Annotated in this window: 57 protein-coding genes, 1 tRNA gene and 1 pseudogene (2 of these 59 cut by a window edge); 38 read left to right on the forward strand and 21 right to left on the reverse strand. The window is 66.3% G+C overall.

Annotated elements, in window-relative coordinates; all coding sequences use genetic code 11:
* The 8 genes from ACQPYR_RS15100 to ACQPYR_RS15135 form a co-directional block, all read left to right on the forward strand.
* Positions 1–977: the 3' portion of an MCE family protein gene (locus ACQPYR_RS15100; RefSeq protein ID WP_433632654.1), read on the forward strand. It extends 196 nt beyond the left edge of the window; only the last 977 of its 1,173 coding nucleotides appear in the window; its start codon lies beyond the left edge, outside the window; the stop codon is at positions 975–977.
* Between the two features lie 5 nt (positions 978–982).
* Entirely contained in the window at positions 983–2,251 is a 1,269-nt protein-coding gene (locus ACQPYR_RS15105; RefSeq protein ID WP_433632656.1) for an MCE family protein, read from the forward strand.
* Positions 2,248–3,390, forward strand: a complete 1,143-nt coding sequence (locus ACQPYR_RS15110) for an MCE family protein (RefSeq protein ID WP_433632658.1) — start codon at positions 2,248–2,250, stop codon at positions 3,388–3,390. Before ACQPYR_RS15105 ends, ACQPYR_RS15110 begins: the two co-directional genes overlap by 4 nt.
* On the forward strand, positions 3,387–4,820 hold the full coding sequence (locus tag ACQPYR_RS15115) for an MCE family protein (RefSeq protein WP_433632660.1): 1,434 nt from the start codon (positions 3,387–3,389) through the stop codon (positions 4,818–4,820). The genes ACQPYR_RS15110 and ACQPYR_RS15115 overlap by 4 nt, the downstream gene beginning before the upstream one ends.
* Positions 4,790–5,515: a hypothetical protein gene (locus ACQPYR_RS15120; RefSeq protein WP_433632663.1), complete on the forward strand. Its 726-nt coding sequence runs from the start codon at positions 4,790–4,792 to the stop codon at positions 5,513–5,515. Before ACQPYR_RS15115 ends, ACQPYR_RS15120 begins: the two co-directional genes overlap by 31 nt.
* Positions 5,512–6,558, forward strand: a complete 1,047-nt coding sequence (locus tag ACQPYR_RS15125) for an RDD family protein (protein ID WP_433632666.1) — start codon at positions 5,512–5,514, stop codon at positions 6,556–6,558. Before ACQPYR_RS15120 ends, ACQPYR_RS15125 begins: the two co-directional genes overlap by 4 nt.
* The gene (locus tag ACQPYR_RS15130; protein ID WP_433632669.1) at positions 6,558–7,043 is read left to right on the forward strand and encodes a B-4DMT family transporter; all 486 of its coding nucleotides are present in this window, start codon (positions 6,558–6,560) and stop codon (positions 7,041–7,043) included. Before ACQPYR_RS15125 ends, ACQPYR_RS15130 begins: the two co-directional genes overlap by 1 nt.
* Positions 7,044–7,252: 209 nt before the next feature.
* Positions 7,253–8,356 (forward strand): amidohydrolase family protein, encoded by a 1,104-nt coding sequence (locus ACQPYR_RS15135; protein WP_433632671.1) that lies wholly within the window; start codon positions 7,253–7,255, stop codon positions 8,354–8,356.
* Between the two features lie 149 nt (positions 8,357–8,505).
* Here ACQPYR_RS15135 and ACQPYR_RS15140 read toward each other — a convergent pair whose 3' ends face one another.
* Positions 8,506–9,204, reverse strand: coding sequence for a TetR/AcrR family transcriptional regulator (locus ACQPYR_RS15140; protein ID WP_433632673.1), 699 nt, complete (start codon positions 9,202–9,204; stop codon positions 8,506–8,508).
* Between the two features lie 141 nt (positions 9,205–9,345).
* On the opposite strand from ACQPYR_RS15140, the gene ACQPYR_RS15145 reads away from it, so the two are divergent.
* Entirely contained in the window at positions 9,346–10,539 is a 1,194-nt protein-coding gene (locus tag ACQPYR_RS15145; RefSeq protein WP_433632676.1) for an acyl-CoA dehydrogenase family protein, read from the forward strand.
* Between the two features lie 318 nt (positions 10,540–10,857).
* Positions 10,858–11,207 (forward strand): annotated as a pseudogene (locus tag ACQPYR_RS15150) (transposase); the annotation flags it as partial.
* A 938-nt stretch (positions 11,208–12,145) separates the two neighbouring features.
* Here the strand turns inward: ACQPYR_RS15150 and ACQPYR_RS15155 are convergent.
* The 5 genes from ACQPYR_RS15155 to ACQPYR_RS15175 form a co-directional block, all read right to left on the reverse strand.
* Positions 12,146–13,009 (reverse strand): tyrosine-type recombinase/integrase, encoded by an 864-nt coding sequence (locus ACQPYR_RS15155; RefSeq protein WP_433632679.1) that lies wholly within the window; start codon positions 13,007–13,009, stop codon positions 12,146–12,148.
* Complete coding sequence (locus ACQPYR_RS15160; protein ID WP_433632681.1) at positions 13,006–13,215, reverse strand: hypothetical protein; 210 nt, start codon at positions 13,213–13,215, stop codon at positions 13,006–13,008. The genes ACQPYR_RS15155 and ACQPYR_RS15160 overlap by 4 nt, the downstream gene beginning before the upstream one ends.
* A gap of 2 nt (positions 13,216–13,217) precedes the next feature.
* On the reverse strand, positions 13,218–13,460 hold the full coding sequence (locus tag ACQPYR_RS15165) for a hypothetical protein (protein WP_433632683.1): 243 nt from the start codon (positions 13,458–13,460) through the stop codon (positions 13,218–13,220).
* Between the two features lie 110 nt (positions 13,461–13,570).
* Positions 13,571–13,655, reverse strand: a tRNA-Leu gene (locus ACQPYR_RS15170).
* Positions 13,656–13,710: 55 nt separating this feature from the next.
* The gene (locus tag ACQPYR_RS15175) at positions 13,711–14,250 is read right to left on the reverse strand and encodes an HD domain-containing protein (protein WP_433632686.1); all 540 of its coding nucleotides are present in this window, start codon (positions 14,248–14,250) and stop codon (positions 13,711–13,713) included.
* Positions 14,251–14,425: 175 nt separating this feature from the next.
* On the opposite strand from ACQPYR_RS15175, the gene ACQPYR_RS15180 reads away from it, so the two are divergent.
* From ACQPYR_RS15180 to ACQPYR_RS15190, 3 genes are all read left to right on the forward strand, one after another.
* The gene (locus ACQPYR_RS15180; RefSeq protein WP_433632689.1) at positions 14,426–15,586 is read left to right on the forward strand and encodes a glycosyltransferase; all 1,161 of its coding nucleotides are present in this window, start codon (positions 14,426–14,428) and stop codon (positions 15,584–15,586) included.
* Between the two features lie 64 nt (positions 15,587–15,650).
* A complete protein-coding gene (locus ACQPYR_RS15185) occupies positions 15,651–15,845 on the forward strand; it encodes a DUF3046 domain-containing protein (RefSeq protein WP_063038523.1) in 195 nt (64 codons plus the stop codon).
* The gene (locus tag ACQPYR_RS15190) at positions 15,842–17,038 is read left to right on the forward strand and encodes a phosphotransferase (RefSeq protein WP_433632691.1); all 1,197 of its coding nucleotides are present in this window, start codon (positions 15,842–15,844) and stop codon (positions 17,036–17,038) included. Before ACQPYR_RS15185 ends, ACQPYR_RS15190 begins: the two co-directional genes overlap by 4 nt.
* A gap of 2 nt (positions 17,039–17,040) precedes the next feature.
* Here ACQPYR_RS15190 and ACQPYR_RS15195 read toward each other — a convergent pair whose 3' ends face one another.
* On the reverse strand, positions 17,041–17,556 hold the full coding sequence (locus ACQPYR_RS15195) for a CGNR zinc finger domain-containing protein (RefSeq protein ID WP_433632694.1): 516 nt from the start codon (positions 17,554–17,556) through the stop codon (positions 17,041–17,043).
* A 153-nt stretch (positions 17,557–17,709) separates the two neighbouring features.
* Here ACQPYR_RS15195 and ACQPYR_RS15200 point away from each other — a divergent pair, with 153 nt between their 5' ends.
* From ACQPYR_RS15200 to ACQPYR_RS15210, 3 genes are read left to right on the forward strand one after another with little or no spacing between them, the layout of a single operon-like run.
* Positions 17,710–18,171, forward strand: coding sequence for a VOC family protein (locus ACQPYR_RS15200; RefSeq protein WP_433632698.1), 462 nt, complete (start codon positions 17,710–17,712; stop codon positions 18,169–18,171).
* A 24-nt stretch (positions 18,172–18,195) separates the two neighbouring features.
* A complete protein-coding gene (locus ACQPYR_RS15205; protein ID WP_433632701.1) occupies positions 18,196–19,083 on the forward strand; it encodes a pyridoxamine 5'-phosphate oxidase family protein in 888 nt (295 codons plus the stop codon).
* Positions 19,084–19,110: 27 nt separating this feature from the next.
* Positions 19,111–19,560 (forward strand): nuclear transport factor 2 family protein, encoded by a 450-nt coding sequence (locus ACQPYR_RS15210; protein ID WP_433598067.1) that lies wholly within the window; start codon positions 19,111–19,113, stop codon positions 19,558–19,560.
* A 100-nt stretch (positions 19,561–19,660) separates the two neighbouring features.
* Here ACQPYR_RS15210 and ACQPYR_RS15215 read toward each other — a convergent pair whose 3' ends face one another.
* Entirely contained in the window at positions 19,661–21,067 is a 1,407-nt protein-coding gene (locus ACQPYR_RS15215) for an MFS transporter (protein ID WP_433632705.1), read from the reverse strand.
* A 97-nt stretch (positions 21,068–21,164) separates the two neighbouring features.
* Between ACQPYR_RS15215 and ACQPYR_RS15220 the strand changes: the two genes are divergently transcribed.
* The 3 genes from ACQPYR_RS15220 (at position 21,165) to recX (ending at position 24,444) form a co-directional block, all read left to right on the forward strand.
* Positions 21,165–22,187 (forward strand): Lrp/AsnC family transcriptional regulator, encoded by a 1,023-nt coding sequence (locus tag ACQPYR_RS15220; protein WP_433632707.1) that lies wholly within the window; start codon positions 21,165–21,167, stop codon positions 22,185–22,187.
* A 207-nt stretch (positions 22,188–22,394) separates the two neighbouring features.
* Positions 22,395–23,441, forward strand: a complete 1,047-nt coding sequence (recA, locus tag ACQPYR_RS15225) for a recombinase RecA (RefSeq protein WP_063038472.1) — start codon at positions 22,395–22,397, stop codon at positions 23,439–23,441.
* Positions 23,442–23,874: 433 nt separating this feature from the next.
* Complete coding sequence (recX, locus tag ACQPYR_RS15230; protein WP_433632710.1) at positions 23,875–24,444, forward strand: recombination regulator RecX; 570 nt, start codon at positions 23,875–23,877, stop codon at positions 24,442–24,444.
* 139 nt (positions 24,445–24,583) lie between these two features.
* On the opposite strand, the gene ACQPYR_RS15235 is transcribed toward recX, so the two are convergent.
* On the reverse strand, positions 24,584–25,468 hold the full coding sequence (locus ACQPYR_RS15235) for an NAD(P)H-binding protein (RefSeq protein ID WP_433632712.1): 885 nt from the start codon (positions 25,466–25,468) through the stop codon (positions 24,584–24,586).
* Positions 25,469–25,564: 96 nt separating this feature from the next.
* Here ACQPYR_RS15235 and ACQPYR_RS15240 point away from each other — a divergent pair, with 96 nt between their 5' ends.
* Positions 25,565–26,515 carry a LysR family transcriptional regulator gene (locus tag ACQPYR_RS15240; RefSeq protein ID WP_433632715.1) on the forward strand — a complete coding sequence of 317 codons (951 nt, stop codon included), beginning with the start codon at positions 25,565–25,567 and terminating at the stop codon, positions 26,513–26,515.
* A 125-nt stretch (positions 26,516–26,640) separates the two neighbouring features.
* Here ACQPYR_RS15240 and ACQPYR_RS15245 read toward each other — a convergent pair whose 3' ends face one another.
* The 4 genes from ACQPYR_RS15245 to ACQPYR_RS15260 form a co-directional block, all read right to left on the reverse strand.
* A complete protein-coding gene (locus tag ACQPYR_RS15245) occupies positions 26,641–27,540 on the reverse strand; it encodes an amino acid ABC transporter permease (RefSeq protein WP_433632717.1) in 900 nt (299 codons plus the stop codon).
* The gene (locus ACQPYR_RS15250) at positions 27,537–28,211 is read right to left on the reverse strand and encodes an amino acid ABC transporter permease (RefSeq protein ID WP_433632720.1); all 675 of its coding nucleotides are present in this window, start codon (positions 28,209–28,211) and stop codon (positions 27,537–27,539) included. The genes ACQPYR_RS15245 and ACQPYR_RS15250 overlap by 4 nt, the downstream gene beginning before the upstream one ends.
* 121 nt (positions 28,212–28,332) lie before the next feature.
* A complete protein-coding gene (locus tag ACQPYR_RS15255; protein ID WP_433632723.1) occupies positions 28,333–29,166 on the reverse strand; it encodes a glutamate ABC transporter substrate-binding protein in 834 nt (277 codons plus the stop codon).
* Positions 29,167–29,231: 65 nt separating this feature from the next.
* Positions 29,232–29,960 (reverse strand): amino acid ABC transporter ATP-binding protein, encoded by a 729-nt coding sequence (locus ACQPYR_RS15260; RefSeq protein ID WP_433635134.1) that lies wholly within the window; start codon positions 29,958–29,960, stop codon positions 29,232–29,234.
* A gap of 264 nt (positions 29,961–30,224) precedes the next feature.
* Here ACQPYR_RS15260 and miaB point away from each other — a divergent pair, with 264 nt between their 5' ends.
* Both miaB and ACQPYR_RS15270 read left to right on the forward strand, forming a co-directional pair.
* Positions 30,225–31,781 carry a tRNA (N6-isopentenyl adenosine(37)-C2)-methylthiotransferase MiaB gene (miaB, locus tag ACQPYR_RS15265; protein ID WP_433632726.1) on the forward strand — a complete coding sequence of 519 codons (1,557 nt, stop codon included), beginning with the start codon at positions 30,225–30,227 and terminating at the stop codon, positions 31,779–31,781.
* 926 nt (positions 31,782–32,707) lie between these two features.
* Positions 32,708–33,289, forward strand: a complete 582-nt coding sequence (locus ACQPYR_RS15270; RefSeq protein ID WP_387285038.1) for an Rv2732c family membrane protein — start codon at positions 32,708–32,710, stop codon at positions 33,287–33,289.
* Positions 33,290–33,619: 330 nt separating this feature from the next.
* Here ACQPYR_RS15270 and ACQPYR_RS15275 read toward each other — a convergent pair whose 3' ends face one another.
* A complete protein-coding gene (locus tag ACQPYR_RS15275) occupies positions 33,620–35,050 on the reverse strand; it encodes a DUF349 domain-containing protein (protein ID WP_433632729.1) in 1,431 nt (476 codons plus the stop codon).
* A gap of 264 nt (positions 35,051–35,314) precedes the next feature.
* Here ACQPYR_RS15275 and ACQPYR_RS15280 point away from each other — a divergent pair, with 264 nt between their 5' ends.
* The 11 genes from ACQPYR_RS15280 to ACQPYR_RS15330 all read left to right on the forward strand — a co-directional run bounded on the left by ACQPYR_RS15280 (position 35,315) and on the right by ACQPYR_RS15330 (position 46,263).
* On the forward strand, positions 35,315–36,097 hold the full coding sequence (locus ACQPYR_RS15280; protein ID WP_433632732.1) for a hypothetical protein: 783 nt from the start codon (positions 35,315–35,317) through the stop codon (positions 36,095–36,097).
* Positions 36,094–37,011, forward strand: a complete 918-nt coding sequence (gene miaA, locus ACQPYR_RS15285) for a tRNA (adenosine(37)-N6)-dimethylallyltransferase MiaA (RefSeq protein WP_433632735.1) — start codon at positions 36,094–36,096, stop codon at positions 37,009–37,011. Before ACQPYR_RS15280 ends, miaA begins: the two co-directional genes overlap by 4 nt.
* The gene (locus ACQPYR_RS15290; protein ID WP_433632738.1) at positions 37,008–37,853 is read left to right on the forward strand and encodes a TrmH family RNA methyltransferase; all 846 of its coding nucleotides are present in this window, start codon (positions 37,008–37,010) and stop codon (positions 37,851–37,853) included. The genes miaA and ACQPYR_RS15290 overlap by 4 nt, the downstream gene beginning before the upstream one ends.
* 27 nt (positions 37,854–37,880) lie before the next feature.
* A complete protein-coding gene (gene dapF, locus ACQPYR_RS15295; RefSeq protein WP_433635135.1) occupies positions 37,881–38,768 on the forward strand; it encodes a diaminopimelate epimerase in 888 nt (295 codons plus the stop codon).
* 221 nt (positions 38,769–38,989) lie between these two features.
* A complete protein-coding gene (gene hflX / locus ACQPYR_RS15300; RefSeq protein ID WP_433635136.1) occupies positions 38,990–40,456 on the forward strand; it encodes a GTPase HflX in 1,467 nt (488 codons plus the stop codon).
* A 133-nt stretch (positions 40,457–40,589) separates the two neighbouring features.
* Complete coding sequence (locus ACQPYR_RS15305; RefSeq protein ID WP_433632741.1) at positions 40,590–41,489, forward strand: lysophospholipid acyltransferase family protein; 900 nt, start codon at positions 40,590–40,592, stop codon at positions 41,487–41,489.
* 45 nt (positions 41,490–41,534) lie between these two features.
* Positions 41,535–42,602: an alpha/beta hydrolase gene (locus ACQPYR_RS15310; protein ID WP_433632743.1), complete on the forward strand. Its 1,068-nt coding sequence runs from the start codon at positions 41,535–41,537 to the stop codon at positions 42,600–42,602.
* A 204-nt stretch (positions 42,603–42,806) separates the two neighbouring features.
* Entirely contained in the window at positions 42,807–43,952 is a 1,146-nt protein-coding gene (locus ACQPYR_RS15315) for an acyl-CoA dehydrogenase family protein (RefSeq protein ID WP_433632745.1), read from the forward strand.
* Between the two features lie 142 nt (positions 43,953–44,094).
* Positions 44,095–44,964: an alpha/beta fold hydrolase gene (locus ACQPYR_RS15320; RefSeq protein ID WP_433632747.1), complete on the forward strand. Its 870-nt coding sequence runs from the start codon at positions 44,095–44,097 to the stop codon at positions 44,962–44,964.
* A 139-nt stretch (positions 44,965–45,103) separates the two neighbouring features.
* Positions 45,104–45,679 carry an ATP-binding protein gene (locus tag ACQPYR_RS15325; protein WP_433632750.1) on the forward strand — a complete coding sequence of 192 codons (576 nt, stop codon included), beginning with the start codon at positions 45,104–45,106 and terminating at the stop codon, positions 45,677–45,679.
* On the forward strand, positions 45,640–46,263 hold the full coding sequence (locus ACQPYR_RS15330; RefSeq protein ID WP_433632752.1) for a hypothetical protein: 624 nt from the start codon (positions 45,640–45,642) through the stop codon (positions 46,261–46,263). Before ACQPYR_RS15325 ends, ACQPYR_RS15330 begins: the two co-directional genes overlap by 40 nt.
* On the opposite strand, the gene ACQPYR_RS15335 is transcribed toward ACQPYR_RS15330, so the two are convergent.
* From ACQPYR_RS15335 to ACQPYR_RS15345, 3 genes are all read right to left on the reverse strand, one after another.
* Positions 46,203–47,006, reverse strand: a complete 804-nt coding sequence (locus tag ACQPYR_RS15335) for a response regulator (RefSeq protein ID WP_433632755.1) — start codon at positions 47,004–47,006, stop codon at positions 46,203–46,205. The genes ACQPYR_RS15330 and ACQPYR_RS15335 overlap by 61 nt on opposite strands.
* A gap of 563 nt (positions 47,007–47,569) precedes the next feature.
* A complete protein-coding gene (locus tag ACQPYR_RS15340) occupies positions 47,570–48,232 on the reverse strand; it encodes a histone deacetylase (protein ID WP_433632757.1) in 663 nt (220 codons plus the stop codon).
* Between the two features lie 75 nt (positions 48,233–48,307).
* The gene (locus tag ACQPYR_RS15345) at positions 48,308–48,646 is read right to left on the reverse strand and encodes a hypothetical protein (RefSeq protein ID WP_433632759.1); all 339 of its coding nucleotides are present in this window, start codon (positions 48,644–48,646) and stop codon (positions 48,308–48,310) included.
* A 46-nt stretch (positions 48,647–48,692) separates the two neighbouring features.
* On the opposite strand from ACQPYR_RS15345, the gene ACQPYR_RS15350 reads away from it, so the two are divergent.
* From ACQPYR_RS15350 to ACQPYR_RS15360, 3 genes are all read left to right on the forward strand, one after another.
* Positions 48,693–49,196: a TetR/AcrR family transcriptional regulator gene (locus ACQPYR_RS15350; protein ID WP_433632761.1), complete on the forward strand. Its 504-nt coding sequence runs from the start codon at positions 48,693–48,695 to the stop codon at positions 49,194–49,196.
* Positions 49,197–49,283: 87 nt separating this feature from the next.
* Entirely contained in the window at positions 49,284–49,790 is a 507-nt protein-coding gene (locus ACQPYR_RS15355) for a VOC family protein (protein ID WP_433632763.1), read from the forward strand.
* A gap of 23 nt (positions 49,791–49,813) precedes the next feature.
* Positions 49,814–50,593 carry a MerR family transcriptional regulator gene (locus tag ACQPYR_RS15360; RefSeq protein WP_433632764.1) on the forward strand — a complete coding sequence of 260 codons (780 nt, stop codon included), beginning with the start codon at positions 49,814–49,816 and terminating at the stop codon, positions 50,591–50,593.
* Positions 50,594–50,624: 31 nt separating this feature from the next.
* On the opposite strand, the gene ACQPYR_RS15365 is transcribed toward ACQPYR_RS15360, so the two are convergent.
* Entirely contained in the window at positions 50,625–51,653 is a 1,029-nt protein-coding gene (locus ACQPYR_RS15365; RefSeq protein ID WP_433632766.1) for an AraC family transcriptional regulator, read from the reverse strand.
* 153 nt (positions 51,654–51,806) lie between these two features.
* Here ACQPYR_RS15365 and ACQPYR_RS15370 point away from each other — a divergent pair, with 153 nt between their 5' ends.
* The gene (locus ACQPYR_RS15370) at positions 51,807–53,342 is read left to right on the forward strand and encodes an aldehyde dehydrogenase family protein (protein ID WP_433632768.1); all 1,536 of its coding nucleotides are present in this window, start codon (positions 51,807–51,809) and stop codon (positions 53,340–53,342) included.
* Between the two features lie 9 nt (positions 53,343–53,351).
* Here the strand turns inward: ACQPYR_RS15370 and ACQPYR_RS15375 are convergent, their stop codons facing one another.
* Positions 53,352–53,996 (reverse strand): formylglycine-generating enzyme family protein, encoded by a 645-nt coding sequence (locus tag ACQPYR_RS15375; protein WP_433635137.1) that lies wholly within the window; start codon positions 53,994–53,996, stop codon positions 53,352–53,354.
* Positions 53,997–54,146: 150 nt separating this feature from the next.
* Here ACQPYR_RS15375 and ACQPYR_RS15380 point away from each other — a divergent pair, with 150 nt between their 5' ends.
* The gene (locus ACQPYR_RS15380; protein WP_433632770.1) at positions 54,147–54,812 is read left to right on the forward strand and encodes a class I SAM-dependent methyltransferase; all 666 of its coding nucleotides are present in this window, start codon (positions 54,147–54,149) and stop codon (positions 54,810–54,812) included.
* Here ACQPYR_RS15380 and ACQPYR_RS15385 read toward each other — a convergent pair.
* Positions 54,809–55,438: a TetR/AcrR family transcriptional regulator gene (locus ACQPYR_RS15385; RefSeq protein WP_433632772.1), complete on the reverse strand. Its 630-nt coding sequence runs from the start codon at positions 55,436–55,438 to the stop codon at positions 54,809–54,811. The genes ACQPYR_RS15380 and ACQPYR_RS15385 overlap by 4 nt on opposite strands.
* A gap of 35 nt (positions 55,439–55,473) precedes the next feature.
* Positions 55,474–56,394: the 3' portion of a flavin-containing monooxygenase gene (locus ACQPYR_RS15390; RefSeq protein ID WP_433632774.1), read on the reverse strand. It continues 615 nt past the right edge of the window; only the last 921 of its 1,536 coding nucleotides appear in the window; its start codon lies beyond the right edge, outside the window; its stop codon occupies positions 55,474–55,476.

Raw genomic sequence — 56,394 nt, forward strand, 5'->3', positions numbered from 1 at the left:
GACAGGTGACGAACCTCGACCTGAGCGGCAACAAAATTCTGGTCCGGTTCACCGCGAACGGCGTCCGCCTCGGCGATCAGACCGAGGCGGCCATCAAGACCAAGACGGTGCTGGGTTCAAAGATGATGGAATTGCGCCCGCGGGGCACCGCGGCGCTGCGCCCGGATTCGGTGATCGGTCTGGAGCACACCTCGACTCCCTATGTCCTGCCGGACACGCTCGGGGATCTCACGACGTCGATCAGTGGGCTGAAGACCGACCAGCTCACCCAGGCATTGCACGTGCTGAGCTCGAGCGTCGACGCGGTGCAGCCGGATCTGGCCGGCGCGCTGGACGGCGTTGCGCGCCTGTCGGATTCGGTCGACAGCCGCGACCGGATGCTCACCGAGCTACTCTCGCACGCCTCCGGAGTCACGCAGGTGCTGGCGAAGCGCAGCGACCAGTTGAATCGGCTGGTTGTCGACGGCAACACCCTGCTGGCGGGCCTGGATGCGCGCGGTTCCGCGATCGCGACCTTGCTCGACAACCTGAATCAGGTGTCGCAGCAACTGCGGCGGCTGGTCGCTGACAACCGGGAGCAACTCGGCCCCGTCCTGGATCGGTTCGACAATGTCCTCGACCTGCTGGATAAGCGCCGGTCCGAGATCCAGCAGTCCCTGCTGCCGCTGAGCCAGTACGCGCTGTCCCTCGGCGAGTCGGTGGCGTCGGGGCCGTTTTTCAAGGCTTACATCGTCAACCTGCTGCCCGGGCAGTTTCTACAGCCGTTCATCGACGCGGCCTTCAAGGACGCCGGGATGGACCCGTCGATCCTGGGCGGCCCGACCTACAAGATCGACGGCGGATACAACAGCCCACCGGGCACGGTGCCACCCGAGGGCACCGCACCTGGCCCGAACACGCCGGTGCCCGCCGCACCGCCCCCGCCGTTCCCGACATTCCCCCCGGTACCTACGCTTCCGATCCCCGGACCCAGGTGATTGCGATGACAATGATCGATATCCTGCGGCGCGTCACGATAACGCGGCGCACTGCGCTCCGCATCGGGGCGGTGATCGCGGTCTGCGCCGTAGCGTTGGTCGGAGCGCGCGTGTACCAGTGTCTGACCCGAACGACGGTCGTCGCCTACTTCAGCAACACCAACGGCTTGTATCAAGGTGACAATGTCTTGTTGCTGGGGTTGAAGATCGGCACCGTCGACGAGATCCGCACGGATGGCGACAAGATGCGGGTCACCTTCCACTACAAGTCCTCGGTGAAGATCCCCGCGACCGCGAAGGCCGTCATCCTGTCTCCGACACTGGTCTCCGCGCGTGCGATTCAGCTGACTCCAGCCTACGAGCGAGGCCCGGAGCTCTCGGACCACGCGGTGATACCGATCGACCGCACCGCCGTGCCCGTGGAATGGGACGACTTCCGCAAACAACTCGATCGCCTCGCCTCGTCTCTCGGCCCGACCCCGAGCGAGCCGAACGGTCCCTTGGGTTCCTTCATCAACTCCGGTGCGGAGGCATTGGACGGTAACGGCGCCCGTCTGCACCGGACGATCACCCAGTTGTCCGACGCTCTCACCACGGTGTCCAACGGCCGTCACGACCTGTTCAGCATCGTGCGCAACCTCCAGGTCTTCGTTTCGGCACTGGCCGCGAGCAGTCAGCAGATCGTCGAGATCAACGGCCATCTCGCATCGGTGAGCGGTCTGCTGACGGGAACCGACCACGACCTCTCCGACGCGCTGGTCCAACTCGACGGTGTCGCAAACGATCTGAAGACGTTCATCGGCGAAAACCGTGACGGAGTCCAGCACGCCGCCGATGCTTTGACGACCCTCACCACCACGCTGAACCAGAGCAAGCCGGCAATCGAGAACCTGTTACACGTGGCTCCGAACGCGTTCGGAAATTTCAACAACATCTACAACCCGGCTCAGGGGGCTCTCACCGGTGCGCTGGCCGTTACCCAGATGCAGAACCCGCTGCAGTTCATCTGCGGTGCCGTACAGGCCGCCAGCCGCTTGGGCGCCGCCGAGGCGGCGAAGCTGTGCGTGCAATACCTCGGTCCGGTGCTGCAGAGTCTGAAGTTCAATTATCCGCCGGTCGGCGTCAACATGGCCGACGGTGTGGACGCCCGGCCCGACCAGGTGGACTACAGCGAACCGGCGCTGAACCCGTACCCGGACGGCCCGCCGCCCTCCGGTGCCGTCGTCGCGCCCGGGACGGGTCTGGCGGGACTGCTGCCGGGAGGACACCGATGAGCGTCGGGGCACGGACCGGGGCCTTTCGGCCGGCGCGGCTCGCGGCACTCGTGAGCTGTGCGATCGTGCTGGCCGGCTGCGGTGCATGGCGTGGGGTGAACTCGCTGCCGCTGCCCGGGACCGAGGGGCAGCGCGCCGGTTCGTTCGAGATACGCATCGAAATGCCGAATGTCGCTGGAATCCAACCTAATTCGCGGGTGCGAGTGGCGGACGTGAATGTCGGGACGATCACGCGCATCGACCTCGAGCAGTGGCATGCGGTGGTCACCGTCCGCGTGAACGGCGATGTCCAGCTGCCCGAGAACGCGGTCGCCAAGGTCGGTCAGACGAGCCTGTTGGGCAGCCAGCACATCGAATTGTCGCCACCGCCCGGCGAGTCAGCGGTCGGGCGGCTGCACGGCGGCGATGTGATCCCACTGCGGCGGGCCGGGCAGTATCCGACGACGGAGCAGACTCTCGCGGCGCTGTCGGTAGTGCTCAACGGCGGCGGAATCGGGCGACTGCAGCAGATCGACAAAGAACTGAACTCCGCCCTGTCGGGCCGGGAAACAACGGTGCGGGACTTCATTACCCAGTTGTCGACTTTCATGCAGGGCTTGGACGAACAGAAGCAGGACATCATCGCGGCGATGGCGGGGCTGGACCATCTCGCGGGGACAGTGAGCCGTCAAAACGAGACCTTGTCTCATGCGCTGGATTCGATCCCGCCCGCGCTCGCGGTGCTGAACACCGAGCGTGACAAGCTCGTACAGGCTGTCACGGCGGTCGGCGATTTCTCCCGGAAGGCCAACGACGTGGTGGTCGCCAGCCGTGACGACGTGATGCAGAATCTCCGCAACCTGGAGCCCGCGCTGCGGGCTCTGGGAGATGCGGGCCAGGACCTGACCCGGTCACTGGGTATCTATGCCACCTATCCCTGGCCGGAACGTAACTTGGACAAATGGATTCGCGGCGATTACGCGAATCTCAGTGCGGTCATCGACCTGACCCTCGGTCGCATCGACAATTCGCTGTTGCAGGGCACACCCGTGGAGGGGCAGCTGACGGCGCTCGAGACGGCGCTGGGCCGCACGAAAGACAGGCAGCCGGGTTTGGGCACACCGAACCCCCTGACCGGTCCGGTCTCCGGAGGCCGATGATGAGACTCACGCGATTGGTCCGGATTCAGCTGACGGTGTTCACGATCCTCACCGTCGTATCCCTCACCGTGATGGGCCTGAAGTTCGTTCAGATACCGGCGCTGCTGGGAATCGGCCGCTACCAGGTCACGATCGAGCTGGTCACGAACGGAAACCTCTACAAGACGGCGAATGTCACCTACCGTGGCAAGACGGTGGGGCGGGTCACCGGCATCGAGCCCTCGTCCGACGGTGTGGTGGTGACGCTGAGTATGGACAGCGACACCAAGATCCCCGAGAACGTGGATGCGCATGTGCACAGTCGCTCCGCCATCGGTGAACAGTACGTCGACCTCGTACCGCGCACATCGGCGTCGCCCTACCTGCGCGACGGCAGCCGCATACCGGTCGATCGGACCACGGTGCCGCAGGATATCGGGACCCTGCTCGACACAGTCGACCGCAGCCTCGCCGCGCTGCCGGCGGACAACCTGCACACGCTGATCGATGAGAGCTACCGCGGTTTCGACGGCACCGGTCCCAGCATCGCCCGCCTGCTCGATGCGGCATACGGTCTCAGCAAGGACGGCCGCGAAAACATCACGCCGGTAACGGGCCTCATCCAGAACGCCGGGCCCGTGCTCGATGCGACCGTCGCCTCCGACGCGTCGATCAGGGCCTGGGCCGGCGATGTCGCGACCCTCACCGGCCAGCTGGCCGATAGCGATGCGACGCTGCGGGATCTGCTGGTGCAGGGTCGCGCGGCGGCCGACCAGGCCACCGCGCTGTTCGAGAAGCTGCAGCCCACCTTGCCGGTGCTGCTGGCCAATATGGTCGGTCTGGGACAGGTCGCGGTCACCTACATCGCTGCACTGGAACAGATACTGGTGCTGTTGCCGGCCGGAGCCGCGGCCCTGGACACCATGGCGTACCCGAACAGGAACGGTACCCCCGGTGACTTCATGTCCTTCAAACTCGGTGTGAACGTTCCACCGCCGTGCACGGTGGGATACCTGCCGGCATCGCAGCGGCGAGACGCCGGCGCCGAGGACGAGCCGGCCCGGCCCGTCCAGCCGCTGTATTGCGCACTGCCGCAATCGGATCAGAACGCGGTGCGCGGAGCGCGGAACTATCCGTGTGCCGAACACCCCGGTAAGCGCGCACCGACCGTCGAGATGTGCGACAGCGACGAGCCGTACCGCCCACTGGGCACCAACCCGTGGCTCGGTGAGTCGCAGGCCTATGTGGACAACCCGCAATACCACCCCTCCGCGTACACCGGCCCCGGCGCCGGGACGAACGGCCCGCCCGGGCCGGGGGTGAGTACCGCAACCTACAGCACGGACGGCACATACACCGGCGCGGACGGAAGAACCTACCGGCAGACCGACATCGCCACCAGCACTGGAAGGGAGTCGACATGGCAGACGATGATGAGCCCGGCAAGGTGAGCGATGCCGAAGCAGACGCCGCTTCGATCGACGAGGACGGCTCCAAAGCGGATCTGATTGCCTCGGCACAGGATCGATCCGATGGCCACGCGAATGACGACGCCACCTTGCCGGAGAACCCTGTGAGTCAGGACGTGCCGGATCATGTTTCGCAGAGACGGGGCGAGCCCCACTCGGGCAAGGGGCCTCGGGTGCCCCGCTCCCGTGTTCGGGTGCTGACCGCCGTTGTCGCGGTGACCGCGCTGGTCGCGGTGGCCGCGGCCGCCGGCAGCGGCTACCTGGCGCACCACCATCGCACAGCGCAGGCGGCGAGCGACCGGCGTTTGGCGTATGTGCAGTCGGCGCGGCAGGAAGTACTCAATGTCCTTACCGTGCACTACGACTCGGCCGACAACGACGTGCAACGCATCCTCGACGACGCCACGGGGCAGTGGCGTGCGGAGTTCGCCCCGCAGGCACAGCGTTTCGCCGGTGCCGTGCGTGAGGCGAAAGTCGTGACCACGGCCGAGATCGCCGGAGCAGGACTGGAATACGTCAACGACGACGGAAGCGGCGTGGTTCTGCTCACCGCGCACTCGAAGGTGTCGAATTCCGCGGGCGCACATGAGGAACCGCGAACCTTCCGGGTCCGGGTGACCGTGGCGCCCGACGGTGACAGGCTGAAGATCTCGAAGATGGAGTACGTGGCGTCATGACGGTCGAGCTCGAGAATCACGCCAGCACAACGCGATCCGGCGATCCGGAAGACACGGCCATCGAGCCGATCGGAACCGAGGGCGAGCGTGCGACCGAGGTCGCGGAGACACGGGGTAAGAACGAACTCGCGAATGCGTCGTGGCGGGCCCGAGTGCTTGCCTACGCGATCGACGTGATCTGCCCGGCCGCGACACTGGCCGCGGTGTGTCTCATCGTGCTCGATGATCCGCGAGATATCTACGTGCGGATCGGATCCGCAGCGGCAACGGTCGTCGTCGCAGCCTTCGTGCTGTGGAATACCGGCTACCGCCAGGGAAAAACGGGCCGGACGATCGGCAAGCTGGTCGTCGGCATCCGCACCACAGCGGCAGGCACGGTGGACGCACCAGGAATCACGCGAGCGCTGCTGCGGGAGGTGGCTCATCTCGTCGACACCGTCCCGTTGCTGCTCGGCTGGTTGTGGCCCCTGTGGGACGAATACGGCCGCTCCTTCGCCGACAAGCTCGCCGAGACGCGGGTAAGTGCGGACAGTGCACCGAGTTCGAGCGAAGCGCGCCCGCGCGCTGTGCGGATCGCATGCTCGGTTTTCGCCTTCTTCGCCGCAGCCCTCGTTGCGCTCACCGCGACGCAATACGCCCACGACTATCGAAGCGATCGCGACACCGCGACGATCATGGCGAACGCACCGGATATCGCCCAGAACGCCACGGTCGCGCTGCTGTCCTACCAGGCGGCGACGGTGGACAAGGATCTGGCGTCGGCCTCGTCCAAGCTGACCGGCAGCTTCAAAGATTATTACGACAAGTACACGAAGGATGTCGTCATCCCGACCGCCAGGGAGAAGTCGGTGAATACCCACGCCCAGTCCGTCGGCGCGGCAGTGGTTTCGGCCGATTCCCGCAACGCCGTCGTGCTCGTATTCGTCAACCAGATCACCACCACCGCTCAGGATCCGCGGCCGTCGGCGATGGCGAGTACGGTCCGGGTGCGGCTGACCGAATCCGACGGCCACTGGCTGGTCTCCGGCTTCGATCCGATCTGATGGCCGAGCATCTGGTGGTACCGCGTTCCGGCAGTGCGGCCGCCGCGGGGCGGATCTCGACGTGGCGCACGATTACCACAGCTCTCCTCCCACGCGCGCTGGCGCTGACTGTGCTGCATGTGCTGGCCCGGACCGGTCTGGCGTACGCGGTGGCGTATTGGACGCCGTTCAGCGTGGCGGCTCGATGGCTCGCCTTGGCTGTCGTCGTGGTGGCCGCAGCGGTGTGGGGCGCGATCGACGGCCATCGCCATCGCGCCCGGGCGGATCGGTCCGCGCGCGATCTTCCCGTCTTCTGGCTCGGTGTCGCTTTCGTCGCCGCGGGGCTGTCCGGGCTGGTCTACGGAGTACTCGGGCAGGTTTCCAGCATCCGCACCGACGGCAATGCGTTCGTCTTCGAAGTGACGACGGGCGCGGCCTGGATAGTGCTGGTGATCTATGTTCCGGCGGTGGTCGGCGTTGCGATCGAACGGCGCTTCGGCTCCTGAAACTGTCCGCGTCCAGCCCCTGTCGTTCGCCGAGGTGGTCCGCCGGATCAGCGGTAGCGGTGCCACGGTCACGGCTGGGGATGACAGGAATTTCGCTGTGTCCCCGGCTTCCCTGTACAGAACGCTTCCTTTTCGTTACGCTGTAAAATATATCGGTACGGGCCGCTGGAGGGTTCGTGCCGGACAGTCACTCGAACGAGGAGAGGCACATGACCGAGGCGATGCCCGCTGTTCAAGAGCAAGCCGATGAGGAAAAGATCTGGGCGCATTCCGGCGACTCCCACCTGATGGAGCCGGAGGACCTATGGACCTCGCGTCTGCCGAAGCGGCTCGCGGATCGTGCGCCGCGCTCGGAGCGCGGCGAGAAGTACGAGATCCTTTACATCGACGGCATGCAGATCGACCGCCAGCTCAATGACTTCATGGACGCCATGCGCCCGCCAGGCTTCAAAGACCTCCAGATCCGTTTGCGCGACCTGGATCAGGAAGGCGTGCGCAACCAGCTCGCTTTTCCCTCGATGGGCTTCTGGACCTGCAACATCCGCGACCCCGAGCTGGAGAACGCTGTCGCCCGGGCGTGGAACGACTGGGCTCTGGAAGAGGTGATGTCCAAGCAGGACCGGATCTTCGCCCCGGCCATCGTTCCCCTGAGAGACGTCAAGAATGCCGTTGCCGAAGCGGAGCGTGCGGCGGAGCTGGGCTTCCGCGCTTTGTATTTCCCGTGCGGGATCGATGACGACCGGGCCTGGGGTCTGGATCTGTGGGAGCCGCTGTGGACCGCGGCCGAGCGTCTGGGCCTGCCGCTCGCGTACCACATCGGAACGGGCGCCGCGAACGTGGTTTACCGCGGTCCCGGCGGCGCAGTGGTGAATTACATGGAAACGACCTACCCGGGTATGCGGGTGATCACGCACCTGGTCGCCGGCGGTGCGCTCGACCGGCATCCGGATCTGAAGGTTCTCATCGCCGAGGGCGGCGCCGGCTGGGTGCCCGCGATCGGCGACCGGATGGACGAGGCCTATCGGCAGCACGGAATGTTCGTGCGCCCGCGGCTGTCTCGGTTGCCCAGTGAGATCATCCGCCAGCAGGTGTACGCGTCGTTCCAGCACGATGTCAGTGCCGTGCAGGTCATCGAGGACACTGCTTACGACAATGTGATGTGGGGCGACGATTACCCGCATCTGGAAGGCACCTACGGGCATACGCAGCAGACGCTGCACTCGATCTTCGACAATGTGGATGTGAAGATCCGAGATCGCGTCCTGCACGGCACCTTCGAGGAGCTCTTCCCGGCGGCGGCTGCGGCTGCCTGACAGCGGGAAAGCGCGAGCGCTCGATGGTCGCGGGGAGCGGCCATCGAGCATTTCCCGCTGTGCGCGAGGTCGACAGGGGCCCGGGCGGCCGATGTCGTTCCGCCGCGAAATTGCACAACCCGCGACGAAACTCCGTGATAGTGAGCGCTTCAGGCCGACGGATTCACGCTCGTGCCGATCTCGGTCTCCGCGAGGACAGCTCCGTCGGCATCCAGTAACTGCACGCGCACGCGGCCTTCGGCGCGGCGGGGGGCATGTTCGCCGGCCGCGCCGGGAACGCCGCGGAGACCGGCGACGGCGGCGTCTATCAGATCGTCGGCGAAATCGACGACAGCGCCCGGAAGCTGCCCGGCCAGCCATTGGGCGGCCAGGGCGTGTGCGGGTCCAGTGACGATGGCGACCATCACAGTCATCGGTAGATCGCGTACCTCGCCTCGGGCGATGAGGGGAGTGAGCCGGTCGCGGTATGCCTCGGCGATGTCGCTGTTCATCGATCGGACTCGCCGTCCGTACTCGCTTGACCAGTCGATCCGGCCCTGCGAGTACAGGAATCGCGCCCGGACGGGATTGGCCTCGATCCACTCCAGTTGATGCCGGATGAAACCGTCGACGACATCTGCCAACGTGTCCGGCCCGTCGGAAAGTACCTGCCGATATCCCTCGTGAATCGACCCGATGGTGTCGGCGTACAGCGCTCCCGCGATCGCCTCCTTGCTGGAAAAATGGTGGAACAACGCACCATTGGACACGCCACTGCGCTCCCGAATCCGGGCGATCGTGGTGTGCTCGTACCCGTCCTCGCTGAAGCACTCCAGCGCCGCGTGCAGAACTCGGTCTCGGACACCCACGTCGTACAGAGTAATGCTCTCATCGCGACGTGACGGAATGAGCGGTCGTAGAGCGTAGCGGCAGAGCTATGTCGACGCGGAGCACCGCTCCGGAGTGTTACTCTGCTCGCGTACGTTCACGTCGAGAGTGCAGGATCACCGATGGATACAGCTGTGACCGCCAACACCGCCTTCGAACTCGCCCCCGGACATGCCCGGCTACGGGATGCCGCGCGAAGCGCTGCAGCCGAATTCGGTTCACGAGCAACGGAGGTTCGCCGACACCTGATCGATCACAGCCGGATGCATCCGGAGTTGTGGGCGCTGTTCTGCGCCAACGGTTGGGCGGGGCTCGGCCTCGAACCCGACCGAGCAGGCGGTGACGGTGGTCTTCTCGGGATGGCAATCGTTCTCGAGGCCTTCGCCGAACAAGGGATCGTGTTGTGGATGCCGGTGCTGTCCACTGCGATCGCTCGTGCGATCGAAACCGTGGGCCCGCAGGCCGCAGCCGAAACCTGGACGCCGCGGGTGGCATCCGGGGCGACGCATGTGGGCATGGCGGCGACGGAACCGCACGCCGGCCACAACATATTCGCCGTCGAGACCGAAATCCGTCGCGACGGAGACACATTCATCGTGAACGGTCTGAAACGGATCACCTCGGGCCTCGACGTCGCCGATCGCGTGCTGGTATTCGGTCGTGCCGACCGTCGCGACCTCGGCGCCGGCTATACGACGGTACTGCTCGACCCGAGAGCGCCCGGTGTGACGACCACCGAGATCCCGATGCGGTTCCGCGAAGGTGTGCGCCAGTTCCAGCTCGAATTCGACTGTGTGACAGTGCCCGCCGACGCACTTGTCGGCAGCGAAGGCCGTGGACTGGCCACCATGTGGCCGTTCACGCATGCCGAGCGGGCACTCACTGCGGCCGTGTGTACGGGAACGGCCCAATACAGTCTCGGTCGCGCCATCGCGCATGCCGGCAACCGGACAATTTCCGGCACAACTCCTATCGGGGCCGAACAGGCGATCTCCCATCCCCTCGCGGCTCTGCACGCACGTCTCACAGCCGCTCGCATGGTCGTCTATCGCACGGCGGCCCGGATCGACTCGGGCATCGACGGCGATACTGCGGCATCGGACAGCAATATCGCCAAACTACTCGCGGCCGACGTCGCGTTCGACGCCGCCGACCACGCTGTGCAGGTACTCGGCGCCACCGCGTGGGACGACCGCGACGGCATGATCGACATCTACCTCGACGCGCGACTGTCGCGCTCGGGACCGGTCAGCAACGAATTCACCCTCAACCACATCGCACACCACGTCCTCGGCTTGCCCGCTCACGCGGGATAAGCGAGCAGGCCCGGCAACGGCCGGAGCAGGCCTCCGAGGTCGAAACCGACAGGCCGGCTACGCATGAACGGTGATTCAGACCGGTGCATCTCCGATGCCGGCGGCGTCGCGCAGTGCGGAGGCGGTCACCACGGTGATTTTGTCCAGCCGCTGTGCCTGTACGACCGACCGGGCGCTGGCCGATCTTCCAAGAGCGCACCTGGCCCGATATTCGAAGAGCGCCGCCATCCACCACGCCGAGTGCTCCCCGCGCATGCGGGGAGCTGATACTGCAACGGCAGTTGTAGTGACGGGGTGCGGCAGAATGTGCGTTCGGTCGTGGTATCGGATCATGTTGTGGCCGAGCTGAATTCGTTGTGTGACCGGATCGGTGGCCGGTTCCGGCGGGCCGAGCCGAGGGCCCGGGCCCATGAGTACGTGTGCGGGCTGGTCGCCGGTCTCGAGCGTAAGAACGGTGGACGCCGGCCGAGCAGGCTGGCGAAGCCGGCCCGGACGGCATGCAGCGGCTGCTGAGATGGGCGGACTGGGGCATCGACGGGGTGCGCGACGATGTCCGCGACTATGTGGTGGAGCATCTCGGCGACCCGGACGGTGTCCTGATCTGCGACGAGACCGGATTTGTGAAAAAGGGCCTCGAGTCCGCCGGCGTGCGGCGCCAATACTTCGGCAAGTGTTGTGGTGTGAGTGCGCTCAACCGTGCCAGTACCGAACACCGGGACCAGGCCAGTTGAAGCCACACCAACGCCGGAATAGACGTCCGTTCCGGAAATGGTCGACACACCATCCGCATTCAACGCGGGCACACTCTGAACCGAGTCGAGCTGGCGGCAGTGTGGACACGTGAGGTCGATGTCCATGCGGGGGACCCCCTCCCAAGCCGTTGCGCTGTAGCGGCGCGTTTGTGGTGCTGGTACCTGCAACGAAAGCTCGGTGAGGTATCCAACACCTTCAGCGACCCGCTGTCGAGAGGTATTGGCGTGCTGATGCATTGGTGTCCCTTCCTGGCTGAGGGCTGAGGGCTGAGGGCTGAGGGCTGAGGGCTGAGGGCTGAGGGCTGAGGGCTGAGGGCTGAGGGCTGAGGCGGATTCGGGCGATCCAGCTGCCCACGGTCCCCGACCCTGATGTTGTCGCGCTTATGGCTTGTGTCCTGTCCTGCACGATCGGTGAAACGAAGTCCTGGGGCGACTGTTGGGAGCGGCTGGCAGCGCCGCTCGAAACGGGTCTGCCATGGGTGAGGTCGCGCCGGTGAACTGCCTGCGGTGCGCGCGGTGGGTGATGCTCAAAGCACGGATCGGGCAGCGCATATCCGGGGGTCGCCCCGAGAGACCGGCATTCGCTGTGGACCAAATGTCGAAGAGTACGTCCCAGTGGCTATCGCCGGCCTCGGGGCAGACCATCTGCCTGACCGCGTCGTTTATGTCGTCATATGGTTTTTCATTGTCGGCGTGACCGTTGTGGCGAGGGGGTGGGGTTCGCCGGTGAGGTGGGTGAGCGCGGTTGCGACTTCGTTGATTGTTGCCGTGGTGTAGACGCCGGTGGGTCCGGCGCTGCCCAGGGCATGGCGGGCGAATTCGCGTGCGATCGCGCCGCCGTAGCGGCGTTCGACCTAGGTGGTTGTGGTGTGGCGCAGCCAGTGGATGGAGATGCCGTGGGTGATGACCCAGGGCAGATATCGGCCGAGGCGCTCGAACAGGTAGTTGTAGCGACGGCGAGTGATGGGCTTGCCGTTGCGTGCACGCAGCAGTTGCTCGTTCGGTGCGGCTCCGCGCTGTTCGGCGTGGCGGCACAGCGCCCGCATCAGTGTGGGCGAGACCGGCTGCCATTGTTCGGTGCCGCCTTTCTCCCGTAAGAGAATCACCGACTGCACGGGATCGAGATCTCGAGGACGCAAGGCCAGTGCACCGCCACGGCGGCAGGCGGTTTCGGTGTGCAGGCGCAGCAGCAGGGTGTCGAGCTGCGGGTCGTTGCCGGTGGTAGCGGCGACGCGGTTGATCTCGCTCAGGAGGTCTTCGGGCAGTGCACGCCGGTTGGATCGGGTGCGCCGGGGTTTGGTGAGCTCGGCGGCCGGGTTGTCGCGCGGGTCGATGATCCGGTTGTCTTCGGCGTGGGTGTAGATCCGGCGCAACGCGTCGATGACGTCGCGCACGACTTCACGTCCGTCTCGCCCGTTGCGGCGGATCAGTCGCTGGGTCTTGATCACCTCGCACAGCCCCTGCAGCTCCACGGCAGTCGGCTCGTTCAATGCCCGCTCGGCCCACCCCGGCTGGGCAAGGATCTTCGTCCAATATGTCTGGTAGTGATCGCGAGTCCGGCTCGCGGGCATGCTGTCGGCGACGACTGGGATGTAGTCACCGAAGGTCGGGATGCTTGTGGTCGGACCGGTGTCGTCGCTGAGCTCGGCGACGGTGAGATTGAGCCGGTCCATCATCATCCGGACCGCGGCGACGTCGGCGTCGCTGCGCGCGCTCATCGTCCCACCCCCTCGCAGAAGCGGCGGGCGGCCATCTCGTCGAGGACATGCGGTGGGAAAACCACCAGCAGGCGTTGATCAGGATCGGCGGCCAACAGGACCCTGTCGTGATGCTGGATGCCCGCGGCGCGCCGTGCGTGGGCGGGCAGGGATAGATGCCCGTGCTTGGTGATTCCGCGGCGGCCGTAGCCGGGCCGGGTGATCACGATCAGCCCCCGGTGATCCGCCAGGACAACAGGTCACCGGGGTGCCAATCCAGTACTCGCAGAACGGCTTTGTCGACCACGCGTCCGTTGGTGTCGACCGGCCGCACGCTGTACACCGCGGTCTGTGCCGGTGGTTGCTCCATGGTCGCCATCGGCAGACCGGCACCGATTCCGCCGCCACCACAGTCGGCGAGCCCGATGGAGGAGAAGGCAGGGATCAGCGCAGATAATGTGTCATCGGTCACATCGACCACCGCCGAACGGTGCAAACCCGCAGGTGGCGGTGTACGGCCAGGACAGGGTGTCCAGGCGATGCCCGGACCCGATTTTTGGGGGCATAAATGCCACAGTTCGGTGTCCGGAGGGGGACTTGAACCCCCACGCCCGATAAAGGGCACTAGCACCTCAAGCTAGCGCGTCTGCCATTCCGCCACCCGGACCGGTGTTGCTGAGCAAGGGTAACGGATGGGTGGGGAAGTGTTGAAATCGGTTGGGTCAGCGGAGGCGGGCGACGCGTTCGAGCACTGGACGCCAGGACTCGACGGAGGCGACTCGAAGGCCGACCACCTTGCCCGTGTCGTCGGCGCGGCGGAGCGCGATGGCGGAGGTGAAGTCGGGATCGGTTCGGAATTCGGCGATTTCGGTCTCGGTCAGCGGACCGCCTTGGGCCACCAGGGTGCGTCGGCTGGTGGGGGACAGGGTGTAGGCGGTTTCGGTGGCGGCCAAGTAGCGCTTGGCGACGACGTGGAGTTCGACCAATCGGGCGACCCGGTCGCCGAGTAGTGCGCGGATCGCGTCCGCGCCGTGTTTGCCGTGGCCCGCATCGTCGCCGGGGACGAGTTTGTGGCCGATATCGTGCAGGAGTCCGGCGAGTTGGAGTTCCTCGTCGTCCGGATGGGATCGGCGCAGCAGCTCTGCGCATTGCAGGTCGTGGTCCAAGATGTCGACGGGGTCGCCGCTGCGGTCGGGCGTATCCCAGACGTCGGCGCATCCGGCCAGCAGGTTCAGCAATTCGTCGATGGTGGTGACGGGCACCTCGACCCCAATCTGTCGATCACCAGGCGGAATGGTCTAGACCAGTATGTCGTCGATCGGCGCTCGACGGGTTTCTTCCGAATGGCATTTCGATGAACGCGGGCCGCATCGGGTGCTCGCCCGAACCCGGTCCGCGCCACACCGAGTTCCGAGAGCGATGTGGCAGGCTGGCCGCATGCGTGTTGCCGTTGTTGCCGGGCCGGATCCCGGCCATGCGTTTCCGGCGCTGGCGCTGTGCGAACGCTTCCTGGCCGCCGGTGACGATCCGGTGCTGTTCACCGGACCGCGTTGGTTCGACGCCGCCAAGCAGGCGGGCATCGCGGTGCGCAGGCTCAAGGGGCTCGCGCCGCGAACCGTCGACGACGACAATGATGCCGGTCAGCGCATTCATGAGCGTGCGGCGCATATTTCGACCGAAATCCTGCCCGATCTGAGCGCGATGCTGCCGGAGCTCGTGGTGTCGGATGTGCTGACCGCGGGCGGCGGGATGGCCGCCGAGCGACTCGGGGTGCCGTGGGTCGAGTTGTCGCCACATCCGCTGTACCTACCGTCGAAAGCGTTACCGCCCATCGGAAGTGGCCTCGCGCCGGGGGAAGGGGTGCGCGGCCGGCTGCGTGACGGCGTGTTGCGCACCATGACCGCGCGCGCCGTTCGTAGCGGTCTGCGTCAGCGCGAGCAGGCCCGCGAAAGCGTCGGATTGCCCGGCGCCGATCCGGGCCCGGCGGCCCGCCTGATCGCCACCCTGCCCGCCCTCGAGATGCCGCGCCCCGACTGGCCCGAGCACACCCACGTCGTCGGCCCGCTGCTGTGGGAGCCGACTCCGGAAATCCTCGAGCCACCGCTCGGCGATGAGCCACTGGTCATGGTCGCACCGTCGACCGCGCATACAGGTGTCGCAGGCATGGTCGAAACCGTGCTCGCCGCATTGGACGGAGCGGGCGTCCGGGTGGCTATTTCCATGCTCGACACCCCGCCCACCGACCTGCCGTCATGGGCCACCGCCGGACTCGGCCGTCAGGACGAACTGCTCACCCACGCGTCGGTCGTGGTGGGCGGCGGCGGCCACGGTCTGCTCGCGAAATCCCTGCTCGCCGGTGTGCCGATCGTGACGGTACCCGGCGGTGGCGACCAGTGGGAACTCGCCAATCGCGCTGCCCGCCAAGGCAGTTCGATCCTGGTCCGCCCCCTGACCACCGATGCGGTGCGTACCGCAGTCCTCGATCTGCTCGACACGCCCGACTACACCGCCGCGGCGCAACGAGCGGCCGCCGGTATCGCGGAAGTCGCGGACCCGATCCGCATCTGTCACGACGTCCTCAGCGTGCGGACGCGCTAGAGGCCTGTTCGCGAATCGAACGGCCCGAGTGAAGGCCCCCAGCGGCGCGAGTATCTTGAATACGGTGCGGTTGACCGAGTTCCAGGAGCTGTTGCACACCGAGTTCGGTGTGTCCCGCGGCGATGCGCTGCTCAGGGACCACACCATCCCGGCATTGGGCGGGCGGACGGGCGCCGCCGCCATCGAGGCGGGCATCGACCCGCGTGACGTGTGGCGCGCGCTCTGCGCCGACTTCGACGTGCCGAGAACACGCTGGTGAGCGATCACGGATACCGCTTCGATGAGCGGCTGCGCATGATTCCCGTCGATCATGCGCAGCTGGCCGCTCGCGTCGCGACCGCGCGGCCGGTCGACTTCGCCGAATTCCGCAAGATCGGCATCGAGCTGATGCTGCTCGGCCGCTACGCCGAGGCCCTCGATCACCTCGATCGCGCCCTCGAACTCGCCGATAGTGACTATCGCCGGACCTCGGTCTGGATCAACCTCGGTGATGTCTACCGCTACTGGGGTGACATCGTCACCGCCGAGACGCTGTATCGCCGAGCCGTGGACCGAGCCGGCGACTCCGAGGTGCTCTCCTTCGCGCTGCAGCACCTGGGCAAGGCCCTTGCCGAACAGGGCAGACTGCCCGAGGCCAGGGCACGGCTCACCGAGGCGTTGAAACTGCGCGTCGTCGAGGGGGATGCCGAGCTGATCGAGGCCACCCGCACCACCCTCGACCTGCTCGATGATCTGCCCACGACCTTGCCGCCGAAGGTCGCCGCGGTGCTGGGTCCGGAGCCCGCGTGGTCGGAGGAACACGAGGGAATGAGCGGCGGTGTCGCGCACGTCGACGGTGCGTACTGGGTGAAGCGGGGACCGAAGGCCGCAGCCGAGTGTGCGCGGTTGAATTGGCTGCGGGGCAAAGGGATTCAACTACCTGAGATTGCTGTGTTCGAAGAGGATGTGCTGGTTCTCGCCGACGCGGGTCTGCCGAGTCTGGCCGCTGAACCGACAGCATCGGTGGGCGCGGTCATGGGCGCGCTGTTGCGGCGGCTGCACGATATGCCCGTTGCCGAGTGCCCATTCGACGGCGGGTTGGATGTGATGCTGGCCCAGGCGCGCCGCCGTGTGCTCGAGGGTTTGGTCGATGTCGACGACTTCGACGACGACAATCGAGGGCAGACACCGGAACAGATCTACCGACGGCTGCTGGCCGAGCGTCCGCCGGACGAGGATCTCGTTGTCGCGCACGGTGATTTCACCCCGTCCAATGTGCTGGTCGGCGCTCTGCTGATCGACGTCGGCGGTTTGGGTGTCGCGGATCGGTACCGCGATCTGGCCCTGGTCGATCGCGACCTGCGCGAGGACTTCGGTATCGACGAACTGGGCGCGTTCTACGCCGCCTATGGGCTTGCCGAGCCGGACCGGCGGCGACTGGACTACTACCGACTGCTCGACGAACTCTTCTGAGCTCAGGCCTTTTTGGCGTAGTGGCGTGCGGCCTTGGTGCGGTTGCCGCAGCTCGCCATCGAATGCCAACGGCGGGTGCCGTTTCTCGAGGTGTCGTAGAAGAACAGGACGCAGTCCGGGTGGGCGCACTGGCGGATCCGGTCCGGCGCTTCGGCCAGTAGCCGCAGCAGGTTGTCGGCGGCGAGCCAGCCGGGGAGCCAGGTGGTTTCGGGTACGTCGACTATTTCGGCGGGGCCGGTGTCGGTCAGCACGCGTCGGATCCGGCCGTGGTCGAGGACTTCGTTGAGCGCGGTGTGTGAGGTGTGTTTCACGGTGTCGTAGATGGCGGTGCGGGCGGCGAGTATCGCCTGCAGGGTCCGCTGGTCGGCATTGGCGCGATCGTCGAGTCCGGCCGAGGTCAGCCATATGCCCAGGCCCGCGACATCGGTGAGCAGATCCTGCGGTCCGTCCTGGATCCATCGGGTGTTCAGCAGGTCGAGTGCCAGCGGTTCACCGAGGTGGGGACGTGGATCAGGCATACCTGAGGGTAGCGATCTTCCTTTCGTTGCCAAGGCAACCACCGCCGTTCTAACCGGTTAACTCCGTTTTAGAGGTTGACGTTCTACTTGCTTATAGTTATGTTCTAACTGGTAAAGCTACTTAGAACAGTTACAAATTCCGAGAAGGACCACATGACCACGGCCATCGCGCCCCAACTGGCCACCGGACACATCGGCCTGAACGTCTCCGACCTGGACCGATCGGTGGACTTCTACCGCCGCGCATTCGGTTTCGAGCAGCTCGCGGCCAGCATCGACGACGAAAAGCGTTGGGCCTTCCTCGGTGCGAACGGCAAGCTCGTGCTGACCCTGTGGCAGCAGTCCGACGGCGCGTTCTCCACCGAAACCCCTGGTCTGCACCATCTTTCGTTCCAGGTCGACACCATCGAACAGGTGCGTTCGATCGAGGCGCTGCTGCGTGAACTGTCGGTGAGCTTCGCCCACGACGGGGTGGTCGCGCACGGCGAGGGCGTCGCCTCGGGTGGCATCTTCTTCGTCGACCCCGACGGTATCCGCCTCGAGGTCTACGCACCCACGGGTGCCGAATCCGCTCCCGCGCCCAGCGGTGCCACCCCGACGTGTGGATTCTTCTGAGCCCGGAGGCTGTTGAACACTGTGATGTCTCACTTTCATTCGGGCGAGGTCGCCGTACAGCAGCGAATGGGCCAGGCGCAGATCGCCGACCGGGTAGGGCGGATGATTCGTGCCGACATCCCGGATATCGCGACGGCTTTCCTGGCGGAGCAGCCGATGGTCGTGATCGCGGCCGCGGACCTCGACGGACGGATGTGGGCAGGCGCGGTGGTCGGTTCGCCGGGATTCGTGCACGTCGTTGATACCGAGACGATCGCAATCGATGCATTTCCGGCAGTGGGAGATCCGCTACACGAAGCACTGACCCGCCCTGTCCGGATCGGTATGATCGCGCTGCAGCCTCAGCGGCGCAGGCGAATGCGCGTCAACGGATTCGCGGCTCCGACGGAGGCGGGGCTACAAATTACTGTCGATCAGGTGTATTCGAACTGCCCGAAGTACATCTCGCGCAGGCAGATCGAATCGTACCGCCCCGATATCGAACTGCCGGCGCCCCGGCATGGCACGGAACTCGATGCGCGGCAGCATGCACTGATCGCCGCGGCGGACGCCTTCTTCGTCGCCACCGCGGATACCGACGGAAATGCCGACGCCTCCCACCGTGGCGGGAATCCCGGCTTCCTGCGGGTGCTTTCGCCGACTCGGCTGAGATGGCCTGACTACCAGGGTAATTCGATGTTCATGACACTCGGGAACATCGCGGTGAACCCACGCTGCGGCATCCTGATCCCGGACTGGACCACTGGCGGAACCCTCCAACTCAGCGGAACCGCCGAATTGTCCTGGGCACCGGAAACCTTCACCGCCGGGGCCCAGTGCACGATCGACTTCGCCATTACGGAAGTGATCGAAATCCACGGCGCGGGCCCGCTGCGCTGGGGTCCCGCCGAACTTTCCCCGGTCAACCCCTGACCCCGAATCCCCGAGAAGGATATTGCAATGCGACCTCCGCTGCCGCCATTCGACCTGGAATCGGCCAAGGCCAAGGTGCGGGCCGCCGAGAATGCCTGGAACACCAGGGATCCCGAGCGCGTCGCCGCCGCATACACCGAGGATTCGGTGTGGCGCAATCGTGACGAATTCTTCACCGGCCGCGCCGCCATCGTCGAATTTCTCACCCGAAAGTGGTCCATCGAAAATGGGTACGCACTGCGCAAGGACCTCTGGGCATTCGAAGGCAATCGCATCGCGGTCCGCTTCCAGTACGAATGGCATGACGAATCCGGCCAGTGGTGGCGCAGTTACGGCAATGAGCAGTGGGAGTTCACCCCGGAAGGCCTGATGTCGCGCCGCGAGGCCAGCATCAACGATGTCCGCATCGACGAATCCGACCGCCGCATCCCCGGCCCGCGCCCGGAAGGCGACGAATCCGTTCTGCCGCAGCAGTAATCGGCCGGGCACCCCGTTGCCGGACCGGGCCCGCGTGTGCGGAGTGCCCGGTTGGTGCAAAAGGGTGCCCGGCCTAGCCTGATGGTTGCGCCGGTGGGGCTCAGGCGGCGACGGTCTCCGGCTGGACCGGGGCATCGGCGACCGGACGCTCACGGTGGAACAGCCCGAATGCGATCACGCCGAATACGATTCCGACTCCGGCCGCGACGCCGAAGGCCGCGTCCAAGCCATCCACGAAACGCGACAATGTCATCGGGTGGCTGTCATCGGCGACTTCGCGGAATACGGTGCCCAGCACGGCGACTCCGAGAGCGAGACCGAGCTGTCGTGCGGTATTCACCGCGCCCGCGGCGATCCCGCCCTGCTGCGGCGGTACCGCCGCCATTCCCACCGCGACCAGCGCGGGTGCGTTGACGCCGATGCCCGCACCGATCACCACGAATCCAGGAACCAGTGCGGCCCAAGATGATTCGACGTCAATGATGGTGAGCAGGCCGGTACCGATGCCGACCAGCACCAGACCGGCTCCGATCGTCCATTTCGGCGAAACATCGTGCAGTAGTTTGCCGAACGCGCCGGCGACCACAAACGCTGTCGCCGCCATCGGCAGCATGGCCAGTCCGGCGTGCATGGGCGACATGTGCAACTGCTGCTGCAGCCAGAGCGAAATCAGGGGTGTCGCGGCGAAGGCCGCGAACGTCTGGCCGGACGCGGAGACAAGGGTGGCCCCGAAGTTGCGATTGCCGAGCAGTGCCAGCGGGAACATCGCTGCTGCACTGCGGGATTCGACGAATACGAAGGCCAGCAGCGCGACCGCGCCGAGCGCCAGGGCGAACAGCGTAGGACCATCGGACCAGCCGTGTTCGCCGCCGCGGATGACGCCGTAGGTGACCGCCGTCGCGGCGGTCGCGAACGCGAGCATGCCCGGCACATCGATGGCCCGCTCCGCCTGCCGCGGCGACGGCTGGAACACGATGGCGGTCAACACGATCGTCGATACCGCGATCGGCAGATTGACGAAGAAGATCCACCGCCACGACAGTGCCTCGGTGAGCACACCGCCGAGCACCACACCGATTCCGGCCGCCGCACCCGATACCGCACCCCAGACACCGAACGCGACACCCCGGTCACGGCCGGTGTAGGTGGAGTGCAACAGCGACAGGGTGGTCGCGAACATCGCGGCCCCGCCGATGCCCTGAAGTGCGCGCGCCGCAATGAGACTCGCCGAGGTATCGGCGATCCCGCAGATCAGCGATGCGATCGCGAAAACGACGAGTCCGGCGAGATAGGCGCGCTTCGCACCGACCCGATCGGCCAGCGAACCGAGCACCAGCAGCAGCGCGGCCAGCGCGAGCGCGTATCCGTCCATCACCCACTGCAGTCCGGACAGACCGGTGCCGAGATCGGCGGCGATGTCGGGAAGCGCGACATTGACGATGGTGACGTCGATGAGCAGCATCAGCGTGCCCAGGCACGCGGCGAATAAGGGCAGCCATTTCCTCACGGGAGCCTCCGAGGCGATTAGAACGATATCGACACTCAGGGTGCGGCAGGCGTTGATATCCACATAGTCACGTGGTCATGTGCGTTAGATTCCTCCTATGCAATCCGAAGACGGCGCGGATTCCTCCGTACTGGATGTCCTCGAGAAGCAGATCCTGCACGCGCTGGTGACCGATGCGCGCATCCCGTTCGCCAAGCTCGGCGCGATCCTCGGGGTTTCGGAGCAGACGGTGGCGCGGCGCTACCGATCGCTGCGGCAGCGCGGGATCCTGCATGTGGCGGGGCAGGTCAACGTGGTGCCGCTCGGGCATGCGCGCTGGGTGATCCGGCTCCGGTCGACTCCGGACAAGGCGGCGCGGCTGGCCGAATCACTGGCGCGGTTTCCGGATCTGAGCTGGGTCACATTGTCGGCCACCGGATCCGAGGTGACCTGTGTGAGCAGGCCACGCTCGATCGAGCGGCGCGACAAGCTGTTGATGCAGACGTTGCCCCAGGCCAGTCAGGTGATCGGACTGACGGCCCATGAGGTGATCCACCGCTTCCCGCTCGATGAGGAGTGGCCGGATTTCAGGCACCTGTTCACGGCTGCGCAATTGCGCGACCTCGGCCCACGGCCGTCGTGGCGGGCCGATACGGGGCCGGAAGCGCCGGTCGAACTTTCGGCGCAGGATGAGGCGATGCTGGCGCTGCTCGGTCGCGACGGACGCGCGCCCTATGCTCAGATTGCCGCCGAAATTGGTTGGACCGCAACGAAAGTGGCACGGCGCATGGCCGAACTCGTCGAATCCCGGGTGCTGTACTTCGATCTCGATTTCGCGGTCGAACGGATGGGATACGCCGTGCGGGCGGCGCTGTGGCTGCGCACTCGACCGGCGGATCTCGAGGCGGTGGGCACCGCGATGGCAACCCATCCGGAGATCGTCTTCATCGCCGCGACCACGGGGCCGACCAACCTGATGGCGTCGTTGATATGCCGCGATACCGCGCACCTCTATCGCTATGTCACGCAGCGGCTGGGTGCACTCGACGGGATCGCCGATGTGGAGGTGACCCCGGCGTTGCGGGTGTACAAGCAGGCGCAGACGTTGCTGGACAGTGATCGGATTTCGCTGGGCCGGTGATCGGGGTGTCCGGCGCTCGAAAAGGGCTGCGAGCGGCTGTAGCGCGGCGGTTGCCGTGTCCGGGAAGTTCGGGGCGCGTGTTGTCTGGCGCGTCGCTTGACTCGAACATCTGTTCGTCTAGGCTGGTCGTCAGAACTTGTCGGTGCCGCCCTCTAATGTGGGCGCCAACCAAGAACGAGACTTACCCGTCGAGAAGGGGATCAGGATATGGCACCACAGGCGTACGACCGTGATAAGGCGCTCGAGCTGGCGCTGGCTCAGGTCGAGAAGAGCTTCGGCAAGGGCGCGGTCATGCGTCTCGGCGAGGAGGCCCGCCAGCCCATCTCGGTGATCCCGACCGGATCCATCGCCCTGGACGTGGCGCTCGGCATCGGCGGTCTGCCGCGCGGCCGCATCATCGAGGTCTACGGTCCGGAGTCCTCGGGTAAGACGACCGTCGCACTGCACGCGGTGGCCAATGCCCAGGCCGCGGGCGGTGTCGCCGCCTTCATCGACGCCGAGCACGCGCTCGATCCGGACTACGCCCGCAAGCTGGGCGTCGACACCGACGCACTGCTCGTCTCCCAGCCCGACACCGGTGAGCAGGCGCTGGAAATCGCTGACATGCTGGTGCGTTCGGGCGCGATCGACATCATCGTCATCGACTCGGTGGCCGCGCTGGTACCGCGCGCCGAAATCGAGGGCGAGATGGGTGACAGCCACGTCGGTCTGCAGGCGCGTCTGATGAGCCAGGCGCTGCGCAAGATGACCGGTGCGCTGAACAACTCCGGCACCACCGCCATCTTCATCAACCAGCTGCGCGAGAAGATCGGCGTGATGTTCGGTTCGCCCGAGACCACGACCGGTGGTAAGGCGCTGAAGTTCTACGCCTCGGTGCGCCTGGATGTGCGCCGCATCGAGACGCTCAAGGACGGCAGCGATGCGGTCGGCAACCGCACCCGCGTGAAGGTCGTGAAGAACAAGGTCTCGCCGCCGTTCAAGCAGGCCGAATTCGACATCCTCTACGGCCAAGGCATTTCCAAGGAGGGCTCGCTCATCGATATGGGTGTCGAGCAGGGCTTCATCCGCAAGTCCGGCTCCTGGTACACCTACGAGGGCGACCAGCTCGGCCAGGGCAAGGAGAACGCCCGCAAATTCCTGCTGGAGAACACCGATGTCCGCGACGAGATCGAGAAGAAGATCAAGGAGAAGCTCGGCATCGGCGCCGACGTGACCGCAGAGGGTGCGGCCGCCGAGGTCCCCGCCGACTTCTGATCCGATGACCCCTCGGCGCCCAGCCTCGCATCCCACCCGGCCCGCACCCGATAAAACGCGGCCCGACCCGGTAACCGAGGTCCGTCACCGCCTGAACGAACTACTCTCCGCCTCAGGCCGCCCACCCATCCAGACCCCCGCGGGATCCGGTTCGGACGAGTCCGAACCTGGGCGGGTGCATTGGTCGGAGGGTGATGAGGGGGATTCGGAGGGATCGGGATTTCAGGGGAGGGAGCAGGGGGATAGGCGGGTCCGGTTGGCCGAAGGTGGTTTGGCCGATTCGGACATCATGGGAACTCGGTCGAGCGCGCCCGATCCGCAGCGGGCGCGCTCGACTGGGTCCCGGCGCGGTCGCGGGCGCCGGAACGAGTTCCGGCGCAACGACTCCCACTCGGCTGACTTACAAAGTTCCGAAGGCCGATGGGCGGATCCGGTGGCGGCTGGATCCGAGGAGAGTACGTCCTCGACGGGCACCGGTGCGAACCGGTCCCGTGCGGAGCGCACTCCCCAAGGCGGGACGGTCGAGCAGGCAAAGGAGGCGTGTCTTCGCCTGCTCGCCGTCCGCGCCCGCAGCCGTGCCGAACTGGCGCAGCGTCTCGCGGCCAAGGGCTTTACGCCCGAAATCACCGAACACGCCCTCGACCGCTTCACCGAGGTCGGCCTGATCGACGACGCCGCCTTCGCCGAACAATGGGTCCAGTCCCGCCACACCTTCTCCGGCAAGGGCAAACAAGCTCTCGCCCAAGAACTCCGCCGCAAGGGCGTCTCCCAATTCGACGCCGCCTCCGCCCTCGACGCCATCACCGCCGACGACGAGGAACAACGCGCCACCGAACTGGTCCGCCGCAAACTACGCACCATGCCCGCAAACCTGGACCGCGACAAAACAATCCGCCGCCTCGTCGCCATGCTCGCCCGGCGCGGCTACAACCAATCCACCGCCTTCACGGTGGTGAAAGCGGAACTGGCACAGGCCCGGTTCGACGCGCAGGACCCCGACTGAGCGTCTGCTGTGCCCGGCTGTCCGGCGGGTCGGCCTGCGGCGGTGTCAGCTACCGAGCGCCGCACACCTTTTCTCGCACCGCGCACGAATTCGCCGGGCGAAAACATGCGGCAGCAGCCCCAATGAGGCCGGGGCCGGGTTAGTCGTGGAGGGCGGGGGCGAGGACTTCTTCACACCATTGGCGGAAGGTGGTCGGAGTCGTGGCTCGAGGAGTCCGGGGCTCGGCGTTGTCGAGGCCGTTCTCCTTTGCCTCCAACATGTCGTACATGCCCTGGGCCATGGCCTCGGACATGCCGGATTCGAGCATGGTGGCCTTATAGGCCGCACCGGAGACTTGCTGGAACCGGATCGGGCGGCCGAGCACTTCGGACATGATTTGCGCCATGTCGTTGTTGGACAAATCCTCTGGGCCGAGTACGGGAACGCTGTCGTATCCGTCCCACGAGTCGTCGAGCAGCAGTTCGGCGGCGACAGCGGCGATGTCACGGGTCGCGCAGGTGGGGCGTTTCAGGTCGGGAGACAGCGGTGCGAAGAACATTCCCTGGTTCTTGATCGCATCGACTTGGCGAAGCAGATTGTCCATGAACGAGGGCATAGTCAGCGCTCGGTAGTTCACGCCCGTGCTCGCTATCAGATCGTCCATGGCCAGCGATGCTGTGACCAGTCCGGCGTTTCCGACCAACGCTGACCCGCGACCAATGGACGAGACGCCGACCACTCGCTCGACACCTTGACTCTTGAATGCCTCGCACGCGGGCCGTGTGAAACCCAGAACCGCGGCATCGAGGCTCGCTCCGCGATGAACCGGAGGCAGCAACCAGAACACGGCGTCGGCATCGGCGAACGCCTGGGTGACGACATCAATATCGCTGTGCGATCCGGTCACGACTTCGACGTGCTCGCGGATGTGCACGGGCAGGCGTGCGGGATCACGCGCGATAACGCGGACCGGCGCGCCGCGATCGAGGAGATGCGGAAGGACCTGACGGCCGATGGTGCCGGTCGGGGCAGTAACAACGATCATGACAACCTCTGCTCGAGTGATTTGGCACTGGCAAGTCAAGTCGGCGCGGCACCGAACCTGAAGGACCGATCCGATAAGCGTTGATACCGTGGGGATATGAGTGATCTGGAGGTTCGCCAACTCCGATACTTCGTGGCCGTCGCGGAGGAACTGCATTTCGGACGCGCAGCCGACCGACTGGGGATGGCGCAACCACCCCTGTCGCGGGCGATCCGGGAACTGGAACGTCAACTGGGCGTTCAACTTTTCGAGCGCACCACCCGACACGTCGTGCTCACCCCGCCCGGCGAGACCTTGCTCCGCGACGCGCGGACCGCACTCGATGCCGTTGCGGCGGCTGCGGAGCGTGCCCGGCACGTAGATCGGCCCGCACCGGCGCTGCGGCTCGCGCTCAAAGCCGACTACGACGCCGGACTCCTGCCGCAGATTGTCGAGACATACCGCCTCGAGGAAGCGGCTGTCCGGGTGGAGTTCATGTTGGGTGGTCGGGGTGAGCAGGTTCCGGCATTGCGTCAGGGCCGTGCGGATGTCGCGCTCATTGCGGCCCCGTTCGACGCCCGCGGCCTGGACATAGAACCGCTGCTCACCGAACCCCGCCTGGTCGCACTGGCTGCCTCCGATCCGCTCGCCGCCCAGGCAACCCTGTGCCTGGCCGACCTGGCCGGTCGACTGCTCCCTGATGGAGCGCATGCCGACCGCGACGGCCTCGTCCCCTCATCCGGAACTCCGCGTCCAGTGCGGGATCTTGCGCAGATCTTCAACCTGATCGAACTCGGCGACAGCATCTGGTTCCCGCCCACCTCGGTCGCCCGGCGTCACACCCGCCCCGGCATCGCCTATCGGCCGGTCACCGACCTGAAACCAACTACCCTCGCGGTAGCGTGGCCGCAGAACTGCCATTCACCCGCGGTGGCCGCCTTCGTCCGCGCGGCCACCGCCGTGGCAGCTGCCACCTACCCACCCGAATCCGTCCCGTTCGCCGAACCTTTCACCTCCACGGTCCATGCCGAGACCGGAGAACTCCGCAGCAGCGTGCCGTTGTCCTGATCACTCCGGCCGAACGCGGACGGGGCCGGAAACCAGGACCCCGGTGGGCCGCACGCCAGTACAGCGATTGTGCGGCTGCAACGGCGATCGCCGAGAACACCGACGAATCGACAGAGCCGCTGGCCTCACGGCTTCTGCGTGATATCCATCCCCGGAGTCGCATCGGCAAGAATCGAGTCGGCCGCCACCACGGCGGCGCCCTTGGCCCGCTTGCGCGAGCGCAACCGCTGCTCCAGCTTATTGGCCACGATCGTCAACGTGCTGTTCAGCAGAATCATCACCACGGCGACGACCATCAGCGCGGGCACCGTATTGCGTTCGGCCGCACCGAGTTGCGAGCCCTGACGCACGATCTCGAGGTAGGTGATCTGATAGCCGAGCGCCGAATCCTTCAGCGCCACAACCATTTGCGAGATCAAGGCGGGCAGCATGGCGGTAATCGCCTGCGGCAGCAGGATCAACCGCATCAGCTGCCCCTTGCGCAGCCCCAGCGCCACCGCGGCCTCGGTCTGCCCCTTCGGCAGCGATTTGATGCCGGCACGCACGATTTCGGCGATGACCGAACCGTTGTAGACCGTCAGCGCGATCACCACGGCCCACAGCGCGAGCTGATCGACCTTGAACAACTTGTAATCGGAGAAGATGTAGAACAGGAAGATCATCAGGATCAGCACCGGAATGGACCGGGCCACCTCCACGATCGCGCCCGCCACCCAGCGCACCACCCGGTGATCCGACAGCCGCAGGATGCCGAAGACCATACCGATCACCAGCGCGAACACGATCGAAAGCAGCGCCGCGACCAGGGTGCCGCGCAGACCTGGCAGCAGATAGGTCTTCCAGACGTCCGCCTCGATGAACGGCTTCCACTTCTCCGCGGTGAACTGGCCCTTATCGGCGAAGCCGCGGTAGAACACCCAGCCCAGCGCCACCACAGCGACAACCGCGACGACCGAATAGATGGAGTTGCGAATGCGCGCGCGGGGCCCCGGCGCATCGAAAAGAACCGAAGCTCCTGCACTCATCGGGCCACCTCGAATCGCTTGGCCAGCCAGCCGAACAGCAGGCCGGTCGGCAGGGTCAGGATTACGAAGCCGAGTGCGAAGATGAAGCCGATGGTGATCAGTGCGGCCTCGTTCTCGTTCATCTTGGCCATCAGGGTCGCGGCCTCGGCGACGCCGATCGCCGAGGCGATCGTGGAGTTCTTGGTGAGCGCGATCAGCACGCTGCCGAGCGGGGCGATGACCGAGCGGAATGCCTGCGGCAGCACCACGATTCGCAGATTCTGGCTAAAGGTGAAGCCCAGTGAGCGGCCCGCCTCGGACTGACCCATCGGCACGGTGTTGATGCCCGAGCGCAATGACTCGCACACGAACGCCGCTGTGTAGATGCTGAGTCCGAGTACGGCGTAACGGAAGTTGTTCTGCGCCAGCGAGTTCGGGCCCTCCGGAGCGAGCTTCCAGCCCATGGTGGAGTAGAGGCCCAGTGAGCAGAACACGATGATCAGCGTCAGCGGGGTATTGCGGAAGATGGTGACGTAGGCGGCGCCGAGAAAACGGGCGACCGGCACGGGGGACACGCGCATCGCGGCGACGAATGTACCCAGGATCAGGGCGAGGACCGCCGACGACGCGGTCAGTTTGATGGTCACCCAGAAGGCGCCGAGGACGTCATACCTCGAGATCAGGTCGAACACGGTGCTCGCGTCCCTCCGATCGGATTGTGCGGCGGCCGGAGATCGTCCTTCCGCGCGCGATGTACAGGTTGCTCGTAGCCGAGAGATCGGGTGGCCCCTGCGGGCCACCCGATCACGAATCTCAGTACCGGTTCACCGTCGGCGGCGTCGGCGCCTGGTAGCCCGAGGCGCCGACCGTGGAGTCGAACGCCTTCTTCCAGGACCCGTCGGCGATCATGGCCTCGATCGCGTCGTTGACCTTGTCGCGCAGCTCTTTATCGCCCTTCTTCAGGCCGATGCCGTAGTTCTCCGTGGTGAACGGCTTGCCGACGACCTTGAACGTGCCCGCGCTCTGCGCGGCGTAACCGGCCAGGATGATGTCATCGGTGGTGACCGCGTCGTACGAACCGGCCTGCAGGCCCTCGAGGCACAGCGAGTAGGTGTCGTTGGTCTGCAGCTGCGTGGCGGGGTAGTTCTTCTCGATGTTCTGGGCCGGGGTGGAGCCCTTCACCGAGCAGACCTTCTTACCCTTCAGATCATCGGGACCGTTGATGCCGGTGTTGTCGGCCTTGACCAAAAGCGACTGGCCCGCAACGTAATACGGTCCTGCGAAGTCGACCTTCTGCTTACGCGCATCGTTGATCGAGTAGGTGGCGACGATGTAGTCGACCTGACCGTTCTCGATCAGCGTCTCGCGCTGTCCGGACGGGGACTCCTTGAACGTGATGTTCTCCGGCTTCACACCGAGCTTGCCCGCGACGTACTTGGCGACCTCGACGTCGAAGCCGCTGTAGGAGCCGTCTTTGTTACGCAGGCCCAGGCCCGGCTGGTCGAATTTGATGCCGACGGTGAGCTTTCCGTCCTTGGCGTTGTCGAGTGCGGACTTGTCGCTTCCGCCGCCACAGGCGGCGGTTGTTGCGGCCAGCGTCAGGGCGATCGCCCCGATGCCGAGTCGAAGCGAACGGTTGATCCTCATCGTGTTCCTTCTCCCTCTGGTGATTTCGGTGGCCGAGGTCTTTACGTTTGTGGTGGTTGCTCGGTTCAGTGGCTCAGGATCTTGCCGAGGAAATCCTTGGCGCGGTCGGACTTCGGCGCGGTGAAGAACACCTCGGGTGTGTCGTCCTCGACGATCGACCCGTCCGCCATGAACAACACGCGGTTGCCCGCCTTGCGCGCGAAGCCCATCTCGTGGGTGACGACCAGCATCGTCATCCCCTCCTTGGCCAGCGACACCATGACGTCGAGCACCTCGTTGACCATCTCCGGGTCCAGTGCCGAAGTCGGCTCGTCGAACAGCATCACCTTCGGGCTCATCGCCAGGGCGCGGGCGATCGCCACGCGCTGCTGCTGGCCGCCGGAGAGCTGGGCCGGATACTTTTCGGCCTGATTGGCGATCCCGACGCGCTCGAGCAGTTCCATCGCGCGCTTGCGGGCGTCCTCCTTTTTCACCTTGCGAACCTTCAGCGGCGCGAGCATCACGTTCTCGATGATCGTCTTGTGCGCGAAGAGGTTGAACGATTGGAACACCATGCCGACATCGGCGCGCAGTGCGGCAAGCGCGCGGCCTTCGGCGGGCAGTGGTACGCCGTCGACGGCGATATCGCCGGAGTCGATCGGTTCCAGTCGGTTGATGGTGCGGCACAGCGTCGACTTCCCGGACCCCGAAGGGCCCAGAACGATAACAACCTGTCCCTTGGGGACCTCGAGGTTGATATCGCGCAGCACATGGAGGTCACCGAAGTGCTTTTCCACATTGCGCATCGAAATCATCGGCGCGCTTGTGGCGGTACTGCCCTCATCAGAACTAGCTGCCCCGGTTTTGGCCAACCCGATTGTGTCGGGTGCGGTGGCGTCGTCGGTCATGGTCCAAGACCTTAAGCGGAAAACGGCGATTTGCCCGGGTTTCTGCGACACACCGTTACGCCGCGCCGATACGACACAGCGCCGTAACCCTTCCGATGCGACCTGGCCTGGGCCCGGAGCCTGCGCCGATGCGCTGAAAACCCGCGTTGCGCACCCCCGTACCCTGGACGGGTGGATTCGATCGGACAGGCAGTGTTGTCTCCCGCCCCTGCGGCCGCGGACGGCGCACGCAGTTACGAGGTCCGCACCTTCGGTTGCCAGATGAACGTGCACGATTCCGAACGCTTGTCGGGCCTGCTCGAGGATGCGGGTTATGTGAAGGCCGCGCCGGGTGCGACGGCCGACCTCGTCGTCTTCAATACCTGCGCGGTGCGCGAGAACGCCGACAACAAGCTGTACGGCACCCTCGGCCACCTCGCCCCGATCAAGGCTGACCGGCCGGGCATGCAGATCGCCGTCGGCGGCTGCCTGGCGCAGAAGGACCGCGACACCGTCGTGCGCAAAGCGCCGTGGGTGGATGTGGTGTTCGGCACACACAACATCGGATCGCTGCCGGTGCTGCTGGAACGCGCACGGCACAATGCCGAGGCGCAGGTGGAGATCCTGGAATCGCTGGAGGCCTTCCCGTCGAGCCTGCCCGCCAAGCGTGAATCCGCCTATGCCGGTTGGGTTTCGATCTCGGTCGGCTGCAACAACACCTGCACGTTCTGCATCGTGCCGTCGCTGCGCGGCAAGGAGGTCGACCGCCGTCCGGGCGATGTGCTCGCGGAGGTGCAGGCGCTGGTCGATCAGGGCGTACTGGAAGTCACGCTGCTCGGGCAGAACGTGAACTCCTACGGTGCGTCCTTCGCCGACCCCGACGAGGCGCGCGATCGTGGTGCCTTCGCCAAACTGCTGCGCGCGGCCGGGCGCATCGATGGGCTGGAGCGGGTGCGCTTCACTTCGCCGCATCCGGCCGAATTCACCGATGACGTGATCGAGGCGATGGCGCAGACGCCGAATGTCTGCCCGCAGCTGCATATGCCGCTGCAGTCCGGATCGGATCGGGTGCTGAAGGCGATGCGGCGGTCCTACCGCAAGGCGCGCTACCTCGGCATCATCGACAAGGTGCGGGCCGCGATGCCGCATGCCGCGATCACCACCGACATCATCGTCGGCTTCCCGGGCGAGACCGAGGAGGATTTCCAGGAGACCCTGGATGTCGTCCGGCAGGCACGGTTCACCAGCGCCTACACCTTCCAGTACTCCAAGCGTCCTGGCACACCCGCCGCGGATATGCCCGACCAGCTGCCCAAGGCCGTGGTGCAGGAGCGCTACGAGCGGCTGATCGCGCTGCAGGAGGAGATCTCCCTCGACGCGAACCAGGCGCTCGTCGGCACCGAGGTCGAACTGCTCGTCGCCGAGGGCGCGGGCAAGAAGAACGCCGTGACCGCCCGCATGAGCGGCCGTGCCCGCGACGGCCGACTCGTGCACTTCCGCCCTGGAGGCGCTGCGGAAACGATCCGCCCCGGCGACATCATCACCGTCGACATCACCGACGCGGCCCCGCACCACCTGATCGCCGACGCCACCATCAAAACCCACCGTCGCACCCGCGCAGGCGACGCCCACGAACGGGGAATCACCCCCAAAACCGACCCCATCGGCGTCGGCCTCGGCCTCCCCCGCATCGGGGCCCCCACCCTCGAACCCGTCGCCTCAGGCTGCTCAACCGGCTGCGGCGCATGAGCACTCCGTCCGGTGACGAGGACCTGACGCGTGCCGTGGGAGCGGATCCCGCACCGGGTGCGTCTAGGTCGGATTCGCGTGGTGCGCAGGCTGATCGCGGGGAGCGTGCGAGTGAGAGTGCCGCGTTGAACGGTGGGCACCGCGAGGTCGTCTCGAATGCGGGCGAACACGGCGTGGGCTCGCGGTCAGGTGAGGACTCGGGGCCGCGCGTAGGCGCGTCGGACTTGCGTGGAGGCGAGGGCGACGCGGATTCGGAATCAGGCGGGGGTGGCGCGGGATCGCGTGCGGGCGACCTCGGCGGTGTCTCGAGTAAGGGCGAAGGCAGCGTGGATTCGCGGTCAGGGGAGAACTCGGGGCCGCGCGTAGGCGCGTCGGACTTGCGTGGAGGCAAGGGCGACGCGGATTCGGAATCAGGCGGGGGTGGCGCGGGATCGCGTGCGGGTGACCTCGGCGGTGTCTCGAATGCGGGCGAAGGCAGCGTGGATTCGCGGTCAGGGGAGAACTCGGGGCCGCGCGTAGGCGCGTCGGACTTGCGTGGAGGCGAGGGCGACGCGGATTCGGAATCAGGCGGGGGTGGCGCGGGATCGCGTGTGGGTGACCTCGGCGGTGTCTCGAATGGGGGCGAAGGCAGCGTGGATTCGCGCGTCGGGGAGAACTCAGGACCGGGCGAGGGTGCGTCGGACTTGCGTGGACACAAGGGCGGCGCGGATTCAGGACCCGGCGAGATCGGTGCGGATCCGACTGCGGACGCGGGTAGCGCGCCGTATTCGGGCGCTGGCCCGAGTGGCGCGGACTCGCGATCGGGGGCGGGAGATGCGAGTACTACCGAACGTAGTGGGGTGGCCGCGGGGGATCGGGGCGATGATGGCACAGTGGATGCGGGTAAGGCAGCGGGGCGGGGATCAGCCGAAGGAGACGAGGGCGCAGTGAACTCGGTCGAGAGCAGTAATGGCTTCGAGCAGTTCAAGGACGATCTCGATGCCGTCGAGCGGCGCATCGCGGGGGAGATCGACCCCGGGGTGCGCGCGATGGTGGTCGCGGGCGCGGTCTTCCTGCTGCTGTTTTCGCTCGTGTTGTCGCATGCGGGCGGTGCCCGGGGGTTCGATGTGCTGCTCGGCACCGATGCCGCGCGCGCTGAGCACATCGGTCTGCCGTCGCGGATCTTCGTCTGGTTCGCTGTCCTCTTCGGCATCGGCTTCTCACTGCTCGCGCTGATGACTCGCCGCTGGGTGCTCGCCTGGATCGCGGTCGCCGGTTCCGCGATCGGCAGCGTCTTCGGCATCTTCTCGATCTGGCACCGCCAGACCCCCGGCCTCGGCAACTACCACGGCGCGGGCCCCGGCGTCGGCCTGATCCTCGGCACCATCGCCATCATCGTGCTGACCTTCCACTGGATCCGCGTCGTCTGGAGCCGGACCGCACTGCAACTAGCCGCAGAGGAACAGCGCCGCAACGCCGCAGCCGCCGCCGAGGAACGCGACCGCCGCCGCCTCACCGGCGACTCCTGACCCACCCCCCAATACCGGACCTACCCTGAGCCGCGCCACTATCGCGCGAACGAGAAGACCGAGTTCGTGTGAGAGCATGCTCAGACCCATCCAGCGACCGGCGCTGCCGGTCGGTATCGCTACTCCGACCGCACAGTCAGCGCGGCCACACGGCCAGTGCGGTAGTCGCCGAGCACCAGATCAGTTGCCCGCTGGACGGTTTCTGGTTCAGTCCCGAGGCTGACGCGGTCCGCGCTCGCGGTGCTCGAGCCGTCGCGGCATGGGCGATGCCGTCGTCAACCGATCGCGGGGCCGACCGGGCGATCGGCGCCGGCGCATGGCGACAAAGGGTCAGCGGTTGCTGACTGCTCCTTCTGCCGCCTCGGCCCACTCGCGCCACTGTTTGGCTTGCTCGAGTGCCTTCTCCGCGTCGCGCTTGTTGCCTGCGGCGGTTGCCTTGGCGGCCTGTTCCTCGAATTGGGCGACGCGTTCGCGGAATTGAGCGGCTCGGGCCATGGCCTCGGGATCGGTGCGGCGCCATTGGGCGTCGGCCGCGTCGCGGACGCGCTTTTCGATGGTGCGGAGTTTGCCTTCGAGTTCCTGGATGCGTTCGCGCGGGACCTTGCCGATCGCGTCCCATTTGTCCTGGAGTTCGCGCAGGGCGGCGCGGGCGGCGTCCAGACCGGTCGAGGGATCGATGTGTGCGTAGGCGTGCAGCAGTTCTTCCTTGGCGGCGGCGTTCTGCTCGAATTCGGCGTCGCGCTCGGAGACGGCGGCATTGCGTGCGGCGAAGAAGACGTCCTGGGCGCTCTTGAAACGCCGCCACAGCGCCTCGTCGGCCTCACGTGGCGCCCGGCCCGCGGCCTTCCATTCGGCGAGTAGATCGCGGAAGACACCCGCCGTGCCGACCCAGTCGGTGGAGCCGGAAAGTTCCTCGGCGCGCACGCAGAGTTCTTCTTTGCGCGACTTCGCGGCCGCGCGTTCGCGGTCGAGTTCGGCGAAGTGCGCGCCACGGCGGCGGTTGAACGCCTCACGCGCCTTGGAGTAGCGCTTCCACAATGCGTCGTCGACCTTGCGGTCCACACCGCGGATGGACTTCCACTCGTCCAGGATTTCGCGCAGCCGATCGCCCGCGGCCTTCCACTGGGTGGATTCGGTGGCGATCTTCTCGGCCTCGGCGCACAGCGCTTCCTTGCGCTCGGTGTGCTCGTGCCTGGCCTTTTCCTTCTCCTCCTTGGCGTGCGCCGCCGCCTCTTCGGAGTGTTCGGCAATGGCCTGCAGTCGCTGGGCGAGCCCCTCGACATCGCCGATGACCGCCGCGGTGGGCAGCGATTCGGCGATGGTGACCGCGGCCGCCTTGGTCTTGCGGGCATCCGCGCCTGCGGCCAGTCGCGCCTCGAGCAGCGCCACCTCGGTGGCCAGATCGTCGAATCGACGACCGAAGTGCGCCAAGCCCTCGGCAGCGTCACCGGCCTGCCAGGATCCGACGACGCGCTCGCCCTCGGCGGTTTTCACCCATGCGGTGCCGTCGTCGTCGACGCGACCCCATGCACTGGGATCGCTGACGGTCGGCACGACGACCGGATGCGGATGCTGCTGTGCGGCCGGCCCCGGGGCCGGTTTGACCGCATGCGGCTTAGGATGGGCCGCCGACCCGCCCGGTTTGGGGGCTGCGGCTGGCTTCGGCGCGGCGGAAGGTTTGGGCACGGCGGCCTTCGGGGAATCCGAGGGGCGCGACGTGCTGCCGGGGGTCGCTTTCGCCGTTCCGTTGCTCTCGCTCATTGCTCCTCGTCCCTGCCGCGCGTCACGGCTGCCTGGTTACGCCCTAGCTCACTCCATTGAACCCGGTCCGAGCCCTGTAAACCATCGATCAATGCCCTCCGACTGATGATTCCCAGGGAAATCAACCCGTGATGACCTGGGTTGTAGCACCTCGAACACTATCAATCTCGGCCGAGTTTGCGGCAGAGACACTCGAACCCGGAGGTTGCGGACGCCGCAGCGGTGCGGTGGATCGCGCATTCGGCGAACGACTACGGTTACGGCGTGTTCTCCATTGCGGCCCTGGTCCCGTCGCCGCCGATCCTGGTGCCCGAGCTCTGCGGCGGTCTCGCGCACGCGGCCGGGTCGGATTCCGATGATGCGCCCGCGGTGTTGCGCGCGGCCGCACTCGCCGCGGTCGGCGCGTTGGCCGCGACGACTCGGAACTGGACCGTCGTGGGTGTGGGCGCGGCCGCGCAGGTCGTCGGACCGGATGCGGTCGGCACCTTCCGCGGTTTCGGTGCGGACGTGCAGGTCGGGCTTTCGGCGGCCGCGCTGTCGCGAGCGCGGCAAACGCCCGGGGCAGCGGATCCGCAGCAGGCGCTGCCCGCCCTTATCGCCGGGTGGTTGCGTGGTCAGGTCGCACCGGATGCGGTGGCTGCGACGACTCTCGTCGCCGTCGACACACCCGCCGACGAATGCGCCCGGATCGGCGCGCAGCTGCGTACCACCCTGGACGATTCACCCGGGGAGGCGGGGGTTCTCATCGTCGCGGACGGCGCGGCGACCCTGACCCTCGCGGCGCCGGGCTACCTCGACGAGCGCGCCGCCGACGTGCAGCACGAACTGGACCGTGCCCTGGCCGACGGCGATACCGCCGCACTGCTCGCCCTGGATCCAGGCTTGTGTGCCGAACTCGTGCTATCCGGCCGCGCGGCCTATCAGGTACTCGCCGGACTTTTCGCCGCCGATTCGGTCGGCCCATCCGTCGAAAACCTGTACAGCGATGCCCCGTTCGGCGTGGGCTATCAGGTGGGCATCTGGCGTACATCGGGAGGTGATCGGTGACTACGCCGATCGCCGTCGTCGGTCCCACCGCCACCGGCAAATCCGATCTCGGCCTCGATCTCGCCGAACGACTGGGCGGCGAAATCGTGAATATCGATGCGATGCAGCTCTATCGCGGCATGGATGTCGGCACCGCGAAACTCCTGCCCGCCGAACGCCGGGACATCCCGCATCACCAACTCGATGTCCTCGAGGTCACCGAAACCGCAACCGTCGCCGCCTATCAGGCCGCGGCCAGCCTGGACGTGCGCGAGATCATGGCGCGCGGCCGCACGCCGATCATCGTCGGCGGCTCGATGATGTATGTCCAAGCGCTGCTGGATGATTGGGAATTTCCGGCCACCGATCCGACGGTCCGCGCACGCTGGGAGACACTGCTGGCCGAGCGTGGCGTCGATGCGGTGCACGAGGCGTTGAAAGCGGCCGATCCGGCGGCCGCGGCGACCATCCTGCCCACCGACGGGCGCCGCATGGTGCGTGCGCTCGAGGTCGTCGAACTCACCGGGCGTCCCTTCGCGGCCTCGGCGCCGGTGATCGGAAAACCGCGCTGGGACACCGTGATCATCGGAGTGGACCGCGACACCGCCGAACTCGATGAGCGCATCGAACGGCGCACCGCGCTGATGTTCGAGGCCGGTCTGGTCGACGAGGTCCGCGGACTGATCGATAAAGGTCTGCGGGAGGGCGTCACGGCGCGCCGGGCGATCGGCTACGCACAAGTCCTGTCGTACCTGGACAACGAATACGACCTGAACCACGCGCAGGAACGCACCCTGATCGGCACCCGGCGCTATGTCCGGCGGCAGCGCTCGTGGTTCCGCCGCGATCCCAGGGTGCGGTGGGTGGACGGCGCCGATCCCGATCTGGTCGCGGCCGCGTTGTCCCTGCTCGAGAAGGAACGGACCCCGCAGTGACACGTCGCGTGAGTACCCGAAATGCCTCGGTCCAGGTGTGGCAGGCGTATCTGAACAACCGGACCAAGCGCCACCGCGACGGCCGCTTCCTGGTGCAGGGCGTGCGCCCGATCACTCAAGCGATCGCCAACGACTGGCCGCTGGAGACGATGCTCTACCGCCTCGGCGCGCCGGAGCTGTCGAGTTGGGCCCGCGAACTGCTGGAGACCAGCGGCGTGCAGCAGGTCGGCCTGGTGCCGGAGCTGATGGCTGAACTCGGCGAAAAGTCTACCGGCATACCGGAATTGGTGGCTGTCGCGATATCCAAGCAACCCGAGCTCGACACCTTCGAGCCCGGCGACCCCGGTGATGCCGCGCCACCTGTCGTCGTGGTTTTCGATCGCCCCAACTCGCCCGGTAACCTCGGCACGCTGATCCGCTCGGCCGACGCGTTCGGTGCCGGCGGCATCATCGTGACCGGGCACGGTGCCGACCAATACGATCCGCAGGCGGTCCGCGCATCCACCGGTTCGCTGTTCGCCATGCCGATCTTCCGCGCCGCCGGACCCACGCAGGTGCTCGAATTCCGTGACCGGCAGATCCAGCGCGGCATCCCGACCCGCATTGTCGGCACCGATGAGCACGGCGCGGACGCGGTCTTCGACTACGACTTCGCCGAGGCGACGATCCTGGTCGTCGGCAATGAGACCAGCGGCATGAGCGTGGCCTGGCAGCAGGCCTGTGACGATATGGTCTATATCCCGATGGGCGGCACCGCCAGCTCGCTCGGTGCGCCCTCGGCCGCCGCGGTCGCGCTGTACGAAATTTCGCGGCAGCGCCGTACGTTGGTTCGAGGACGATAAGCAGGGAGAATGCGCGACGTGTCGGATATCGAATTCACCAAGGGCCACGGCACAGAGAACGATTTCGTGGTGCTGCCCGATCCAGAGGTCCGGCTGGACCTGACGCCGGACCGGGTCGCCGCGCTGTGCGATCGCCGCCGCGGCCTCGGCGCCGACGGTGTGCTGCGGGTCGCGCGCGCGGGTGCGCTACGGGACGCGGATGTCCTCGCCGAAATTCCCGAGGGCATCGCCGATACCGACTGGTTCATGGACTACCGCAATGCCGACGGCTCGATCGCCGAGATGTGTGGCAACGGGGTGCGGGTATTCGCGCACTACCTGGCGGCGAAGGGACTCGAATCGCGTACGGAGTATGTCGTCGGTAGTCGCGCGGGGGCGCGTCCGGTCACGGTGCATTCCGGTGGGCCTGCCGATGGCGAGGTAACCGTGGGGATGGGGATCGTTCGCGAGCTCGGTTCCTCGAACGCGACCATCGGTGGCTGGGCGTTGCCGGGATTCGGCATCGACGTCGGCAATCCGCACCTGGCCTGCGTCGATGCGAGCCTGTCCGTGGACGCGCTCGCCAAACTCGATCTCACCGTCGCACCCGGCTTCGACCCGGACCTGTTCCCGCAGGGCGTGAATGTCGAGATTCTGACCGGACTGGTCGACGGCGCGGTCGATATGCGCGTCTACGAACGCGGTGTCGGCGAAACCCGTTCCTGCGGAACCGGAACCGTCGCCGCCGCGGCGGCCGCTCTGGCCGCCGACGGTTTCCGCATCGCCACCGATACCGGAGAGGTCCGCGTCCGGGTGCTCGGCGGCGAGGTCACCGTCCGCCTCGCCGAGGGTACGGCCTGGTTGCGCGGACCATCTGTGCTGGTGGCGACGGGTAGGATTGCCGAAGACTGGTGGTCGTCGCATTCGCCCAGCTGAGTTCGCTGATACCCCTCGCCCACGCAAGGCGGGGACCGACCGCATGGGTGTGCAGGGATAACCGAATGCGCATCGGTCCGAACTCGTGGCAGCATGGATGATGTATGACGAAATCGAAGACTTTTGAATTCACTCCGGCCGCCGACGACAACGACCACGTCGAGGCCGTCGAGGACACGACGGAAGACACCGGCGATGTAGTCGCCGAGCACGCCGCGCGGATGCAGCGGTCCGGGTGGACCGCCGATCCGACGGTCGGCGAGATGCAGCTCGACGAGCGCTCCTCGCTGCGGCGTGTCGCGGGTCTGTCGACCGAGCTCACCGATATCACCGAGGTCGAGTACCGGCAGCTGCGACTGGAGCGGGTCGTGCTGGTCGGGGTGTGGACCACGGGCACCGCCACGCAGGCCGAGGCGAGCATGGCCGAACTCGCCGCACTCGCCGAAACCGCGGGTTCGGAGGTGCTCGAAGGACTGATCCAGCGTCGCGACAAGCCGGATCCGGCCACCTATATCGGTTCCGGCAAGGCCGACGAACTACGCGCGGTGGTACTCGAAACCGGCGCCGATACCGTGATCTGCGACGGTGAACTGACCCCGGCGCAGCTGACCGCGCTGGAGAAGGTCGTCAAGGTCAAAGTGATCGACCGGACCGCACTGATCCTGGACATCTTCGCCCAGCACGCCACCTCCAGCGAGGGCAAGGCACAGGTATCGCTGGCCCAGATGGAATACATGCTGCCGCGACTGCGCGGTTGGGGTGAGTCCATGTCCCGGCAGGCCGGTGGTCGCGCGGGCGGCAACGGCGGCGGTGTGGGTCTGCGTGGTCCCGGTGAGACCAAGATCGAAACCGACCGTCGCCGCATTCGCGAGCGAATGGCCAAGTTGCGCCGCGAGATTCGCGAAATGAAGACGGCACGCGATACCAAGCGGGCCCGCCGCACCTCCAGCGGTATCCCGTCGGTCGCCATCGTCGGCTACACCAACGCGGGCAAATCCAGCCTGATGAACGCGCTGACCGGCGCGGGCCTGCTGGTCCAGGACGCGTTGTTCGCCACCCTGGATCCGACCACCCGCCGTGCCGAACTGGACGACGGCCGCGAGGTCGTCTTCACCGATACCGTCGGATTCGTGCGGCATCTGCCGACCCAATTGGTCGAGGCGTTCCGGTCCACCCTGGAGGAGGTCACCGGGGCGGATCTGCTGCTGCACGTGGTCGACGGTTCCGACTCGCTGCCCGCTGAACAGATCAAGGCGGTCCGCGAGGTGATCACCGATGTGATCAAGCAGTCGGGGTCACCGGCGCCGCCGGAGCTGTTGGTGGTCAACAAGATCGACGCGGTCGACCCGGTCGAGCTCACTCGGCTGCGCGCGATGCTGCCCGACGCGTCCTACGTTTCGGCGCACAAGGGGTCCGGCATCACCGAACTGCGTGAGCGCCTCGCCGAGGTGCTCGGCGGCCTCGACGTCGAAATCAGTGTGCTGCTGCCCTACACCCGCGGCGATCTGCTCGCCCGCATCCACGCGGACGGTCGCATCACCACCTCCGAGCACGAGGAGGGCGGCACCAGGGTGCGCGCCCGCGTCCCGCACGCACTGGCGGCGGCGCTGTCGCAGTACGCGCATGCGGGTGGGTCGTCCGAGACGAACGGCACGGGTTCGTCGGAAGCCGATGGTTCCGTGCACTGAGTCGTTGAGCGAGGGCGGGGTCGGCCGGGTTCGCACGCGAACCGGCCGGTCGGTAGCGAATGCCCGGCACATCCGGTGCGACACAGGCGAATTCGTTGCGCTATCGTCATCGAATCGACATCAGGAGGGTTAAATGTCGCATGACCACTCCGGTGCGGCCGATTCGGGTGATCGGCGCTCCGGTGATTCGTCGCTCGCCGCCGCAGTGCTGAGCGACGGTGCGCCACTGTCGGTTTCGCTCACCGATACCGATATGCGGGTGCTCGACACGCTGCTGGCGCCGCTGCGCGCGTGGACGAGTCCGCGGTTCTACGGCCTGGAGAACATTCCGGCCGAGGGGCCGGTGCTGCTGGTCGGTAACCACAATCTGATGGGCGGCATCGATGCGCCGCTGTTGCTGCCCGAGGTGTTGCGCAGGCGCGGTCGGCTGATCCGCGGGCTGGCCGAGAACGTGCTCATCAATGTGCCCGGCATCCGTCAGCTGCTGCACCACTTCGGCACGGTGCGCGGCAACCGTCGCAACTGCCTGGCGTTGCTGGCCCGCGGCGAGGCCGTCATAGTGTTTCCGGGCGGTGGTCGCGAAGCGGTGCGTCGCAAGAACGAGAAGTACGTCCTCAAGTGGGAGGGCCGCTCCGGCTTCGCGCATATGGCGATCGAGGCGGGCGCGCCGATCGTGCCGGTGGCGATGATCGGTGTCGACGATGCCTATGACATCGTTTTCGACGGCGACCATCCGGTCATGCGACCACTGCGCTGGGCCGTCGAGGCGCTTGGCCTGAACCGGGACCTGACCCCGCCGCTGATCCGCGGCGTCGGTCCGACCGGCATCCCGCGTCCGGAGCGCTTCTACTTCTCCGCCGGCGCGCCGATCGACCCGACACCGTGGCGTGACGCGCCGGATAAGCATGCCGCCGCGGTGGAACTGCGTGACGTGGTGCGCAAGGAGCTGGAGGAGGAACTGAAGTTCCTGTTCAGTGAGCGCGATCGTGATCCAGGTCGCACCCTGTTCGGCCGACTGCGCAGTCTGTTCTGAGTCTGCTCTCAGCTATTTGTCAGTAACTCTCCATATTTTGGCCGAATGGCTGGAACGAGAGTACGTATGGCGGCGGTAGCGGGTGTAGCAGCAGTTCTGGCGGGATTTCCAGCCGCATCGGGTGGCTTTTTCGCGTCGGCGACCCCGGGCGCCGATCCGGTCGTCGCATCCGGCAAAATGCTTACCTCGTCGCGCTCGTCCGATGGCTCGTATGTCGCCGAGGTCGCGGTCGAGGACGACCGCAATCTGACGCTGCAGGTGTACTCGGCCGCCATGGGCAAGAACATCGAGATCCAGGTGCAGCGCCCCGCCGACACGTCCGTACCGCGCCCGACCCTGTATCTGCTCAATGGCGCGGGCGGCGGCGAGGATTCGGCGACCTGGCAGGCGCGTACCGATGCCGCGCAATTCTTCGACGACAAGGATGTGAATGTCGTCACACCGGTCGGCGGCCATTGGAGCTACTACACCGACTGGCGTGCCCCCGATCCGGAGCTCGGCGTGAACATGTGGAAGACATTCCTCACCGAGGAACTGCCCCCGCTCATCGATAGCGGTCTCGGCACCAACGGCACCAATGCCATCGCGGGCCTGTCGATGTCGGGTACTTCGGTACTGCAACTCCCCATCGCCGCACCCGGTCTCTACAAGTCCGTGGCAGCCTACAGCGGTTGCGCGCAGATTTCCGACCCGGTCGGCTACAACTTCGTCAACGCCGTGGTCGCCGTGGGCGGTGGTGATTCGGCGAATATGTATGGGCCGCAAGGTGATCCGATGTGGGCCGCCAATGACCCGTACGTGCACGCCGACCAACTGCGCGGCCTCGACCTTTTCATCTCCGACGGCAGCGGCATCCCCGGCCAATGGGACACCCTCAACGGCGAGCACGCCCTGTCGGGCATGGGCGGTCTTGCGAACCAGGTCGCCCTCGGCGGCGCACTCGAAGCCGCCACCAACTACTGCTCACACAACCTGCAGTCCCGCCTGAACCAGCTCGGCATCCCCGCCACCTACGACTTCCAGTCCACCGGCACCCACTCCTGGGGCTACTGGGAAGACGCCCTGAAGGCCTCCTGGCCCGTCCTCACCCAAGGGCTCGGCCTGCCCGCCTGACCGGACGAGGGGTCGCCGTGCGATCGGGCGGGCGAACGTCGAGAGCGAATCTCCATGAGCGCATTCTCGCCGCGGCGGGCGGCTGGGGTGGCAGGTGAGGGTGCGATTTTGGGGTGGGAAGTGAACGGGGGTTCTTGTTGCGGGTAACGTGTGAGGGAACGACGGGTCGGTGTGGACCGGCCGTGGGGTCACTAGGAGGTTGGCGTGCAGCGCACACTGTTCGAACCCGAACACGAGCTGTTCCGGGAGTCGTTCCGCAAGTTTCTCGATCAGCACGTCGCGCCGAATCACGCGAAGTGGGAAGAGCAGGGCATTGTCGACCGTGCGGTCTGGCTCGAGGCCGGTAAACAGGGATTCCTCGGCATGGCCATGCCGGAGGAGTACGGCGGCGGCGGGGTCAAGGATTTCCGCTACAACGCGATCGTCGCCGAGGAGTCGGTGCGCAGCCAGTACTCCGGCCTCGGCTTCGCTCTGCACAACGATGTGATCGCGCCTTATCTGCTCGAACTCGCCAACGATGAGCAGAAGCAGCGCTGGCTGCCCGGCTTCTGTTCCGGCGAGATCATCACCGCCATCGCGATGACCGAACCGGGCACCGGCTCCGACCTCCAGGGCATCAAGACCCGCGCGGTCCGCGACGGCGACGACTGGATCCTCAACGGCGCCAAGACCTTTATAACCAACGGCATCAACTCCGATATCGTCATCGTGGTCGCCCAGACCGATCCGGAGAAGGGCGCGATGGGCTTCAGCCTGCTCGTCGTGGAACGCGGCATGCCCGGTTTCGAACGCGGCCGCAACCTCGACAAGCTCGGTCTCAAGGCGCAGGACACCGCCGAGTTGAGCTTCACCGATGTCCGTGTTCCGGGTAAGAACCTGCTCGGCACCGAGGGCATGGGCTTCATCCACCTGATGAACAATCTGCCGCAGGAACGCATGTCGATCGCCGTCATGGCGGCCGCGGCCATGGAAGCCTGCTTGGAGATGACGATCCAGTACGTGCGCGACCGCAAGGCCTTCGGCAAGCCGATCGGCGCCCTGCAGAACACCCGCTTCGTGCTGGCCGAACTGGCTACCAAGACCACCGCCGTCCGTGTCCTGGTGGACCGCTTCATCGAGGACCTGAATGCGGGCAAGCTGTCGGTCGAGGACGCCGCCATGGCCAAGTGGTGGAGCACCGAGGAGCAGCTCTACCTCATCGACCGCTGCCTGCAGTTGCACGGCGGGTACGGCTACATGAAGGAATACCCGATCGCCAAGGCCTACATGGACGCCCGCGTCCAGACCATCTACGGCGGCACTACCGAAATCATGAAGGAAATCATCGGTCGCTCGCTGAAACTGAGCTGATACCAACCGATTTCGCGTTCCAGCCGCAGGCTCCGATCTGCGGCTGGACAATCGAACCTGTTGCGCCACCGGCCGAAGTTGTCTAGTCCTGTTATCGGGCCACCGCGGCTCGAAGGGCGAGGGAGAAGGTAGGTTGGGCACAGTGACGGAGCAGGCCCTCGGGCACGAGCACACCTTCGGTGCGAGCGCATTCGCGACCACATCCGACGGCCGCCGACTGCACTACATGGTGCGCGGAACCGGCGGGCCGACCGTGGTTTTCGAATCGGGTATGGGCTTTTCGCGGTCGATATGGGGGTTGGTGCAGCCGGTGGTAGCCGAGCGCGTGCGCGCCGTTGTCTACGACCGCGCCGGAAGCGGTCGCAGCGATGACGATCCGAACCCACGTACCCTCACCCGGATGGCCGACGACCTCGCCGCGGTGTTGACGGAACTGGGGGAGGGTCCCTTCATTCTCGTCGGACACAGCTGGGGCGGTCCCATCGTCCGGGTCGCCGCGACCGCGGATCCGACCCGCATCCAGGGAATCGTGCTGGTCGATCAGAGCGACGAGAACTGCGAACTGTATTTCCTCCCCTCGGCCGAGAAGCGGTACGCGATGACCAGGGCCCTGTTACCCAAACTCGCCCGCTCCGGCCTCTACCGCCTGCTCGGCAGCCGGATCGGCAGTAAACAGCCCGCCGATATCGCCGCCGATCACCGCGCCGAGGATTTCACCCCGCGCGCCGCGCGCACCATGCTCGCCGAACAGGACCAATTCAGCGCAGGTCTGCGAAGCCTCCGCGACCAACCGCCCGAGCTCGGCGCGGTGCGTGTCAGTGTCATCACCGGCACGAAACTTCCGCGAACCGACAAGACCACCCGAATCGCACTGACCGCCGCCCACCGCCGCACCGCCGCCGCCGTCCGCAACGGCCGACTGGTCGAGGCCGAGCGCTCGGGTCACCTCATCATGTTCACCGAACCCGACCTGATCGTCGACGAAATCCTCCGCATCGCGGACCACGCCTAGGGCCGGGGTCCCAAGGGCAGCAACGGAATATGCGCTGACCGAGCAGTATGGGTGACCGGCCGGGTCAGGGTCGGTGGTAGTCAATAGAAGGTCCCTACGGCCCTTTCGGCTCTGCGCGCGAAAACCCTATGGTCAGAGCGTGGTAGGAGGGTGGGCCGGGGGGCTCGATCCCGCGGAAATTCGAACTCGCGAAGAATTCGCCGCTGCGCTGACGGCCTTGCGTGTCGCGGCGGAGCTGACTGTCCGTCAGACCGTGGAACTTTCGGGATGTCCGCAGGGCACGCTCAACGGATGGTTTGCGGGACAACATGTTCCGACCGATGGCAATGAGAAGATGTTTCGCGCGGTGCTCGCCGTCTGTGGCATCGACACGCGGGCGGAGCAGGAGCCCTGGCTGACCGCGGTCCGTCGGGTGCGCGGTACCACCGGGCGTCGCCGCCGAGATGACGAGAGTCCGTATCGGGGGCTGGAGCCGTTCCAATTCGATGATGCCGGTTGGTTTTTCGGACGCGCCGAACTCACCGCGGAATTGGTGGGCAAGGTCGATGTACTGCTGCGCGCGCGGGGACGACCACGCATTCTGTTCGTCATCGGAGCGTCGGGATCCGGCAAATCCTCCTTGTTATGGGCGGGTCTGCTGCCCGCACTGCAGGAGGAGGGGCTCACCGCAACCGCTTGGCCGCGTCTGTCTGCGATCTGGGCGACCCGAAACTGACACTCGCGCAACGCCGCACGCTGGAGATCGACCCCTACACCCGGATCGATGCCTTCCCACACGGCTATGTGCCCGAGTTCGCGGACGACTTCCTCGGCGGGCCCGGCACCGAGCGGTTGGCCGTGCTACTCGAGGAAATGGACGATCTGCCGATGAAATTCGATATTCGACGACGCGCGAAGGCAGCCGGAATTCCGGTCGTCATGGTCACCGACAACGGCGACAATGTGCTGCTCGATATCGAACGCTACGACCTCGACCCGGCCTATCCGATCCTGCACGGCCGTGTCGAATTCGCGGCGCACTGGTCACTCGCCGAACTCGGCGATCCGGCTCGGCGGTCGCGGCTGGTCGGTGCCATAGTCGGTGGCGGACTCACCTCGCGGCTGCGCTATTCGCCGACCCAGGTGGGCCATACGCTGCCGACCTGGCCGCAGCTCGGCACCGCGGCGACCATGGCCGGCGGCGTCGGCGCACTGGCCGCGCGTTTGATCGCGTGCGGTGGTGGGCTCCGCTCCGGACGCTACCGGGTGGATCTCGACGAACTGCTGCTCGGTGTGTCAGCCGTGAGTACGTCGTCGTGACCGTTGCGGCGGCACCAGCTGAGCAGGTAATGCGCGTGCACGCCGCACCACCGATAGATCGCATTGGCGGTCAGCGGCAATTCGGGATCGTGCTCGCCGCGTTCGAGCACGATCGGCCCGATATAGACGCTGGCCACCTTGTTGGCGGTATTGAGACCGACCCGCGCGGCCTTGGCCAGTGAAACGGCGTCGGTGGCGCGGCCCGCGGCAATGGCTCCGGCCAGCCGCGCGGCCGTCTCACCGCGCTGCCCCTGGAACAGCCGATACAGCGGGGGTGGCGTGGCAGGCGGCGGCTCGAGCTGTGGCCGCCGTCCGGTCGCCGCGGGGGGAATGGCCTCCAACAATGCCGGGACGCCAGAGGATTTCGAATAGAAGCCGGCCAATTCCGAAGACCTGAGCAGTGCTTCGTCCAGATGGTCGCGCTCCATGCTGTGCCCCTGCGCCGCCATGAGCACCGCGGCCTGGCGTTGCGCCGAACCCAGCATATCCAGCACGTCCAAGCCGTCGAAACCGTACTCCAGTGCCGGATCGTTCCAGATCAGGTCGGTGATCACCACATCGAAGCGGACCTGGTGCACGACCTCGCGGCGCACGGCGTGCCGGTCCAGCGCCACCGCGACGGTAGAACCAGCGAATGCTTGCTTCAGTACCGGCTCGATGACCCGTCCCAGCGGCGAGGCCACCAGTATTCGCAGGTGCCCCATATCCCGTTCGAGCAACATATTGCCCGCACCCAGGCTCATCGGGTGATTCTTACACCCGCCGCGGTCGAGTGCAGGCGAATTGCGGTACAGCACAGTGAATTTCCGCCGAATCGATCCGGCGAAGTGTTTGGCTACCGGTGTGCAATGCCCAGAGTGTGACCATGCGAACCCCGAAGACTACGCGTTCTACGGGAACTGTGGGGCGCCCTCGCGCCGAGTGGATCCTGCGGAGGGGAGGACGCAGCCGACCGGACCCGGTCCGCTGCGTCGTGACGAGGCCACCCGGTATCTTTGCGCGGCTGTCCATTTGGACAGTGTGCTCGCCACCGAGGTGGTCGAGAAGGTGTTGGAACAACCGCTGCGATCGGTCGCTCGTTCAACCGGCGTCGATCTGGTCGCGGTGGCCGAACACCCGGTCTGGCGGCGGTCCGCGCGGAAATCGAGCATGTGGCGGCGTACGCGTGCGGCAATCCGTCTACTGCATAGTGCCGCCACTGCGTAGGTGCGCGACTATCCGCAGGCATGGGCGCGCGGCGGCCGCAACCTCGAATCCAGCTGGCCGCCCGGCAATCCGGTGGCACCTACCGGCCTTTCGCGAGCTACTACGTGGTTCGGAACGGCGCGATCGTCTCCGGATCCATTCGCGTGGCCTGACCCAGCAGGTTGACGATCGTCGCAGCCGTCCATCCGAGTTCCGCGCCGGGGCGGGTCGCGATGTAGCCGGCGATCTCTTCGACCGTCCAGGCGTGGGATTCGGTGAGGCCCGCGGCGAGGTGGCGAATGTAGGCCGCCGACGGCGGGTTGCCGGGCAGGTCGGTGTAGCGCCACGGAGCGGTGATGGTGAGGACCGGATGTCCCTCGAAAGTGCCGGTGCAGACCAGGGTTTCGTAGCGACCGGGACCGAGAGTCAAGCGGCCGTGGGTAATTGCTACGCACAAGTCCAAGTCGGTTCCGGGGGTTCGGTACATCTCCTGGGCGGCGATATCGCAGAACTGGTCGATGGTGACCAGATGGGCGCGGGCGGCGGTTTCACCGGGGGCGTCGGGATCGTAGAAGGCTCGGCCGCCGGTCCAGGTCAGGGATTCGGTGGCGAAATATTGCAGGCCGGGCAGCGTCAGCGGTACCGAGCGCAGCGGTTCGGCCCCGTGGCGGCAGCCGGGGAGCGTGATCGCGCCACCGTCGGGTGTGCCGCCGGCGAGGTAGCAGCGCAGGCGGCTCAGATGCATATTCGAGCCGTACGACGCGTACCACACGGTCTCGGTCATAGCGCTGATTCGGGCATCGCACCCGCCTTCCGGTCGGAAACCACCTATGACACGAGCATGCCACGGGTGGCGGTATCAGCGCCGTGCGACCGTGAGCACGTCCGGTACCAGCGAGTTCGGCAGTGGGCGATGCACCGGCCGCTGTTCGACAACGATGAATCCGGTCGCCTCAACCAGCGAACGCATTTCCTCCGGCGGCGGAAAGTAGGCGAGCCCCCGCACCGCGGGCGGCTGTAGAGCCATTGCCCACCGGCTGCGCGGATTATTGATCACGATCGCGAGCAAGCCGCCGGGTACCAGCACCCGATGGAACTCCGCGAGCGCCGCCGCATGATCGAAGACACAGCCTAAGTTGTCTGGGACGGAATCGGTACCCCTGGTCTGTGCGCTGCTGGCGGTGAGCGCCACACCCATTGCGCCGGCGCGTTATTCGCGCGCTGGGAAGTCGAATCCGCGGCGAGTGCGCAGTCGAGCGGTGCTCGCGCTGATCGCCGCGCACGACTCCTTCGGCAGCCGTGACGAACTGCTCGAGGCGCTCATCGAACGGGAGACCGCCCGCATGGCGGCGGCAGTGGCCCGCTCGGTCGCCGAGACCGCCACGACACCCGAATTCGGCACCGCCGCATCGCAACAGCTGCCCGCGATGCTCGGCTACTTCCTGACCGAGGTCTGCTCGATGCCCGACACCTGGCGACTGGTGTACTTCCCCATCGACGGTGTGCCGTCGCTACTGCGGGAACGGGTCGCCGCGGCTCGCGACGAATTGCGCACACCACTGCGGCAAGCGCTCGGAGTGTGGCTGGCGGAGCAGCCCGATGCCGATGGCGTCGACCCGGATGTATTGGCCCAGGTCGTACAGGGCACTATCCAAACCGCGGCGGGGCTGGTGCTCGACCGTCCCGATGAATTCGGCATCGACCGAATTCTGGCGCTGTTCGACTACCTGTTCTTCGATGCGGCATAGCGACTCTCGCCGCCGATCGGTTCGCCCATCTCGGTCCAGCGTTCGATGATTTGACCCTGACGTTACGTCAGGCTCGACGATGTGGTGATGAGTGAAACTTATCCAGCATTCGATATCAGTCCGGTTCCCGTACCCGCACTCGACGCCGTGGCGCCGGAACTTTTCCGCGGCCTCTACGGGATGCCGATGTTCGTCACGGTGCCGACGGTTGATCTGGTCGCGTCGGTGGACTTCTGGACGCGCGGACTCGGCTTCTTCGACCTGTTCTCCATTCCCGGCCGACTCACCCACCTGCGGCGCTGGGCATTTCAGGATGTCCTGCTCGTATCCGCCGACCAGGCCGCGGCGGCAACCGAACTGAGCGTGAGCTTCGCCTGCGTGCTGAGCCAGCTCGACGAGATCGCGGCCGCGTGCGAGCAACTGCTGCCCGGTTGCGCATCCGGTCCGCGGCCGATGCCGTGGAATACGGTGGATCTCGAGATCCGAACGCCGGACCACACGCGGGTGATCATGACCGCGGCGCGACCCTACGATGCGAACAGCGCCGAAGCCGAGCTGTTGCGGTCCATCGGGATCGGGGAGCCGCCGGCATGAGCGCGCCTGTCAGACTGAGCGGTGTGACTGATCAAGCCGATGCCGGTCGCACCGTCGGTGCGGCCGCCGCGTGCACGGGCGTCACGATCCGGACGCTGCACCATTGGGATGCGATCGGGCTCGTGTGCCCGACCGAACGCACCGACGCCGGGTACCGGGTCTACACGAGCGCGGACCTCGCCCGCGTCCATCGGGTGCTCATCTACCGTGAGCTGGGCGTACCCCTCGATGAGATCAAGACGGTCCTGGATGCGCCTGCCGCCGATGCGACGTCGTCGCTGCGTCGGCAGCGCGACGAACTCCGCGAGCGCGCCGTTCGTCTGCAACAGATGGCCGATGGCATGGACCGCTTGATCGAGGCCAGAGAATCCGGAATCCTGCTCTCCGCCGACGAGCAGATCGAGATCTTCGGCGAGCACTGGCAACCTGCCTGGACCGCCCAGGCCCACGAGCGCTGGGGTGACACCGCGCAGTGGGCTCAGTACGCCGAACGTGCCGCGGACCGAACCGCCGAGGATTGGCAACAGATCGCCGACTCCGTCGACGCACTCAACGCCGACCTTGCCGCCGCCTATCGCGCCGGAGTACTCCCCGGCAGCGACGAAGCCAACGCCCTGGCCGAACGCCACCGTGCCTGCATCGACACCTACTTCGACTGCACCCCCGCCATGCACATCTGCATCGCCCGCACCTACCTCACCGACCCGAACTACAGCACCTTCTTCGACACCCTCGCCCCCGGCCTGACCCCTTGGCTATCCGCCATCATTCACGCCAACGCGAGTTGGTCGAGAATGGACTGAAAGCGTCCTCTCCGACGTTTGCGTCGAGGATTCACCTGGTTGCGACGAGCGTCCCGCGGGCTCGGAATTCCTGTGGCGGACAGCCTTGCCAGCGACGGAAGGCGCGGATGAAGGAGGCGGCTTCGGCGTAGCCGAGGCGGGCGGCCACCTGTTCGGTGGTCATATCGGTGTGGCTGAGCAGTTCCTCCGACATCATCTGGCGTACCTCGTCGAGCAGGTCGCGGAAGGAGGTCCCTTCGTCGCGCAGGCGGCGAGACAGTGTGCGCGGGCTCATGAAAAGTGCTGCGGCGACGGCGATTTGGTCCGGAATCTCACCCGGATTGCGGACCAGCAGGTCCCGCACCGAACCGGCGACACCGGTGCGGGCGCGGCGGGCGGTGAGCAGATCGCGGCACAGCTGTTCGCATGTCCCGCGCGCCCATTCGTTGGCCTGCGGCAGCGCTACATCGAGATACGAACTGTCGAAGGCCAATTCGTTGACCGCCGCGTCGAATCGCGGCTCGACACCGAAGACGGTGCGGTAGCGCGTCGTATCTGCCGGAGCGGGATGGCGGAAGCTGATCCTGGTGGCGGGCACCCCCGCCGAGAACCGTTCCCGGCCGATGGACTGGATTCCGGTGATGACGCGCTCGGTCAGGAAGGCGCGCACGTCCCCCGGAATCTCCGAATCGTCGAAGATGAGCCGCGACTCGGCCGGTCCCTCCTCGAAGGTCAGCCGGCCGAACACGAAGGCCGAATCGACATAGCGCAGCGAAACCTCGATCACCTCGCGCACCGTGCGGCTGCTGAGCAGCGCCAGCCCCCACGGTCCGTACAGCGATAAGTGATAGCGGTTCCCGGCCTCGACGCCCAATCCGGGTTCGGCGCCGCATCGCGCGAGCAGATTCCGCACCACGCGCACCTCTTGCCGCGCCGTGACCTCGGCATCGGGATCGCTCACCGCCTCGGGCGCCAGCTTCGTGCCCTCGAGACAGACTTCCGGCGACATGCCGCGTTCCTGCGCCAATTGCATCAGCACATGCACGCCGGAGGTACTACGCAGGAGATCCCAATCGAACACTGAACTGCATCCTCGTCGAAGCCGGTCGCGTCTTGCTCTTGGCGGAAGGTATCAATCCCTTCTTCTCCATCGCAGGAAAATCGGAACACCCGGTGCCGCGCGGGCGGAAATGCCACGCTGGAGGGCGGGGGCACAGCACAGGAGGTGAGCCGGATGAGTACGGCGGAACAGCAGGTCGAGATCGAGGTACACAATCCGGCCGACGGCAGCGTCACCGGGCGGGTACCCGACGAATCGCGTGCGGCGGTGGCCGCGACGGTGCGCGAATTGCGCCTGTTCCAGCCGGAATGGGAGGCGATCGGTCCGGATAAGCGCGCCGAATGGCTGTTTCGGCTGCAGGATTGGCTGATCGATAATTCCGACGAACTCACCGATGTGGTTCAGTCCGAAACCGGTAAGACCCGCTACGACGCGGAGATCGAGGTGCCCGCTGCGGTCAATCTGATCAAATACTGGGCGCGCAACGCCGCGAAATTTCTGCTCGACGAGCATCCGGCTCCGCACAGTCCGCTCGGCCGCACCAAGCGGCTGGTCAAGACCTATCGGCCGCATCCGGTGGTCGGGATCATTACGCCGTGGAACTTTCCGCTGCTCAATGTGTGCTTCGATGCGCTGCCCGCGCTGATGGCCGGTGCCGCGGTGCTGGTCAAGCCGTCGGAGGTCACGCCGTTGAGTGCGGTAGCGCTGGCGCGCGGCTGGGCTGAGATCGGTGCGCCGCCGGTCTTCGCGGTGTCGACCGGGCGCGGAGATACCGGACGCGCGGTCGTCGAGGCGGTCGACTATGTCCAGTTCACCGGGTCCACCAAGACCGGTAGGGCGATCGCCGCCGCTTGCGGGGCGACCCTGACCCCGTACAGCCTGGAACTCGGCGGCAAGGATCCGGCGATCGTCCTCGCGGATGCCGATATCGAGCGGGCCTCGGCGGGCATCGCCTATGGCGGGCTGTTCAATTCCGGTCAGGTCTGCATCTCGATCGAGCGGGTGTATGTCGAGGCGCCGGTCTACGACGAATTCGTGACCAGCCTGACCGAACAGGTGCGCAAGCTGCGGCAGGGACACGACGGGCGTGGGTTCGCTTTCGATATCGGCGCGATGGCGACCGAGGCGCAGCGCGATATCGTGGCACGCCATGTCGAGCAGGCGCTGGCCGCGGGCGCGCGGATCACCACCGGCGGCAAGGCGACCGGGGTCGGCACCTTCTTCGAACCGACCGTGCTGGTGGATGTGGACCATTCGATGGCGTGCATCAGCGAGGAGACATTCGGCCCGACCATTCCGGTGCTGAAGGTCGCCGACGAGGACGAGGCGGTGCGCCTGGCCAATGATTCGGTCTACGGACTCTCGGCCACGGTCTGGACAAGAGACCGCAAGCGCGGCGAGCGGGTGGCGCGGCGGCTGGAAGCCGGTGCGGTCAATATCAACGACGCCTTCGCGAATCTGTTCAGCTTCGCGCTGCCGATGGGCGGGTGGAAGGATTCCGGGATCGGCGCGCGGTGGGGCGGTGCCGCTGGAATCCGGAAATACTGTCGCCAGCAAGCGATTACGGTGCCGCGCATACCGGCGACGAAGCGCGAGCTGATGTGGTATCCGGCCTCGCGTGGGCGCATGCGCGTGGTGGCAGGATTGATGCGCGCGCTCGACGGGCGCGGCAGGCGAAAGCTGCCGAAGTTCTTGGGCGGCAGGCGATAAGGTGCCGAATCAGGCGAATATCGAACGCGCGACCCGGAATCCGACATCATCGATCCGGTAGGTCGGATGGCTGCGCCGTCGCACGGAGGCGCGGCAACTCCACTTCTCGTCGGACCAGCCGCCGCCGCGCAGCACCCGATACGAGTCGTACACCTCGGCGTCGTAAATGTCCCAGCACCAATCCCATACATTGCCGAGCATGTCGTATAGTCCCCAGGCGTTGGGCAGTTTGCCCCCTACCTCGTGCACATGCTCTGCGGAATTCCCCCGATACCAGGCGATTTCGTCGAGCTCGCCATATCGCGGCCCCGAAGTGCCCGCCCGGCACGCATACTCCCACTCGGCCTCGGTCGGCAGCCGATACCCGTCGCTGCCGGCATCCCACTCGACCGCGTCGTCGTGCACGCGATACGCGGGCGGCAATCCCGCCGCCGATGACAAGCCATTGCAGAACCTGACCGCATCGAACCACGAGACACCCTCGACCGGCAGCCGATCACCCCGAGCCGCACTCGGTACCTCACCGGTGACCTGCTCATACTGCGACTGGGTGATCGAAAACGCCGCGAGCCGAAACTTTGCCACCTCGACCGCCCAACTCCGCTGGGTCCGCCGATCCGACAGCGTCACCCGCCCCGCGGGCAGCGCGACCATCTCGATTTCCGCACGCACAGCTTGCCGATGGTAATGCACGCGTATCGTCTTGCGGCGTCGCGACGACCAGAGCGGGTGTCGGCGAAAGCCATGGCGCGCCGATGATCTCCGGCCTAGCCTGTACTTCCACCGCGCGAAGAGGAGACGACAGTGCCCGACGTCCGTGAAGTGTGGCAGAGCCGAGTCTGGGGAAATCTCGGGGCTCCGGTTTACGACTTCGTGCTCGATCATCCGCAGGTGGCCCGGCCCACCGGACAGGTGATGTGGGGCTGCGACACCCGCCGGATGTATGCGGCGATGGATGTCGTCAATCAACTGCCGGAGGGCTGCGCAGTGCTCGATCTGCCGGTCGGCGGCGGCGTGACCCTGCGTCGACTCGCACCCGATCGCAAGCTCCGCTATGTGGCCGCGGATATTTCCGAAGACCAGTTGGCGGCGGCGCGTCGCGCGGCCGAGCGCGCCGGGCTCTCCGATATCGACTATGTACGCGCGGATGTGGTCGACCTGCCCTTCGCCAGCGGCGAATTCGATCTGGTGGTGAGTTTCGCGGGCCTGCACTGCATGCCGGATCCGGCCGCCGCGGTCGCCTCCCTTGCCCGGGTGCTCGCGCCGGGTGGACGGCTGATCGGCAGTTGTGTGGTGCGCGGGGTCCGGCCGCGCTTCGACTTGCACATGCGGGTGATGCGGACGATGGGCGTATTCGGTCCATCCGGTACCGCGGCCGAGCTGTCGGGCTGGATCGCCGCAGCGGGCCTGCGCGAGGTCGAGCTGGTGTGCAACGGCGCGCTGGCGCAGTTCACGGCCGTCAAGGACTAGCCTGGCGGCTCGTAGCGCGGGCCGACCAGGGCGATGGCCGTATCGACCGCGACGTCGATGATGTCACGGATGTCCTTGCCTGCCTCGACTGTGGAGGCGATGAGCTCGCGGTAACCGCCGTAGAGGATGGTCGCCATCTGACGTGTCGGCGGGTGCAGTCCGGGAGCCTCGAATCCAGGTGTGGCGGTGAGGCTTTGGATCAGATTGATGAAGGCCTCGCCCGCGTCGTGCTGGACCTGGCGGGCGGCGTCGCCCAGCGCGGGGATGTCCCGGATCCAGGCGAGGGTGATCGACGTGTCCTGATCGGCTGCGTGGATCCAGGCCTCGATGGCCTGCCGGACCTGGGTGCGCCAGGGCGCGGCCGGATCGACGGCGTCGTAGATCTGCTGGATTGTGTCGTTGTTGCGCTCGGCGAGCAGCGCGATGAAACAGTCCTGTTTGCTGTCGAAATGTTCGTAGAAGGTACGACGGGACGTGCGCGCGTTGCGGACCACATCGGCCACGGTCGTTTCGCGATAACCGCGATCGCGCACGGCGTCGGCCATCGCATCGAGGAGCCGACGCCGGAATGCGGATTCCGGCGTCCCCTCGGTGGCGATGCTGGCGGCGGGCTCGGCACGGGTCACAAGATTCAGGTTAGTTCGCCGCGCCGCGACGGCGATCATGACCTCACACGCACCGGAACATGGTCGGGTGTGGCGGCCCGGCTCGCGAACCGGATGGTGCCGTCCTCGATCCTCCCGTGGCGCAGTGCGAGCACATCGTGGGCGTAGTTCATACCCAATCGCCACGGCCGTCGCGATCCTGCCCTGGGAAAGTGGTCGATGGAACGCTGGACATAGCCGGACTGGAAGTTCAGCAGGGGCTCCGGGGCGATACTCGGATCCGGCCACGGCATGCACTGGTCATAGCCGTCGTCGTCCATATGCCGCAGCAGCCGGCACACGAATTCGCCAACCAGATCCGCCTTCAACGTCCAGGACGCATTGGTGTAGCCGATGGTGAAGGCGAAGTTCGGGACGCCGCTCAGCATCATCCCCTTGTAGGCCATGGTGTCGGACAGCGGGATGGCCCGGCCGTCGACGCTCAATTCGATCCCGCCGAAGGCGAGCAATTGCAGACCGGTGGCCGTGACCACGATATCGGCGGGAAGGTCGGCCCCTGAGGCCAGGCGCAGGCCCTCGGCGGTGAACTTTTCGATGCGGTCGGTGACCACGGCGGCGCGCCCGGCCCGGATCGCCTGGAACAGATCCCCGTCCGGCACCAGGCAGAGCCGTTGATCCCACGGGTTGTAAGTGGGTTTGAAGTGGACATCCACCTCGTATCCGGTCGGCAGCAGCGCGGCCGTCTGCTTGCGGATGAAGTTGCGCATCATGCGGGGACGACGCTGGCTGAGTTGGTAGATGAGCGTGCCGATCAGCACGTTCTTCCAGCGGGTGATCGTGTAGGCCCGACGGGGTCCGAGCCGTTCGCGCAGGCGGATCGCCACCGCGTCCTCGGTGGGCACGGACATGATGTAGGTGGGGGAGCGCTGCAGCATGGTCACCTGCGCCGCAGCCTCGGCCATGGCCGGAACCAGGGT

Source organism: Nocardia sp. CA-120079 (assembly GCF_050955745.1).
In the GTDB taxonomy this organism is placed as follows: Bacteria; Actinomycetota; Actinomycetes; order Mycobacteriales; family Mycobacteriaceae; genus Nocardia.

Coding starts and splice junctions, on each gene's coding strand:
- ACQPYR_RS15210 (WP_433598067.1), top strand. CDS start 19,111: ATGCGACCTCCGCTGCCGCCATTCGACCTGGAATCGGCCAAGGCCAAG.
- ACQPYR_RS15375 (WP_433635137.1), bottom strand. CDS start 53,996: ATGGTCGCGCTGCCCGCGGGGCGGGTGACGCTGTCGGATCGGCGGACC.
- ACQPYR_RS15335 (WP_433632755.1), bottom strand. CDS start 47,006: ATGAGCCTGGGTGCGGGCAATATGTTGCTCGAACGGGATATGGGGCAC.
- ACQPYR_RS15200 (WP_433632698.1), top strand. CDS start 17,710: ATGACCACGGCCATCGCGCCCCAACTGGCCACCGGACACATCGGCCTG.
- ACQPYR_RS15155 (WP_433632679.1), bottom strand. CDS start 13,009: ATGAGCGCGCGCAGCGACGCCGACGTCGCCGCGGTCCGGATGATGATG.
- ACQPYR_RS15120 (WP_433632663.1), top strand. CDS start 4,790: ATGGCAGACGATGATGAGCCCGGCAAGGTGAGCGATGCCGAAGCAGAC.
- ACQPYR_RS15355 (WP_433632763.1), top strand. CDS start 49,284: ATGAGTGAAACTTATCCAGCATTCGATATCAGTCCGGTTCCCGTACCC.
- ACQPYR_RS15240 (WP_433632715.1), top strand. CDS start 25,565: ATGAGTGATCTGGAGGTTCGCCAACTCCGATACTTCGTGGCCGTCGCG.
- ACQPYR_RS15260 (WP_433635134.1), bottom strand. CDS start 29,960: ATGATTTCGATGCGCAATGTGGAAAAGCACTTCGGTGACCTCCATGTG.
- ACQPYR_RS15125 (WP_433632666.1), top strand. CDS start 5,512: ATGACGGTCGAGCTCGAGAATCACGCCAGCACAACGCGATCCGGCGAT.
- ACQPYR_RS15180 (WP_433632689.1), top strand. CDS start 14,426: ATGCGTGTTGCCGTTGTTGCCGGGCCGGATCCCGGCCATGCGTTTCCG.
- ACQPYR_RS15310 (WP_433632743.1), top strand. CDS start 41,535: ATGGCTGGAACGAGAGTACGTATGGCGGCGGTAGCGGGTGTAGCAGCA.
- ACQPYR_RS15195 (WP_433632694.1), bottom strand. CDS start 17,556: ATGCCTGATCCACGTCCCCACCTCGGTGAACCGCTGGCACTCGACCTG.
- ACQPYR_RS15340 (WP_433632757.1), bottom strand. CDS start 48,232: ATGACCGAGACCGTGTGGTACGCGTCGTACGGCTCGAATATGCATCTG.
- ACQPYR_RS15220 (WP_433632707.1), top strand. CDS start 21,165: ATGCAATCCGAAGACGGCGCGGATTCCTCCGTACTGGATGTCCTCGAG.
- ACQPYR_RS15110 (WP_433632658.1), top strand. CDS start 2,248: ATGAGCGTCGGGGCACGGACCGGGGCCTTTCGGCCGGCGCGGCTCGCG.
- ACQPYR_RS15115 (WP_433632660.1), top strand. CDS start 3,387: ATGATGAGACTCACGCGATTGGTCCGGATTCAGCTGACGGTGTTCACG.
- hflX (WP_433635136.1), top strand. CDS start 38,990: ATGCAGCGGTCCGGGTGGACCGCCGATCCGACGGTCGGCGAGATGCAG.
- recA (WP_063038472.1), top strand. CDS start 22,395: ATGGCACCACAGGCGTACGACCGTGATAAGGCGCTCGAGCTGGCGCTG.
- ACQPYR_RS15235 (WP_433632712.1), bottom strand. CDS start 25,468: ATGATCGTTGTTACTGCCCCGACCGGCACCATCGGCCGTCAGGTCCTT.
- ACQPYR_RS15305 (WP_433632741.1), top strand. CDS start 40,590: ATGTCGCATGACCACTCCGGTGCGGCCGATTCGGGTGATCGGCGCTCC.
- ACQPYR_RS15345 (WP_433632759.1), bottom strand. CDS start 48,646: ATGGGTGTGGCGCTCACCGCCAGCAGCGCACAGACCAGGGGTACCGAT.
- ACQPYR_RS15370 (WP_433632768.1), top strand. CDS start 51,807: ATGAGTACGGCGGAACAGCAGGTCGAGATCGAGGTACACAATCCGGCC.
- ACQPYR_RS15130 (WP_433632669.1), top strand. CDS start 6,558: ATGGCCGAGCATCTGGTGGTACCGCGTTCCGGCAGTGCGGCCGCCGCG.
- ACQPYR_RS15255 (WP_433632723.1), bottom strand. CDS start 29,166: ATGAGGATCAACCGTTCGCTTCGACTCGGCATCGGGGCGATCGCCCTG.
- ACQPYR_RS15135 (WP_433632671.1), top strand. CDS start 7,253: ATGACCGAGGCGATGCCCGCTGTTCAAGAGCAAGCCGATGAGGAAAAG.
- ACQPYR_RS15205 (WP_433632701.1), top strand. CDS start 18,196: ATGTCTCACTTTCATTCGGGCGAGGTCGCCGTACAGCAGCGAATGGGC.
- ACQPYR_RS15245 (WP_433632717.1), bottom strand. CDS start 27,540: ATGAGTGCAGGAGCTTCGGTTCTTTTCGATGCGCCGGGGCCCCGCGCG.
- ACQPYR_RS15275 (WP_433632729.1), bottom strand. CDS start 35,050: ATGAGCGAGAGCAACGGAACGGCGAAAGCGACCCCCGGCAGCACGTCG.
- ACQPYR_RS15145 (WP_433632676.1), top strand. CDS start 9,346: ATGGATACAGCTGTGACCGCCAACACCGCCTTCGAACTCGCCCCCGGA.
- ACQPYR_RS15105 (WP_433632656.1), top strand. CDS start 983: ATGACAATGATCGATATCCTGCGGCGCGTCACGATAACGCGGCGCACT.